Annotated in this window: 58 protein-coding genes (2 of these 58 cut by a window edge); 23 read left to right on the forward strand and 35 right to left on the reverse strand. The window is 66.7% G+C overall.

Annotation, left to right across the window (positions count from 1 at the left end):
* Positions 1–50, reverse strand: partial view of an ATP-binding protein gene (locus tag NGK62_RS17440; RefSeq protein WP_251879380.1) — the 5' portion only. 532 nt of this gene lie to the left of the window's left edge; 50 of the gene's 582 nt are visible here — the first part of the coding sequence; the start codon lies at positions 48–50; its stop codon lies beyond the left edge, outside the window.
* Positions 47–1,225, reverse strand: a complete 1,179-nt coding sequence (locus NGK62_RS17445; protein WP_251879382.1) for a phage tail sheath family protein — start codon at positions 1,223–1,225, stop codon at positions 47–49. The genes NGK62_RS17440 and NGK62_RS17445 overlap by 4 nt, the downstream gene beginning before the upstream one ends.
* A 513-nt stretch (positions 1,226–1,738) precedes the next feature.
* Between NGK62_RS17445 and NGK62_RS17450 the strand changes: the two genes are divergently transcribed.
* On the forward strand, positions 1,739–4,204 hold the full coding sequence (locus NGK62_RS17450; protein WP_251879384.1) for a carbohydrate-binding family V/XII: 2,466 nt from the start codon (positions 1,739–1,741) through the stop codon (positions 4,202–4,204).
* A gap of 137 nt (positions 4,205–4,341) precedes the next feature.
* Complete coding sequence (locus NGK62_RS17455) at positions 4,342–4,950, forward strand: LysE family translocator (protein ID WP_054451758.1); 609 nt, start codon at positions 4,342–4,344, stop codon at positions 4,948–4,950.
* 24 nt (positions 4,951–4,974) lie between these two features.
* Here the strand turns inward: NGK62_RS17455 and NGK62_RS17460 are convergent, their stop codons facing one another.
* From NGK62_RS17460 to NGK62_RS17510, 11 genes are all read right to left on the reverse strand, one after another.
* Entirely contained in the window at positions 4,975–5,715 is a 741-nt protein-coding gene (locus tag NGK62_RS17460; protein WP_251879386.1) for a hypothetical protein, read from the reverse strand.
* 149 nt (positions 5,716–5,864) lie between these two features.
* Positions 5,865–6,821 carry an acyl-CoA dehydrogenase family protein gene (locus NGK62_RS17465; protein ID WP_251879388.1) on the reverse strand — a complete coding sequence of 319 codons (957 nt, stop codon included), beginning with the start codon at positions 6,819–6,821 and terminating at the stop codon, positions 5,865–5,867.
* Positions 6,814–7,989, reverse strand: coding sequence for an acyl-CoA dehydrogenase family protein (locus NGK62_RS17470; RefSeq protein WP_251879390.1), 1,176 nt, complete (start codon positions 7,987–7,989; stop codon positions 6,814–6,816). Before NGK62_RS17470 ends, NGK62_RS17465 begins: the two co-directional genes overlap by 8 nt.
* A 12-nt stretch (positions 7,990–8,001) precedes the next feature.
* Positions 8,002–8,670 carry a CoA-transferase gene (locus tag NGK62_RS17475; protein WP_118932925.1) on the reverse strand — a complete coding sequence of 223 codons (669 nt, stop codon included), beginning with the start codon at positions 8,668–8,670 and terminating at the stop codon, positions 8,002–8,004.
* The gene (locus tag NGK62_RS17480; RefSeq protein ID WP_118932926.1) at positions 8,667–9,335 is read right to left on the reverse strand and encodes a 3-oxoacid CoA-transferase subunit A; all 669 of its coding nucleotides are present in this window, start codon (positions 9,333–9,335) and stop codon (positions 8,667–8,669) included. The genes NGK62_RS17475 and NGK62_RS17480 overlap by 4 nt, the downstream gene beginning before the upstream one ends.
* Entirely contained in the window at positions 9,335–10,210 is an 876-nt protein-coding gene (locus NGK62_RS17485; protein WP_118932927.1) for a MaoC/PaaZ C-terminal domain-containing protein, read from the reverse strand. The genes NGK62_RS17480 and NGK62_RS17485 overlap by 1 nt, the downstream gene beginning before the upstream one ends.
* 7 nt (positions 10,211–10,217) lie before the next feature.
* Positions 10,218–11,123 carry an SDR family NAD(P)-dependent oxidoreductase gene (locus NGK62_RS17490; RefSeq protein ID WP_059378701.1) on the reverse strand — a complete coding sequence of 302 codons (906 nt, stop codon included), beginning with the start codon at positions 11,121–11,123 and terminating at the stop codon, positions 10,218–10,220.
* A gap of 12 nt (positions 11,124–11,135) precedes the next feature.
* Entirely contained in the window at positions 11,136–12,302 is a 1,167-nt protein-coding gene (locus tag NGK62_RS17495; protein ID WP_251879393.1) for an acetyl-CoA acetyltransferase, read from the reverse strand.
* Positions 12,299–12,673, reverse strand: coding sequence for a Zn-ribbon domain-containing OB-fold protein (locus NGK62_RS17500; protein WP_251879394.1), 375 nt, complete (start codon positions 12,671–12,673; stop codon positions 12,299–12,301). The genes NGK62_RS17495 and NGK62_RS17500 overlap by 4 nt, the downstream gene beginning before the upstream one ends.
* Positions 12,666–13,628 carry a tripartite tricarboxylate transporter substrate binding protein gene (locus NGK62_RS17505; protein ID WP_118932931.1) on the reverse strand — a complete coding sequence of 321 codons (963 nt, stop codon included), beginning with the start codon at positions 13,626–13,628 and terminating at the stop codon, positions 12,666–12,668. Before NGK62_RS17505 ends, NGK62_RS17500 begins: the two co-directional genes overlap by 8 nt.
* Positions 13,629–13,781: 153 nt before the next feature.
* Entirely contained in the window at positions 13,782–14,714 is a 933-nt protein-coding gene (locus NGK62_RS17510; RefSeq protein ID WP_251879397.1) for a LysR family transcriptional regulator, read from the reverse strand.
* A gap of 150 nt (positions 14,715–14,864) precedes the next feature.
* On the opposite strand from NGK62_RS17510, the gene NGK62_RS17515 reads away from it, so the two are divergent.
* The 5 genes from NGK62_RS17515 (at position 14,865) to NGK62_RS17535 (ending at position 19,774) form a co-directional block, all read left to right on the forward strand.
* Positions 14,865–15,659, forward strand: a complete 795-nt coding sequence (locus tag NGK62_RS17515) for an enoyl-CoA hydratase (RefSeq protein WP_251879399.1) — start codon at positions 14,865–14,867, stop codon at positions 15,657–15,659.
* Positions 15,659–16,795, forward strand: coding sequence for a CaiB/BaiF CoA transferase family protein (locus tag NGK62_RS17520; RefSeq protein ID WP_059378713.1), 1,137 nt, complete (start codon positions 15,659–15,661; stop codon positions 16,793–16,795). Before NGK62_RS17515 ends, NGK62_RS17520 begins: the two co-directional genes overlap by 1 nt.
* Positions 16,796–16,834: 39 nt before the next feature.
* Positions 16,835–17,746 (forward strand): LysR family transcriptional regulator, encoded by a 912-nt coding sequence (locus NGK62_RS17525; RefSeq protein ID WP_059378714.1) that lies wholly within the window; start codon positions 16,835–16,837, stop codon positions 17,744–17,746.
* Positions 17,747–17,860: 114 nt separating this feature from the next.
* Positions 17,861–18,853 (forward strand): Bug family tripartite tricarboxylate transporter substrate binding protein, encoded by a 993-nt coding sequence (locus NGK62_RS17530; protein ID WP_118932934.1) that lies wholly within the window; start codon positions 17,861–17,863, stop codon positions 18,851–18,853.
* Between the two features lie 159 nt (positions 18,854–19,012).
* Entirely contained in the window at positions 19,013–19,774 is a 762-nt protein-coding gene (locus NGK62_RS17535; RefSeq protein WP_059378717.1) for a class II aldolase/adducin family protein, read from the forward strand.
* A 43-nt stretch (positions 19,775–19,817) separates the two neighbouring features.
* Here NGK62_RS17535 and NGK62_RS17540 read toward each other — a convergent pair whose 3' ends face one another.
* Positions 19,818–20,327 (reverse strand): DUF1993 domain-containing protein, encoded by a 510-nt coding sequence (locus NGK62_RS17540; protein WP_059378719.1) that lies wholly within the window; start codon positions 20,325–20,327, stop codon positions 19,818–19,820.
* Between the two features lie 138 nt (positions 20,328–20,465).
* Here NGK62_RS17540 and NGK62_RS17545 point away from each other — a divergent pair, with 138 nt between their 5' ends.
* From NGK62_RS17545 to NGK62_RS17565, 5 genes are all read left to right on the forward strand, one after another.
* Complete coding sequence (locus tag NGK62_RS17545; RefSeq protein ID WP_251879402.1) at positions 20,466–21,209, forward strand: GntR family transcriptional regulator; 744 nt, start codon at positions 20,466–20,468, stop codon at positions 21,207–21,209.
* A 10-nt stretch (positions 21,210–21,219) separates the two neighbouring features.
* Positions 21,220–22,077 (forward strand): sulfite exporter TauE/SafE family protein, encoded by an 858-nt coding sequence (locus NGK62_RS17550; RefSeq protein WP_118932935.1) that lies wholly within the window; start codon positions 21,220–21,222, stop codon positions 22,075–22,077.
* Entirely contained in the window at positions 22,074–22,382 is a 309-nt protein-coding gene (locus NGK62_RS17555; RefSeq protein WP_059378725.1) for a DUF1634 domain-containing protein, read from the forward strand. The genes NGK62_RS17550 and NGK62_RS17555 overlap by 4 nt, the downstream gene beginning before the upstream one ends.
* Before the next feature lie 71 nt (positions 22,383–22,453).
* Entirely contained in the window at positions 22,454–23,242 is a 789-nt protein-coding gene (locus tag NGK62_RS17560; RefSeq protein WP_059378728.1) for an alpha/beta fold hydrolase, read from the forward strand.
* 90 nt (positions 23,243–23,332) lie between these two features.
* Positions 23,333–24,337, forward strand: a complete 1,005-nt coding sequence (locus NGK62_RS17565) for a Dyp-type peroxidase (RefSeq protein ID WP_251879404.1) — start codon at positions 23,333–23,335, stop codon at positions 24,335–24,337.
* 29 nt (positions 24,338–24,366) lie between these two features.
* Here NGK62_RS17565 and NGK62_RS17570 read toward each other — a convergent pair whose 3' ends face one another.
* Complete coding sequence (locus NGK62_RS17570) at positions 24,367–25,143, reverse strand: bestrophin-like domain (RefSeq protein ID WP_118932937.1); 777 nt, start codon at positions 25,141–25,143, stop codon at positions 24,367–24,369.
* Between the two features lie 160 nt (positions 25,144–25,303).
* Between NGK62_RS17570 and NGK62_RS17575 the strand changes: the two genes are divergently transcribed.
* From NGK62_RS17575 to NGK62_RS17585, 3 genes are all read left to right on the forward strand, one after another.
* Positions 25,304–26,353, forward strand: coding sequence for an NADP(H)-dependent aldo-keto reductase (locus tag NGK62_RS17575; protein WP_251879406.1), 1,050 nt, complete (start codon positions 25,304–25,306; stop codon positions 26,351–26,353).
* Between the two features lie 191 nt (positions 26,354–26,544).
* Positions 26,545–26,976 carry a YciI family protein gene (locus tag NGK62_RS17580; RefSeq protein ID WP_059378736.1) on the forward strand — a complete coding sequence of 144 codons (432 nt, stop codon included), beginning with the start codon at positions 26,545–26,547 and terminating at the stop codon, positions 26,974–26,976.
* Positions 26,977–27,088: 112 nt separating this feature from the next.
* Positions 27,089–29,278 (forward strand): TonB-dependent siderophore receptor, encoded by a 2,190-nt coding sequence (locus NGK62_RS17585; protein ID WP_502802969.1) that lies wholly within the window; start codon positions 27,089–27,091, stop codon positions 29,276–29,278.
* Here the strand turns inward: NGK62_RS17585 and NGK62_RS17590 are convergent.
* Entirely contained in the window at positions 29,268–30,086 is an 819-nt protein-coding gene (locus NGK62_RS17590) for a metallophosphoesterase (RefSeq protein ID WP_251879408.1), read from the reverse strand. The genes NGK62_RS17585 and NGK62_RS17590 overlap by 11 nt on opposite strands.
* 99 nt (positions 30,087–30,185) lie before the next feature.
* Between NGK62_RS17590 and NGK62_RS17595 the strand changes: the two genes are divergently transcribed.
* From NGK62_RS17595 to NGK62_RS17605, 3 genes are all read left to right on the forward strand, one after another.
* Positions 30,186–30,596: a lysozyme inhibitor LprI family protein gene (locus tag NGK62_RS17595; protein WP_059378742.1), complete on the forward strand. Its 411-nt coding sequence runs from the start codon at positions 30,186–30,188 to the stop codon at positions 30,594–30,596.
* Positions 30,597–30,604: 8 nt separating this feature from the next.
* Entirely contained in the window at positions 30,605–31,249 is a 645-nt protein-coding gene (locus NGK62_RS17600) for a DNA-3-methyladenine glycosylase I (RefSeq protein WP_251879410.1), read from the forward strand.
* A gap of 86 nt (positions 31,250–31,335) precedes the next feature.
* The gene (locus tag NGK62_RS17605; protein ID WP_251879413.1) at positions 31,336–32,343 is read left to right on the forward strand and encodes a bifunctional helix-turn-helix transcriptional regulator/GNAT family N-acetyltransferase; all 1,008 of its coding nucleotides are present in this window, start codon (positions 31,336–31,338) and stop codon (positions 32,341–32,343) included.
* Here the strand turns inward: NGK62_RS17605 and NGK62_RS17610 are convergent.
* The 4 genes from NGK62_RS17610 to NGK62_RS17625 form a co-directional block, all read right to left on the reverse strand.
* Positions 32,311–33,006: a pentapeptide repeat-containing protein gene (locus NGK62_RS17610; protein ID WP_251879415.1), complete on the reverse strand. Its 696-nt coding sequence runs from the start codon at positions 33,004–33,006 to the stop codon at positions 32,311–32,313. The genes NGK62_RS17605 and NGK62_RS17610 overlap by 33 nt on opposite strands.
* 39 nt (positions 33,007–33,045) lie before the next feature.
* The gene (locus tag NGK62_RS17615; protein ID WP_059378753.1) at positions 33,046–33,696 is read right to left on the reverse strand and encodes a response regulator; all 651 of its coding nucleotides are present in this window, start codon (positions 33,694–33,696) and stop codon (positions 33,046–33,048) included.
* Between the two features lie 164 nt (positions 33,697–33,860).
* Positions 33,861–34,277, reverse strand: coding sequence for a gas vesicle accessory protein GvpU (gvpU, locus tag NGK62_RS17620; protein WP_187523982.1), 417 nt, complete (start codon positions 34,275–34,277; stop codon positions 33,861–33,863).
* A 99-nt stretch (positions 34,278–34,376) separates the two neighbouring features.
* Positions 34,377–35,360, reverse strand: coding sequence for a helix-turn-helix transcriptional regulator (locus tag NGK62_RS17625; protein ID WP_059378755.1), 984 nt, complete (start codon positions 35,358–35,360; stop codon positions 34,377–34,379).
* Positions 35,361–35,478: 118 nt separating this feature from the next.
* On the opposite strand from NGK62_RS17625, the gene NGK62_RS17630 reads away from it, so the two are divergent.
* Positions 35,479–36,084, forward strand: coding sequence for a glutathione S-transferase family protein (locus NGK62_RS17630; protein WP_251879417.1), 606 nt, complete (start codon positions 35,479–35,481; stop codon positions 36,082–36,084).
* A 23-nt stretch (positions 36,085–36,107) separates the two neighbouring features.
* Here NGK62_RS17630 and NGK62_RS17635 read toward each other — a convergent pair whose 3' ends face one another.
* From NGK62_RS17635 to cyoA, 8 genes are all read right to left on the reverse strand, one after another.
* A complete protein-coding gene (locus tag NGK62_RS17635) occupies positions 36,108–37,433 on the reverse strand; it encodes a ParB/Srx family N-terminal domain-containing protein (protein WP_118932943.1) in 1,326 nt (441 codons plus the stop codon).
* A 35-nt stretch (positions 37,434–37,468) separates the two neighbouring features.
* Positions 37,469–37,852 carry an RNA-binding protein gene (locus NGK62_RS17640; protein WP_059378760.1) on the reverse strand — a complete coding sequence of 128 codons (384 nt, stop codon included), beginning with the start codon at positions 37,850–37,852 and terminating at the stop codon, positions 37,469–37,471.
* Positions 37,853–37,986: 134 nt separating this feature from the next.
* On the reverse strand, positions 37,987–39,093 hold the full coding sequence (locus NGK62_RS17645) for a porin (protein ID WP_059378761.1): 1,107 nt from the start codon (positions 39,091–39,093) through the stop codon (positions 37,987–37,989).
* A 113-nt stretch (positions 39,094–39,206) separates the two neighbouring features.
* Positions 39,207–39,986 carry an SURF1 family protein gene (locus NGK62_RS17650; protein ID WP_118932944.1) on the reverse strand — a complete coding sequence of 260 codons (780 nt, stop codon included), beginning with the start codon at positions 39,984–39,986 and terminating at the stop codon, positions 39,207–39,209.
* Positions 39,986–40,390, reverse strand: a complete 405-nt coding sequence (cyoD, locus tag NGK62_RS17655) for a cytochrome o ubiquinol oxidase subunit IV (RefSeq protein ID WP_059378763.1) — start codon at positions 40,388–40,390, stop codon at positions 39,986–39,988. The genes NGK62_RS17650 and cyoD overlap by 1 nt, the downstream gene beginning before the upstream one ends.
* Positions 40,387–41,028: a cytochrome o ubiquinol oxidase subunit III gene (cyoC, locus tag NGK62_RS17660; RefSeq protein WP_059378764.1), complete on the reverse strand. Its 642-nt coding sequence runs from the start codon at positions 41,026–41,028 to the stop codon at positions 40,387–40,389. Before cyoC ends, cyoD begins: the two co-directional genes overlap by 4 nt.
* Positions 41,021–43,024, reverse strand: a complete 2,004-nt coding sequence (gene cyoB / locus NGK62_RS17665) for a cytochrome o ubiquinol oxidase subunit I (protein ID WP_059378766.1) — start codon at positions 43,022–43,024, stop codon at positions 41,021–41,023. Before cyoB ends, cyoC begins: the two co-directional genes overlap by 8 nt.
* A gap of 73 nt (positions 43,025–43,097) precedes the next feature.
* Positions 43,098–44,138, reverse strand: coding sequence for a ubiquinol oxidase subunit II (gene cyoA / locus NGK62_RS17670; protein WP_059378858.1), 1,041 nt, complete (start codon positions 44,136–44,138; stop codon positions 43,098–43,100).
* Between the two features lie 222 nt (positions 44,139–44,360).
* Between cyoA and NGK62_RS17675 the strand changes: the two genes are divergently transcribed.
* Positions 44,361–45,683, forward strand: a complete 1,323-nt coding sequence (locus tag NGK62_RS17675) for an MFS transporter (RefSeq protein WP_251879420.1) — start codon at positions 44,361–44,363, stop codon at positions 45,681–45,683.
* 12 nt (positions 45,684–45,695) lie between these two features.
* Here the strand turns inward: NGK62_RS17675 and NGK62_RS17680 are convergent, their stop codons facing one another.
* Positions 45,696–46,739, reverse strand: a complete 1,044-nt coding sequence (locus NGK62_RS17680) for a histone deacetylase family protein (RefSeq protein ID WP_286012424.1) — start codon at positions 46,737–46,739, stop codon at positions 45,696–45,698.
* 109 nt (positions 46,740–46,848) lie between these two features.
* Positions 46,849–47,430: an XAC2610-related protein gene (locus NGK62_RS17685; RefSeq protein WP_059378769.1), complete on the reverse strand. Its 582-nt coding sequence runs from the start codon at positions 47,428–47,430 to the stop codon at positions 46,849–46,851.
* Between the two features lie 146 nt (positions 47,431–47,576).
* On the opposite strand from NGK62_RS17685, the gene NGK62_RS17690 reads away from it, so the two are divergent.
* Positions 47,577–47,978 (forward strand): hypothetical protein, encoded by a 402-nt coding sequence (locus NGK62_RS17690; protein WP_059378772.1) that lies wholly within the window; start codon positions 47,577–47,579, stop codon positions 47,976–47,978.
* Positions 47,979–47,984: 6 nt separating this feature from the next.
* On the opposite strand, the gene NGK62_RS17695 is transcribed toward NGK62_RS17690, so the two are convergent.
* The 3 genes from NGK62_RS17695 to NGK62_RS17705 all read right to left on the reverse strand — a co-directional run bounded on the left by NGK62_RS17695 (position 47,985) and on the right by NGK62_RS17705 (position 50,044).
* Positions 47,985–48,614 carry a hypothetical protein gene (locus NGK62_RS17695; protein ID WP_251879422.1) on the reverse strand — a complete coding sequence of 210 codons (630 nt, stop codon included), beginning with the start codon at positions 48,612–48,614 and terminating at the stop codon, positions 47,985–47,987.
* Positions 48,615–48,667: 53 nt separating this feature from the next.
* On the reverse strand, positions 48,668–49,066 hold the full coding sequence (locus NGK62_RS17700; protein WP_088142529.1) for a hypothetical protein: 399 nt from the start codon (positions 49,064–49,066) through the stop codon (positions 48,668–48,670).
* 84 nt (positions 49,067–49,150) lie between these two features.
* The gene (locus tag NGK62_RS17705) at positions 49,151–50,044 is read right to left on the reverse strand and encodes a LysR family transcriptional regulator (RefSeq protein WP_059378774.1); all 894 of its coding nucleotides are present in this window, start codon (positions 50,042–50,044) and stop codon (positions 49,151–49,153) included.
* 107 nt (positions 50,045–50,151) lie between these two features.
* Between NGK62_RS17705 and NGK62_RS17710 the strand changes: the two genes are divergently transcribed.
* Complete coding sequence (locus tag NGK62_RS17710; RefSeq protein ID WP_059378776.1) at positions 50,152–51,150, forward strand: TerC family protein; 999 nt, start codon at positions 50,152–50,154, stop codon at positions 51,148–51,150.
* A gap of 126 nt (positions 51,151–51,276) precedes the next feature.
* The gene (tam, locus tag NGK62_RS17715; protein WP_059378777.1) at positions 51,277–52,050 is read left to right on the forward strand and encodes a trans-aconitate 2-methyltransferase; all 774 of its coding nucleotides are present in this window, start codon (positions 51,277–51,279) and stop codon (positions 52,048–52,050) included.
* On the opposite strand, the gene NGK62_RS17720 is transcribed toward tam, so the two are convergent.
* Both NGK62_RS17720 and NGK62_RS17725 read right to left on the reverse strand, forming a co-directional pair.
* Positions 52,025–53,491 carry an efflux transporter outer membrane subunit gene (locus NGK62_RS17720; RefSeq protein ID WP_251879424.1) on the reverse strand — a complete coding sequence of 489 codons (1,467 nt, stop codon included), beginning with the start codon at positions 53,489–53,491 and terminating at the stop codon, positions 52,025–52,027. The genes tam and NGK62_RS17720 overlap by 26 nt on opposite strands.
* On the reverse strand, positions 53,488–54,041 hold the 3' portion of the coding sequence (locus NGK62_RS17725) for an HlyD family secretion protein (protein WP_251879426.1). 502 nt of this gene lie beyond the right edge of the window; the window shows 554 of its 1,056 coding nt (coding positions 503–1,056); the start codon falls outside the window, past its right edge — the gene reads right to left on this strand; it ends in the stop codon at positions 53,488–53,490. Before NGK62_RS17725 ends, NGK62_RS17720 begins: the two co-directional genes overlap by 4 nt.

Consider the following 54,041-nt stretch of genomic DNA (forward strand, 5'->3'; position numbering starts at 1 on the left):
GTGCCGGTGTCCCAAAACGCGAGGATGCGCGGTTCCGCGAGCGGGTTCATGGTGGATTTCCTTCCATTTGTCCGGCTCGTTGCTGGACCCGGATGACCACGAATTCGGCCGGCTTGAGCGGAGCGAATCCCACCAGGATGTTGACCACGCCGCGATCCCTGTCCTGTTGCGTGGTGGTTTCGCCATCGCACTTGACCAGATAGGCATCGCGCGGTGTGCCGCCCTGGAAGGCGCCCTGGCGGAACAGCGCATTCATGAAGGCGCTGACGTTCATCCTGATCTGCGCCCAGAGCGGCTCGTCGTTGGACTCGAACGCGGCCCACTGCGTGCCGCGCAAGAGCGATTGTTCCAGGTAGAGCGCCAGGCGGCGCACCGGCACGTACTTGTATTCCGAGGCGAAATGGTCCGTGCCTTGAAGGGTCCGCGCGCCCCAGCAGACCGCGCCGCGTCCGGCAAAGGTGCGCAGGCAATTGACGCCCAGGGTATTCAGGTTGCGGCTCTCGTCGTCGCTCACTGCGGCGGCCAGCGACAGGACGCCAGCGAGGCCCGCGTCGATGCCGGCTGGCGCTTTCCAGACGCCGCGGTCGCCGTCGGTGCGCGCATACAGGCCCGCGATCGTGCCGCAAGGCGCGGTCAGGCGCGGCAGGCCGTTTTTCAGCGGGTCGGCCGCCCGGGTCCAGGGGAAATACAGCGCGGCATGATCGGATCTGGGCAGCGCCGCGCCCATGACCGCGGCCGCCATGGAAGCCGCGTCGGCCGCCGCGGGCGGCGCATCGATGATCATGAAGGCGTGCCGCTCTTTGCAGTAGGACACGGCATCGGCCAGCACGATGCTGTGCGTGATGCCGGGCAGGCATAGCAGGTTGAAGGAATCGACATCGTCCAGCGCGTAGAGGCCCCGGCGCTGCGCGCGCTGGCTGATGAAAGCAGCATGCGCGTCCAGCGGATCGTTCCGCGCGGGTTGCGCCACGCGCACGACCCAGGCTCTGGCCCCGCCGTTCAGGAAGAACTGAAGCACCGCGTAGCCGAGTTCGCAGCCTTCGGCCAGCCCACCGAACTCGCGTTCGTAGTCGGCGAAGTCCTGGATATGGACCGGCTGGTTGAGCGGTCCGCGCATGGCCGTCCCCAGGAAAGCGGCAACCGAGGTCGGCGCGCCGGCAATGGTGCGCACGCCTGCGGGAATTTCCTGGACATACACCCCGGGATGCGTCAGGGCTGGGACCATGAACTGCTCCTTTCCACGGCGACTTGATGGCGTGAACTTGCAGCAGGAGAGTCTTCGCGGGACGGCCGAAGCGCCGCGGACGGAGAGCCGGGCGGGGGCGCGACACGCCGTAGCGCGCGGGCGTTTGGCGGGCGTTGCGCCGCGCTTCTAGTTGGATTGCAGCGGAAAGGCTATCGGGCAAAAGTAGCAGCCCTGGTGAGATGTTTTATAGAAGGTCTGATAAAAGCGGGCAATAGCTTTTCAGCGGTGTTAACGTTCTGTTGCTTATTCAGAAGCCGGCCCTTGCAGGACGCCTTGCAGAGAGGCCGGCCGAGGCTTGGCCCGTAGCGGCGGCGCTGCGGGAAATCAGAGTGGCCGAAGGCCGGAATGGCGGTCGCGGCCCTCAACGAGGAGCGCGAGATGTGTAGCCTGACCCGACTGTGGCGCATGCATGTTTTCCCGGCAACGTCGTCAGCGCCCGCGAGCCCGCCCGGGCGCCTGTCTCGCCTCGCTCTCGCTCTAGCCGTGGCCGGCATGGCTGCCGGCGCGGGCCTGACGCCGACCGGCGCGGCGCAAGCCCAGGGACAGACCCCGGCGCAAACCGCGCCCGCCCAATCCGATGCCCAGGAAGAGGCCGCGCGTTCGCTGCAATGGCCGCGCAGTTTCGAGGCTGCCGACGGCACGCGGGTGGAGCTCTATCAGCCGCAGATCGACACCTGGACTGCCGACCGCATTACGGGCCGCATGGCGGTGGCGGTCGGCGCCGCCAAGGGCAATCCCACCTACGGCGTGGCAGACTTTTCCGCCCGTGCCGAGGTCAACAAGCCAGCGGGCCTGGTGCATCTGTCGGACATCCGGATCGAACGCGTGCAGGTGCCCACCTCGCCGGAAGCCGCCGCCAAGCTGCGCAGCCAGCTTGAAGCGCGCCTGCCCGCTAAGGGCGTGGTCACGCGGCTTGATGCACTGCAACTGAGCTATACGCTGTCCCAGAACAACCCGGCCACGAAAACCGTCCCGGTGGACAACGCGCCGCCGCGCATCATCTACCGCACGGTGCCGACCGTGCTGGTGCTGATCGACGGCGAACCCGTTTTGGCGGAAGTGCCCGACGCGGCAGGCTGGCGCCGGGTGGTCAACACGCGCGCGCTCATGCTGGCGAACAACGCGGGCCGTTATTTCCTGCAGGCCGCCGGCCATTGGTACGAAGCGGGCAACGCCACCGGGCCGTGGACGGATCTGCCGCAGCCGCCCGCCGCCCTGCTGGCCGCCGCCGACGCGGCGCGCCGCAAGACCGAACCGGACCCGATGCTGCCGCATGGCGGCAAGGCCCCGCACCGGGCGCCCGCCATCGCGGTGTCCACCGCGCCGGCCGAGTTGCTGGTGACCGTCGGCCAGCCTGAAATGCGGCCGGTGCCAGGGACTTCGCTGCTGTCGGTGGCCAATGCCGATCACGCCCTGTTCATGAATCCGGGCGACAACCGCTACTACGTGCTGGTGTCCGGCCGCTGGTTCCGCGGCGCCAGCCTGGACGGTCCATGGTCCTACGTGCCGGGCAAGCAACTGCCGCGCGATTTCGCCCGGATTCCGTCCAAGGATCCGCAGTCGGGCGTGCTGGCATCGGTGCCGGGCACGCCGCAGGCCAAGGAGGCGCTGATCGCCTCGACCATTCCGCAGACCGCCACGGTGTCGCGCAGCGCGGCGAAACTGCAGGTGGAGTATGCCGGCGGCTCCCCGACGCTGCGACCCATCGAGGGGACGGCGCTGTATTACGCCGCCAACTCGCAGGTGCCGGTGATACAGGCCGAAGGCCGCTACTACGCCTTGTCGCGTGCGGTCTGGTTCGTGGCGGATTCGCCCCTTGGCCCGTGGCGCGTGGCCGACCATGTGCCGGCGATCATCTACGCCATACCCGTCAGCTCGCCGCTGCACTACGTCACCTACGTGCAGGTGTACGGCTCCACCCCGCAGAGCGTGGTGTTCGGCTACACGCCAGGCTACATGGGCGTGGTGGCCAGTCCTGACGGCACCGTGGTGTACGGCACGGGCTACGCGTATCCGCCGGTCATCGTGCAGGACACCTGGGTCGGCTATCCGCCCAGCTATGGCTACGACGCGGCTTTCGCCACCGCGACCGGTTTTGCCTTTGGCTTCGTCGCGGGCGAGACCTGGGGGGGCGCCGCGCCTTATTGGGGGCCTTATTGGGGGGCGCCTTATTGGGGCGGCGTCAACGTCAACCAGGTCGACGTCTATGGCGCTTGGGGCGGCTCCGGCGTGGTCACGCACGCGGCCGGCTGGAACGGCTGGACCGGCACCGAATGGCAAGGCACCCACGCCGAGGGCTACAACCCGCAGACCGGCGCAGCGTTCGAAGGCACGCGCGGCGCGGCCTACAACGAGTACACCGGCAATGCGGCTGCCGGGCGGCGCGATGCCTACACCAACCCGACAACGGGGGCATCGGGCGCCGGGCGCGCGGGCGTGGTCGCCAACGACGACGGCCAATGGGCTGCCGGCCGCCAGGACGTGCGCACCAACACGAACACCGGCCGCAGCACCATCTCTTCCGCCACGGCGACCGGCACGGCGGGCGACGGCGTCAGCAGCGTGGATCGGCGCGGCGCCACATACGACCGCAACACGAATAGCGGCATGGCGTGGAACAACGGCAATGTGTACGCGGACCACAACGGCAATGTCTACGAGCACAACGACAACGGCTGGCAACAGCACACGAGTTCGGGCTGGCAACCGGTGCAGCCCAGTGCGCAATCCGGCGGCAATTACCTGAACGGCCAGCGCCAGGCGCGCGACTATTCCGACGACCGCATGGGCGGCGCGGAGGGCGGCGGCTGGCAGGATCGCGGAATGCAGGGCGGCGGTTGGCGCGACCGCGGCATGGGCGGCGCGGAAGGCGGCGGCTGGCAGGGCCGTGGCGGGGGTGGCCGGGGCGGCTGGGGCGGCGGCTTCGGCGGATTCCACGGCGGAGGCTTCCGTCGCTGAGCCGTAGGCCGCCGCATCGGGCGGCACGCAAGGCGGGCGCCGCGCGCATGCGGCCCCGCCTTTCATTCCGGCCGCATTTGCGCAGCTCTGTCACGGCGGTCTAGACTGGCTGCTTCTTATTTTTCACGCACTCCGCCATGGCGCTGCATAGCTGGCTCATCTACCTGGTCGCGGTCATTGGGCTCTCGATAACTCCCGGACCGAACACGCTGCTTGCGCTCACGCATGGCGCGTTGCATGGGCACCGCAAGGCGTTGTGCACCATCGCGGGCGGCGCAGTGGGCTTTGTCGCGCTCATCGCCTTGTCGATGCTGGGCATCAGCGCCTTGCTCAAGGCCTGGGGTCCCGCACTGACCGTCCTGAAGTGGGCGGGCGGGGCCTACCTGATCTGGCTCGGCATCCAACTCTGGCGCGCGCCGGGCGTGCAGTTGCAGCCTGCCCCGGACATGCCCCGCATACGCGGCATGCGCATGTTCAGCCAGGGCCTGCTGTCGGCGATCTCCAATCCCAAGGCCCTGCTGTTCTACGGCGCCTTCCTGCCGCAGTTCATCGATCCTGCCCGCAGCCTGTACACGCAGTTCGCGATCATGGCCGGCACCTTCGTGGTGGTGGAGTTCCTGGTCGAGTACGTGCTGGCGCGCCTGGCGCATCGCGTGCGCCCCTGGCTGGAGCGCGCCGGCCGGCGTTTCAACAAGGTGTGCGGCGGTTTGTTTGCCGCCATGGGTGCGGCGCTGCCGGGGTCTTGATCCCCGGCGGGCCGCGTTGCCGCTTCAGCCCTCAGCCAGCCAGCGCCCGCATTCCGGATCGATCGCCGCCCGAGCGCCATCCATCCGCACCTGTTCCTCATCCAGCCGCGCGGCGGTAGCCGGATCGACATCGAAGGCGATGCCGAGCGCGCTTGCGACGCGAGAGTCCTCGATCGGCAGTTCCCAGGTCAGGAACAATTGCGCCAGTTCCAGGCCGGCCGCGAAGTCGGCCTCGCGAAAACCCGTGACGCCGCGCGGGATGACGGCATGCGGCTGGCAGGTATCGAAGATCATGGCGGTGCCGCGCACGAGCGGAACGCGCAGGCCGGCGGCCGGAAAATGCACGTCCAGGCCCCGGTCTTCGCTCAGGAACAGATTGCAGAAGGCGGCGCCGCCATATTGCCCGCCGTCATGGTGATAGCGGGCGCCGCGGCAAGCCATCAGGGCGATGTCGGCGTTGGCCAGCACGCCGGGCAGTCCTAGCTCTTGCGTCCAGTCGCGCATGGCTTGCAGGCATAGCCCGTACTCGGGCCAGCGCGCCTGCGTGCGGGCCAGCGGCATCTGCTCGACGTCCCCGGGTTCCAGGCACAGGCGCGTGGCCATCTCGCGCTCCCAGTCCGCCTGCAGGCGCGCGGGCGGCGCGGGCACGTCCAGCGTGGCGGCCAGCACCGTGCCGCTGACGCTGCGGCTGCGCATGGCATCGCCGCTCCAGTAAAAGGAAGTCAGGGGGCCGGGCGTGCGGCGCGGGCGCGGAACGTGGTGCATCGGGCTGGCGGATCGGGGCGGGGCGCCGGGCCGGGACCCGCAGGGGAAGCGGCGGCGGCAAGCCGCTATGTTAACGGTCTCATAGTTAACGGCCCCATATCCAACCGCCCATCCTCGGCGTTCCGCCCGCCCGGCGCATGACGGGGGCGCTAGTCCCGCATCAGCGCGGCCAGCCGTTCGACCTCGACCGCCAGGCGGTAGGCGCGCTTCAGGTAAAGCTGGGCGTCGTGCTCCCAGGAGAAGCCTATGCCGCCATGCACCTGGATGGAGAGCTTCACCGCGCGCCGCGCCGCGCTCGCTGCCAGACGAGCGGCCAATGCGGCAAGCCCGGCATCGGCCGAACCACGCTCGGCCAGCAAGGCCTCCACGGCGTAGCGGCTGTTGTCCAACCCGGTCCAGGCGTCAACCAGGGCGTGCTTGATAGCCTGGAATTGCCCGATGGGCCGGCCGAATTGTTCGCGTTCCTTGGCGTAGGCGATGGCCACGTCCAGCGAGGCGCTGGCGGTGCCGACCAGCTGCGCCAGCAGGAAGGCCACATGGTTCTGCAGCGCGGACAAGGCCTGCGCCGAAGGCAGTTCGGCTTGCGCGACCGCAGGTCCGCGCAGGCGGGCCAGCGCCACGGTGGGATCCAGGCCCTGCACGGATTCGAGCATCGCCGGGTCGTAGCGCGCAAGCAGCCAGCCATCGTCCTGACGGCTCAGACGCAGGTATTGGGCCGTAAGTCCATAGGCGTCGATCCAGCCCTGTTCGTCGCCGGCTCGGTCGCAGCGGACACTGGCAGGATGCGCCGCCAGGTCCAGCACGACTTCCGACAGGGCGGGCGTTTGCTCCAGCAGCGCGCTGGCCAGGAACGCCGACGCGCCATACGGAAGGGTGAGCAGCGCGCGTCCGGCCCATTCGCCCATCAGCTGTGTGCCTGGACCGTACTCGGCCTGGAAGGCTTCCGATCCGGCTTCCAGCCAGCCGCCTTCGGCCAGTTCCTTCCACAGGGCGCGCTGGGCGGCGTCGTCCGCGGGCAGGGCGCGGCGGGCGTAGGCGGCGGGATGCTGCTGTTCCAGCAGGCGGCCGAAAGTGGAGGACAGCAGTGTCCTGATTTCGCTATGCATGTTGTCCCCTGTCCTTGGGCAGGCCGAGCAGGCGTTCGCCCACGATATTGCGTTGGATTTCCGAGGTGCCGGCCACGATGGTCTCGGCGCGCGACCACAGGAATTCGCGCAGCACGCAGGCCGTGGCGGCATGGGGCGCCGCCGCCTGCGGGCCGAGGATGGCGGCTTCGTCCAGCAGTTCCAGGCGCTGTTCCCAGATGCGCTGACGGGTTTCGCTCCACAGCAGCTTGAGCATGGCGCCGTCGATGCCGGGCGTATCGCCCGCGGCGACCTGGCGCAGCACGCGGTCCACGCGCCAGCGTATGACCTGGCACAGGTCCGCCAGGTCGCGCACGCGCCGTGCCTGTACGGCGCGTTCGTCCGCGACCAGCGCGGTCTGCGCCAGCGCCTCGGTCAGTTGCCGCAGTTCGTCTTCCAGCTGGACGACGCGCGGCATGAAGTAGATGCCGCGCTCGTACTCGGCGGCGGCCATGGCGATGCGCCAGCCTTCGCCGCACTCACCCAGGATGCGTCCTTCCGGCACCGGCGTCGCGTCGAACAGCACTTCGTTGTAGTCGGCCTCGCCCGTCATCTGACGTATGGGCTCGACCCGCACGCCTTCGGCCTGCATGTCGATGAGCATGAAGCTCAGCCCGCGGTGGGCCTGGCTGTCGGGATCGGTACGCACCAGCGCGAAGCACCACTTGGCCAGATGCGCCTGGGTGGTCCATATCTTGCGGCCGCTGACGCGCCAGCCGGCGGCATCCGGCTTGGCGCGTGTGCGCACCGAAGAGAGATCGGAACCGGTCTGGGGCTCGGAGTAGCCCTGGCACCAGATCTCGCTGCCGTCGCGGATGCCGGGCAGGAATTGCGTTTTTTGCGCGGGCGTACCGAAGCGCAGCAAAGTGGGCGCGAGGATGGCGTGGGCGATGCTGTTGATGGGCTGCGGCGCATGCAGGCGCGCGCACAGTTCATGGAAGGCGATCAGCGTGGCGGTGCTGAGTTCGCGCCCGCCGTACTCGCGTGGCCAGGTAAGCGCAATGAGGTCGGCCTCGCACAGCATGCGGTTCCAGGCCTGGCGGCATTCCTGGGTGTGCGAGGCGGTGACCGGATACTGCTCGCGCAGCTGGGCCAGCGCGGTGCGCAGCCAGGCCTCGGCGTCTTCGAGAAAATGTTCGGTGCGTATCATGGTTGAGAGCAATCAGGAGTTGGGATGCAGGACGCGCGGCGCGTGCGCGATGCGCACGGGCGCGTCGATCCAGCGGTGCAGTTCGGCGGGCGGCAGGCCGTCCACCAGGGCCAGCGGCACGAAGGCCCCGTCGCGCACGTCGAAGATGCCGATGTCGGCATAGACGCGCCCGACCACGCCGGCGCCGGTCAGGGGCAGGGTGCAGCGGCCGCGCAGGCGCGGCGCGCCCTCGCGGGTCAGCGCTTCCATCATGACCCAGACGTTGCGGGCGCCCACGGCCAGGTCCATGGCCCCGCCCACGGACGGCATGGGGTCGTCCGCGCCTAGCGACCAGTTGGCCAGGTCGCCCTGGCAGGAGACCTCGAAGGCGCCCAGCACCGTGATGTCGATGTGGCCGCCGCGCATGATGGAAAAGGAATAGACGTGATCGAAGATGGCAGCGCCTTCGGTGAGCGCGATCGACTGCTTGCTGGCGTTGATGAGATCGCCGTCGGCGATTTCGTGGTCTTGCAGCAGGCGCATGCCGAGAATGCCGTTCTCGCTGTGCAGCTGCACGCCGCGCGCGGGGTCGAGGCGGTCGGTGACCATGGTGGGCATGCCGATGCCCAGGTTGACCACGGCGCCCGCCGGCAGGTCGGCGGCCACCAGGGCGGCCAGTTGCTCGCGTGACAGTCGTTTCATTGCGGGCTCCCCAACAGGCGGTGCACGAACAGGCTGGGCGTGACGATGGCGTCGGGATCGAGCGCGCCGCAGGGCAGGATCTCTTCGACTTCGACGATGGTGTTGCGGGCCGCCATGCACATGACCGGCCCGAAGTTGCGTTGGGCGCGGCGATAGACCAGATTGCCCAACTGATCTGCCCGATGGGCGCGGATGAAGGCGTAGTCCGCGCGCAGCGGCTCTTCCAGCACGTAGCCGCGACCGCCGAACACTCGCGTTTCGCGGCCGTCGGCCAGCGGCGTGCCATAGCCCGTGGGCGAGTAGAACGGCCCCATGCCCGCGCCGCCCGCCCGGATGCGTTCGACCAGGGTGCCTTGGGGCATGACCTCCACGGCCAGGCTGCCCGCCTGCGCCCGCTCACGGATCACGTCATTGCCCGGCATGCGCGGATAGGAGCAGACGATGCGGCTGACGCGCCCCGAGGCCACCAGGGCCAGGAAGCTGGCCTCGCCCGCGCCGGCATTGTTGTTGATCAGGGTCAGGTCGTCCACGTCCTGCTTGGCCAGCAGGCCGGCCAGCAGGCGCGCGGGTATGCCCGAGCCGCCAAAGCCGCCGACGAAGATCACGGCGCCGGACTCGATGCCGCGCAGGGCTTCTTCCACGTTTGCGCAAGTCTTGTCTTTCATCATTGTTCCTCCTTGGTCCACGCCGCGCGGCCTTGGGCGCACAGGGCGCCGGCCTGGCGGCAGGCCAGTGCGATGCCATCGGACTGGGGCCAGAGCGATACCGCCACGTCCAGGCCGGGATAGACCGGCGCCATGAAGCGCAGGTCCAGTTCACCCAGCCGCAGGTCGGGCAGCTGCCGCAGGCAGGCTTCGAGCGCGCGGTTGACCATGCCCAGCAGCGCCGCGCCGTGCAGGATGGGGCGTTCGTAGCCCGCCCGTCGCGCGCTGGCCGGATCCACATGCAGCGGATTGCGGTCGGCATTCAGGCGATACAGCGCGCCCTGGTTGCGGCTGGTGGGCAGGACGATGACACTGTCCGGCGCTGTGGCGGGGGGCGCGGGGATGGGGACGGCCAGCGCGTCGCTGAGCGCGGCGTCGCCGCCCGAGTAGCCGCCGTCGCCGCGGCAGATGTTCAGTTGCTCGATGACGGCGAATTCCTGTCCGGTGGCCGCGTCGCGCAGCGTGCGTCGCGTCACGACGAAGGCGCCCGGACTTTTGTCGGCGATGCGCGTGACCTCCATCTGGCACAAGACCTCGCCGCGCGCCGGCAGGCGCCGCGGGAAGCGCATGCGCTGCTCGCCGTGCACGACCTGGCTCCAGTCCAGGCCGTGGCGCGGATCGCGCATCCAGAACCCGGGGTAGGCCAGCACGCAGGCCATGGCGGGCAGGGCGCGCAGGCCCTGTTCGTAGATGAACCGGGTTTCGTCGCCGACAGGGTCGTCTGCGGCCAGGCCCGCGCCCACGCCCAGGGCATAGAGGATGCAGTCATCTGCGCCGTAGGCCTGGCGTTCGGGCGCGAAGACGTGGGTCTTCAGGCTGCGGTAGTCCAACGCCATGGGAACCTCAGACCGGATCCCAGGCGAACACCTGGGCGGAGGTGTCCAGCGGCATGAAGGAGGCGCGCAGCGCAGCCATGCCGTGTTCGGCGATGCTCTCCGTGGTCCAACCGTCCGAGCGGTGCACCGAGCGCACCGGACGCGACTGGCTCATCAGGAAAATCTCGTTCAGGCGGATGGCGAACACCTGGCCGGACACGTCGGCGGAAGCGTCCGAAGCCAGGTAGCAGATCAGGGGCGCGATGGTCTCGGGTCCCATGCGGCGGATCTTCTCGACGTGGCGCGCCTGCTCCTCGGTCTTGGCCGGGATGGTTTCGGTCATGCGGCTCCAGGCCAGCGGGGCGATGCAGTTCGAGCGCACGTTGAAGGCAGCCATGTCCAGCGCCATGGCCTTGGACAGGCCGACGATGCCGAGCTTGGCGGCGCAATAGTTGGCCTGGCCGCGGTTGCCGATGACCGCCGAGTTGGAAGTCATGTTGATCAGGCTGCCGCCGCCCTGTTCGCGGAAGTGCCGCGCGGCCGCGTGGCTGAGGTTGAAGCAGCCGTACAGATGCACCTTGACCACGGCGTCGAAGTCCTCGGGCGTGAGCTTGTGGAACATCTTGTCGCGCACGATGCCGGCGTTGTTCACGACCGCGTCCACCCGGCCGTAGGTGTCGGCGGCGGCCTCGATGATGCGTTGCGCGCTGGCGTATTCGGCCACCGAGTCGCCATTGGCGATGGCCTCGCCGCCGGCGGCGCGGATATCCTCGACCACCTGCGCCGCCGTGCTTTGCGAGGCGCTGGTGCCGTCCAGCGACACGTTCAGATCATTGACCACCACGCGCGCGCCTTGCGCGGCCAGGGCCACGGCCGCGGCGCGGCCGATGCCGTTGGCCGCGCCGGTGACGATCACTACTTTTCCTTCCAGCATGTCGAATCTCCTTCAGTCCATCCAATTGGTCAGCACGGTGGTGGCCTGGGCGCTCAACACCCCGCCATTGCCATGCACCAGCGCCGTGCGCGCCTGTTTCACTTGCCGCTCACCGCAGTCGCCGCGCAGCTGGCGCACCGCTTCCACCAGGCCGAACATGCTGTACATGCCGGGATGGACGCAGGACAGCCCGCCGCCGTTGGTGTTCACCGGCAGTTCGCCGCCGGGAGCGATGCGTCCGCCCGACACGAAGGCGCCGCCTTCCCCTTTGGCGCAGAACCCCATGTCCTCCAGGAACAGGATGGGATTGATGGTGAAGGCGTCATAGAGCTGCACCAGGTCGATGTCGGCCAGCGCCACGCCGGCCCGTTCGCGCGCCAGGTCGGCGCTTTGTCCGGCCACGGTGCGCGTCAGGTCGGCCATGCAGGCGATCTGGCGATGCGAGTGCGCCATGGCTGTGCCTTGGACGTACACCGGCCGGGCGGCATCGGCGCGTTCCGCGGCCGTCACCACGATGGCGCCCGCGCCGTCGGTCACCAGACAGCAGTCGCGCGCGGTCAGCGGCGAGGAGATCACGCGCGCACCCAGCACGTCGTCGATGGACAAGGGCTCGCGCTTATAGGCTTCCGGGTTCAGCCGCGCCCAGGCGCGCGCGGCCACGGCGACCTCGGCAAGTTGTTCGCGGGTGGTGCCGTATTCATGCATGTGGCGGCGTGTCGCCAGCGCGTAGCTGGTCGGCGGGTTGAAGGGCTGGAATGGCTCTTCGTACGGAAACGGGTCCAGCCGCGCGCGGGCGTCGGAGGTCGCCGAGACACCGTTGCCGCCACGCGGGGAGGCGCCGTATGCGATCACGATATTGCGGCACAGGCCGGCCTGGATCGCCGCCGCAGCGGTCAGCAGGTGGCCAACGAAGGAAGCGCCGCCGATCTGGGTGCTGTCCATGAAGCGCGGGTACAGGCCCAGGTATTCGGACAGCTTGTTCAGCCACATCGACGAGGACAGACTGGCGCTCATCAGGCCGTCGATGTCCTCCATGCGCAGCCCGGCGTCGCGTACTGCGGCATGCACCGCGAGCGAGCTGATCTCCAGGTCGTTCAGACCGCCCGCGTCGCCGATGCCGGCCGTGGCGCAGCCGGTGATGGCGATGGCGCCGCGCAGGTTCTTGTTCCAGTCCGTCATGGCGCTTCCTTTCCGAACACCACGCGGGCGCGCTGCGGGTCGGGCCGCGCCGTCAGCCGCATGCCGATGCGCAGCTCGCCTTCGTCCAGCAGCGTGGACATCATGCGGAAGCCTTCGTCCATGTCGGCCAGGATCACGTTGCGCGCGGGGGCCTGCGGCGTGGCCGGAATTTCCGAATAGGAATAGAGCGTGGCGCCGGCGCGCATGGGTCGCCAGGCATATTCCTGCGAGCGGCAGTGGGTGCAGTGCGTGCGCGGAAAGAAGAACGAGAGCCCGCAGCTGCGGCACACCTGGACCTCCAGGCGTCCCGCACGCAGCGCCTCTGCAAAATAGGCTTCCGCCGACAGCGAGCCGATGCGGACCTCACTCATCCTTGACCCCGGCCTGGCTGATGACGGCCTGCCATTTATCCATTTCGTCGCTGACGAACTTCTGGTACTGGGCCAGATCCATGTCGCCGGGCTCCGAGCCGGTGGAGCGGATGTAGTCCTGCGTGGCCGGCTGCATCACCGACTTGCGGATCTCGCTGTTCAGGGTCTGCACGATGTCGGCCGGCGTGCCGGCTGGGGCATAGACGCCTACCCAGGTGCTGAGGTCGAAACCCTTGTAGCCCAGCTCGTTGAGGGTGGGTACATCCGGGTAGCGCGGCTGGCGCTGCGCCGACGCGATGGCCAGCGGCACGATCTTGCCGGACTGCAGATAGGCGTTGGCGGTCACGGACTCGGCCATGCCGAACGGCACCTGGCCCGACACCAGGTCGGTCATGGCCGGACCCGCGCCGCGGTAGGACACGTGCATCAGCGGCAGCCCGCTCTGCGCGCGCAGCAGTTCGCCCACGATGTGCGGCGCGCCGCCGGCGCCGGCCGTGCCATAGGGCACCGAGGCCTGCTTTTGCGCATAGGCCTTGAAGTCGGCGAAAGTCTTGATGCCCTGGTTGGCGTTGACCAGCAGGAAGTTGGGGCTGACGGCCAACAGCGCCACGGGAGCGAAGTCCTTGCGGGCGTTGTACGGCAGCTTCTTCATGGCGGGGTTGATCACGTGGCTGGTCGCGCCCACCAGGATGGTGTAGCCGTCCGGCTTCTGCCGCGACACGTACTCGGTGGCGATCTGGCCGGTTGCGCCCGGCTTGTTCTCGACCACGAAGGGCTTGCCCAGGCGGGTCTGCAGATCAGCCGCGATGCGGCGCGTCAGGATGTCGGTCATGCCGCCCGGGGCATAGGCCACCACCAGGGTGACGGGCTTGGCCGGATAGGTGTCGGCGGCGGCAATGGCGGGAAGGGCGGCCAGCAGCGTCAGCAGCTGCTTCAGGCCAGGCTTGAGTTTCATGTCGGAGGTCTCCTCGTCCTGCGGGCTGGTTTGCCCTGCTTGGTTATGGCGTCGAGGTGACCTTCCGGATGGCGCATAGGGCGGGGGGCCTCGACGCGCTAATGATGGAAGCGGTCCATCATGCAAACAATTGATTAATTATCATGAAGGCATTCAAGAAAGAGATGAATCGCCAGCCGCCGCGGGCTGCCCCTGTTCTGCAAGATGGGCTTCGAAAGCAGCGAGAAATGCGGCCGCGGCGCGCGACAGCCGGTAGTCGGCACGGCGCAGGACGGACAGCTCATGCAGGGTCTGGGGCCGGTCGGCGATGCACAGCGCCTTCAGCCCCATTTCCTGGCAGACATGGCGCACGTAGCCCGGCATGACCGTGATGCCCATGCCGCCGCGGATCATGGCGAAGGCGGTGGTCAGGCTGCCGGTCTGCGCCACGCTGCGCACCGTCAGTCCCTGGTCCTGCAGGATCTGGTCCATCTTGCGGCGCACGGTGTAGGTGCCGCGCAGCAGGATGTGCGGGTAGCGCGCCAGTTGGCGCCAACGCGCCTCTTCGTATAGCGCCAGCGGGTGGTCGGCCGGCACCACGGCATACATGGGGCCGCGGTAGACGACGCGGCAGTCCAGCCGCGGATCCTGGCTTTCCAGCGCCACCAGCCCCAGGTCGGCCTTGCCGTGCAGGACATGCTCGGTGGCCTCGTCGCCGGTGAGTTCGTGCAGGTCGAAGACGATGTTGGGATGACGCGCATGGAATTGCGCCACCACGGGCGCGATCAGCGTGTGCATCATGATGGGCGAGGCCGCGACGGAGACCTCGCCGCGCTCCAGTCCGGCCAGGCTGCTCAGGCTGCGTTCGGCCGCGCGCAGCGATCCGAAGGTTTCCTGCGCGTAGGCATACAGCTCTGCTGCGCCTTCCAGCAGTTCGACGCCACGCGCGGAGCGCTCGAACAGCGCCATGCCTATCGCCTTCTCCAGTTCGGAGCACAGCTTGCTGACGGTGGACTGCGTCAGGTTGAGCGCCTCGGCGGCGCGGGTGAAGTTCTTCAGCTCGTACACGGCGCAAAAGGCCCGGAGCTGGCGCAGCGTGATACCCATGGTGCGACTCCCGCAAGAGGCGGCTATCGTACCCAAGCCGCCAGCGGTTCGGTATTTATTCCATTCCAGACTTATTTCATGAAAATTACTCGTTTGTTGTGATGAAACCTCGCCCTTAGCATCGGTGACATGACCCTAGCTGGAGTTTCCATGACTGCGCCTATTCCCGCCTTTTCCCATGCCCTCGTGACCCGCGACGCGCGTGGCGTCTATACCCTGCAGATCCACGACGCCAAGAGCCTGAACATCCTGGCCTCGGCGGTCACGCTGAGCCTGACCGAGGCCGCCCGCTGGATTGCGGCCCAGGACGACGCCCGCGCGGTCGTCATCCGCGGTACGGGCGAGCGCGCCTTCGTGGGCGGCGCCAACATCTATGAAATGGCCGAGCTCGATCCGCAAGGCGCGCGCGAGTTCATCACCCGGCTGCGCGACCTGTGCGACGCCGTGGCCGCGATCCCCGTTCCCACCATTGCCCGCATTCCGGGCTTCTGCCTGGGCGCCGGCATGGAGCTGGCCGCGGCCTGCGACATCCGCCTGGGATCGACGGACGCGGTCTTCGGCATGCCCGAAGTGCGCGTGGGCATTCCGTCCGTGATCCATGCCGTGCTGCTGCCGGCCATCATCGGCCCTGGCCCCACCAACTGGCTGCTGTTGACCGGCGAGACCGTGGACGCGGCCCAGGCCCGCCAGTGGGGCTTCCTGGAATTCGTCAGCGAAACCGGCGCGCTGGACGCCCTGGTCGAACGCACCGTGACGCCCATCGCCGAAAGCGGCCCGCGCGCCGTGCGTTCGCAGAAGGCGCTGCTGCGCTACTGGAGCGAGTCCAGCGTCGAAGCCGGCCTGGACCGCAGCGTGGCGGCGTTCGGCGAGGCCTTCACCAGCGACGAGCCGCGCCGCTACATGGCGCCCTTCGTCAACCGCAAGAAGCACCAGGAGGCCAAGTAATGGCCGGCCCGCTCGCGGGCGTGCGCGTCATCGACATGACGTCGGTGGCCATGGGGCCGTACGGCACGCAGATCCTGGCAGACATGGGCGCCGAGGTCATCAAGGTCGAGGCGCCCGAAGGCGACGTGTTCCGAACCTCCGCCCCGGCCGCGAGCCCGGGCATGGGGCCGGCCTACCTGAATCTCAACCGCAACAAGTACAGCGTGACGCTGGACGCCAAGACGCCGGCCGACCGCGACAGCCTGCTGCGCCTGATCGACGGCGCCGACGTGTTCGTGTCCAACGTGCGCCCGGCGGCCCTGGCGCGCCTGGGCCTGGACGCGGATACGCTGCGCGCGCGCAACCCGCGCCTGATCCATTGCTCGGCCGTGGGTTTCGGCCAGGACGGCCCCTATGCGGCGCGCCCGGCCTTCGATGACATCATCCAGGCCATGAGCGGCCTGGCCGACCTGCAGGGCCGCAACAGCGGCGCGCCTGCCTACGTCAACACTATCCTCGCCGACAAGGTGGCGGGGCTGACGCTGGCCTACGCCATACCCATGGCGCTGTACGAGCGCGAGCGTTCGGGGCAGGGGCAGGCCGTCGAAGTCCCCATGTTCGAGACCCTGGTGTCCTTCACGCTGATCGAGCACATGAGCGGCCACAGCTTCGTGCCGCCGCGCGGACCCATGGGCTACAGCCGCGTGCTGTCGCCGCAGCGGCGTCCCTACCGCACGCGCGACGGCTACCTGGCGCTGCTGCCATACACCGACGCGCAGTGGCGGCGCTTCTTCGCCCTGGCCGAACGCGCCGACCTGGCGGCGGACGCGCGCTATGTCGACGCGTCCTCGCGCGCGCGGCACTTCGACGAGCTCTATCAGGACCTGGCGGACATCGTCGCCTTGCGCGGCACCGGGGAATGGCTGGCGCTGCTGGCGGACGCGGACATTCCGCATTCGCGCGTGAACACGCCGGAAGCCCTGTTCGAGGATCCGCATTTGAAGGCGACGGGATTTTTCCAACGCGTGGAACATCCGACCGAAGGGCCGCTGATGGCCGCCGGCATCCCGGTGCGCTTCTCGCGCACCCCGGGCGAGATCAGGCGCCAGGCCCCGCGCCAGGACGCCGATCGCGATATGCTCGAGCCTGCGCGCTGAGGCCGGCATGGCCGGCGGCGCCTGGCGGCGACTTCGACCATGAACATCACTCTCAAGCAATTGCGCGTGTTTTGCGCGCTATACGAACTGCGCAGTTTCACGGCGGCCGCGCGCGCGGCCTTCGTGACCCAATCGGCCGTCAGCAAGCTCTGCGCCGAACTCGAGGCCGAGGTCGGCCAACCGTTGTTCGAGCGCTCCACACGCAGCGTCACTCCCTGCGACGGCGCGGCGGATTTCTACGCCTACGCCCAGGAAATCCTGGGCACCGTGCGCGCCGCCGAGCGCAGCATGTCCGGCCTGCGCACGCTGGAGCGCGGCACGGTGGGCGTGGCCACTTCGCCGCTGATGATGGTCGGCCTGCTGGGCGAGGTGGTGGCCGACTATCACCGCGCGCATCCCAGCGTGAAGCTGGACCTGTTCGAGCTCTCCACCGACGACACCATCGAGCATGTGCGCAACGGCCGCGCCGACTTCGGCATCGTCTCGGTCGAAACCCCTTCGGAAGAGCTGGCCACGCGAGTCATCTATCGCGACACCATGTACGCGGTGTGCGCGCCGCGCCATGCGCTGACGCGCAAGCGTTCGGTGTCGTGGGCCGACGTGGCCGCTCACGATCACATCATGCTGCGCAACGTGTACAGCGTGCGGCGCAGCCTGGACCGCGTGGCGGCCGACCTGAACCTGGAGTTCCGCTACCGCATCGAGGCCGGCATGCTGACCTCGGCGCTGAAGCTGGTCGGCGCGGGACTGGGGATAACGGTCGTGCCCGGCTATGCCTGCGACCTGGCGCGGCAGCTGGGCCTGCGCATCCTCGCCATCGACGGCGCGCGCAAGCACGGACATGAACTCTGGCTGATCCAGCGGCGCAACGCGCGGCTGTCGCTGGCGGCTTCGGCCTTCCTGCAGGCGACCGAGGAATATCTGCGGCAGCGCCAGGCTTCAGAGAATTAATCCTGGTTTGGAATAAGTCTATGAAAATTAGTCCCTTGTTGGGATAAGCGGGTCGCAAGCATCATACGGTCAGAGTTCAAGAGGCCGACCCGCGGCCCCTCACAGGAGACAAGCATGATCCGACCGTTCGGCGTCCGCCGCCGCCTGCTGGCCGCCGGCAGCCTCACCGTCCTGACCGCCCTTGCGGGCGCGCTGCCGTCCACCGCGCTGGCGCAGGGCGCGTATCCCGACAAGCCCATCACCATCGTCGTGCCGTTCTCGCCGGGCAGCGCCACCGACACCAGCGCGCGCATCATCGCGGAGAAGCTCGGTCCGCGCTTGAACGTGCCCGTCGTCATCGAGAACAAGCCCGGCGCGTCCGGCACCATCGGCGCCTCGTTCGTCGCGCGCGCCCAGCCCGACGGCTACACGCTGATCCTCACCAGCAGCTCGACGCACTCGGCCACGCCGGCGCTGTTCCGCAAGCTGCCGTTCGATCCCACCGGCGATTTCACCCACGTCGTGCGTATCGCGACCATCCCGATGATGCTGGTGGTGCGCGAGGACGCGCCCTACAAGTCGCTGCAGGAACTGGTCAAGGCCACGCAGGCCAAGCCCCTGAACTACGCGTATGGTTCGCCCACCAGCCAGATCGCTGGCGCCACCTTCAACACCGTGGCGGGCGCCGCGGCCAACGGCGTGCCGTACAAGAGCCAGCCGCCGGCGGTGACCGACCTGCTGGGCGGCCACGTCGACTATCTGTTCGCCGACCTCTCTGTCGTGACCTCGTTCATGCAGGCAGGCAAGCTGCGCGGACTGGCCTACACGGGCCATGAACGCGCCAAGGAATTCCCCAGCGTGCCGACGCTGGCCGAACTGGGCTACCAGAAGTTCGACCTGGTCGTGTGGGTCGGCGTGGCCGTGCCGGCCAAGACGCCCGACGCCATCGTGCAGAAGCTGAACCAGGAAGTCGCCGCCATCCTGCGCGAGCCGGACGTGCTGCAACGCTTCGAATCCCTGGGCATGCAGGTCTCGCCCAACACCGTGGCCGAGCACCAGGCCTTTGCACAGTCGCAGCGCCAGGTCTGGACCCAGCGCGCGGTCGACGCGAAGATCGAACCACAGTAAGCGGCGGGAAACGAGGAGGGCGCCCGGGTGGGCGCTTTTTTCATGGGGCGCGGTGACCGCTCCTTGGCCGCGTCCCGTGCTTGCCGCCACCAAAACGAATAAAGTGCCAGACAGTGTCCGCCCCATCACGGCGGGCAATCATCAAAACACGGAGACGACATGGATACCGTAGGCAAGGGCGCCAGCGTGCGCGAACAGGTCAGCGCAACGGAATGGGAGGTCCGCAAGGATCTGGCGGCGCTATATCGGTTGGTGGCGCTGTTCGGCTGGGACGATCTGATCTTCACCCATATCACGGCCAAGGTGCCCGGGACCGAACATTTCCTGATCAACCCCTACGGCATGATGTTCGACGAAATCACGGCATCGAGCCTGGTCAAGATCGACCTGGACGGACGCAAGGTGATGGAGTCGGAGTACGACATCAATCCCGCCGGTTTCACCATCCATAGCTGTATCCACGCTGCCCGCAAGGACGCGATGTGCGTGCTGCATACGCATTCCATCAACGGCGTGGCGGTGTCGGCGCAGAAGGCCGGGCTGTTGCCGTTGTCGCAGTTCGCGTTCATCGTGCTGCGGTCGCTCGGCTACCACGACTACGAAGGCCTGGCGCTCAATCCCGAGGAACAGCCGCGCCTGGTGCGGGACCTGGGCAGCAACACCTATCTCATCCTGCGCAACCATGGCCTGTTGACCGTGGGGCAAAGCATGGCCGAAGCCTTCCAGGCCATGCACCGGCTGGAGGCCGCCTGCATGGTGCAGGTGCGGGCCCAGGCCGGCGGCGAACTGACCTACATCCCGCCCGACATCCTGAAGAACGCCACGGTGGAATCGCAGGCCGACCGCGCGCACAAGGCCATGCTGGCCTGGCCGGGACTGCTGCGCCGCCTGGACCGCCGCAACCCGGGCTACGCGGAGTAGCAGCCGGGCGCGGGCCCCAAGGGCTGGGGCCCGCTGAAACGGATCAGTACTTGCCCATGTAATCGCGCTTGCCGATTTCCACGCCGTTGTGGCGCAGGATGTCGTAGGCCGTGGTCACGTGGAAGAAGAACTGCGGCAGCCCATAGTGCAGCAGATAGGCGCTGCCGCTCAGCTTCTTTTCCTTGGGCGTGCCCGGGCGCAGCACGATTTCGCGCGCTTCGCTTTGCGCGAATTGTTCGGGGCTGAACGAACCCAGGTGTTCCAGCGTCTTGGCGATCAAGGCTTGCAGGCCCGCGAAGCTGGTTTCGCTATCAGGCCACGAAGGCACTTCCGCGCCAGCCAGGCGCGAGGCGATGCCCTTGGCGAAATCCGCAGCGATCTGCACCTGGCGTGCCAGCGGGAACATGTCGGGGAACAGGCGGGCGCCCAGGTAGGCGTCCGCATCGATGTTCTTCTCCGTGGCGTGGGCTTCCGCTTTCTTCAGCACGTCGGACAGGGCCGACAGCATTTGCGTCAGGACGGGAACGGAGGCGCTGTGCATGAAATTGCTCATATCGTGTCTCGCTTGAGAGTGGGCGCCGGCGCGGGAGGCGCCGGGCAGGCTTGCGAAGACTACCAGTTGCCGGCGTCGTCATCCGTAACGCGTCTTGATGCTTGAGTTATCATGACATCATGATGTTATGATGACTTCATGAAAAACGACGCCGAATATGCTCCTCTTTATGCCCGGGTGGAAATGGCCTTGGCCGCGGAAATCTCGTCCGGCAGCCTGTCGCCTGGCGGCCGGCTGCCGACGGAAGACCAGCTGATCGAGCGCTTCGCGGTCAGCCGCAGCACGGTGCGCAAGGCGGTGGAAAACCTGGTCGCGCGCGGGCTGGCGGAGATCCGGCGCGGCAAAGGCACGTTCGTCACGGAACCCAAGCTGACGCAGACGCTGACGGCCCTGAGCGGATTTGTCGAGGACATGACCGCGCTCGGCCGCCGGGCGACGGCACGCCTGCTGGACAAGCGGCCGGTGCCGGCCACGGAAGACGTCGCGCGCCAACTGGGCGTGGCGCGCGGCGCGATGGTCTATCGCATCGAGCGCGTGAGGTTGGCGGACGGCGTGGCCATGTCGTTCGATGAAACCTATCTGCCGCTGGACGTGGGCGAAAAAGTCGCCAGCAACGACCTGGAGGCCGAGCCCATCTTCGACCTGCTGGAGCTGCGCTACGACCTGCCTCTGATCGAGGCCGAGTACCAGCTGGAAGCGGTCACGGCGGACGAACGCGTCGCGCAGGCGCTGGGCGTCGCGGCGGGAAGCCCGATTTTCCTCATCGAGCGCACGTCCTACACCGAGGCGCAGCGGCCGGTGGACTACGAAAAGCTGTACTACCGCGGCGACCTGATCCGCTTCAGCACCCGGCTGTCGCGCCAGCCGCGCAAGCCGACCTGAACCGGCGGCCATGGAGACCTCGACGATCTTCTGGCTGTTCGCCGCCGCCTTCGGCGCCAGCGCGCTGGGCGGGGTGCTGGGGATGGCCAGCGGCATCTTCATCGTGCCCATCCTGACGTTGCTGTTCGGCGTGGACATCCATGTGGCCATCGGGGCCAGCATCATCTCGGTAATCGCCTGTTCCTGCGGCAGCGCCGCGCCGTTCCTGAAAGGGCGGCTGACCAACGTCAGGCTGGCCATCGTCCTGGAAACGGCCACCACGCTGGGGGCGCTGACCGGCGTGTTCCTTATCGGCATCGTCTCGACCGGATTTCTCTACGGCCTGTTCGCGGTCATCCTGGCGCTGTCCGCGCAGCAGATGCTGGCGCGCCGGCGCGAGGCCGTCGCCAGCCCGCCAGGCGCCGCCAGCTGGGCCACCGCGCTGCGCCTGCACGCAAGCTTTCCTGACCGCGCGCTGGGCCGCGAGGTGCACTACCAGGTGGACCGGGTGCCGCTGGGCTTGTCGCTGATGTATGGCGCGGGCCTGATTTCGGCCTTGCTCGGCATAGGCTCGGGCGTGCTCAAGATCCCGGCCATGGACGCCGCGCTGAAGCTGCCCATCAAGGTCTCGTCGGCGACTTCCAACTTCATGATCGGCGTGACCGCCGCCGCCAGCGCGGGCGCCTATTTCGTGCGCGGCGACATCGACATCGGCATCGCCGGACCGGTCGCGCTGGGCTCGGTCGCGGGCGCCTTGCTCGGCGCCCGCCTGCTGATGGGCCTGCCGGCGGACAAGCTGCGGCTCTTCTTCGTGATCGTGCTGTCCTTGCTGGCGGTGCAGATGCTGCTGAGCGCGTTGGGCGTGCATATTCCGGGAGGCCCGGCATGACGCAGGCGCTGGACAAACAGGCGCGGCGCGACCGCGTCATCGCCGGCTTGCTGTGGTACGGAACCTGGCTCGCCTCGGCCCTCATCGCCGCCGGCATGGCTGTGGATTTCCTGTTGCCCGCGCATGGCGGCCTGCGGGATCTTGAACTCGTCAAGGCCGGGGTGGCCCTGTTCATCGTGCTGCCGGTGGCGCGGGTGGCGCTGATGCTGGCCATCTTCCTGCGCGAGCGCGACTACGCCTACACGGCGATTTCCGCGCTGGTCCTGCTTATCATCGCCGCAGGCGTCGTGTCCGGACTGCGGTGAGGCTGCCGGCTTTCCTATAATCGGAGCGCGGTGCGGTGGCGCATCGCCGCATACTTTCGCCAGGACTTTTCATGCTTGCCATTACCAGCCAGGATGTCTACGTGCACACCAGCCAGGGCCGCCTTTTCGCGCGGCGCTGGGACCCCGCCGGGGAGGCCGCCGCCGCAGCGCCCATCGTGCTGTTCCATGATTCGCTGGGTTGCGTGGAGTTGTGGCGGGATTTTCCCGAACAACTGGCGCAGGCCACCGGGCGCAGCGTCATCGCCTATGACCGCCTGGGCTTTGGCCGCTCCGATCCCAATACCGCCGTGTTCGAACCCGGCTTTGTGCAAGACGAAGCCCAGGACGGATTCCGCAGCCTGCGCGCAGCGCTGGGCGTCGGCCCCTATGTGGGGTTCGGTCACAGCGTGGGCGGCGGCATGGCCGTCTGCAGCGCTGGCGTGTACGCAGAAGATTGCCGGGCGCTGATCACCGAGTCCGCGCAGATGTTTGCCGAAGACCGCACGCTGGAAGGCATCCGGGCCGCCAAGCGGAACTTCGCCGAACCCGGCCAGCTGGACCGCCTGAAGAAGTACCACGGCGAGAAAGCCGAATGGGTGCTGGGCGCGTGGATCAACACCTGGCTGTCGCCCGAGTTTGCCGCCTGGAACCTGGACGAGCAATTGCGCCAGGTGCGTTGCCCCGTGCTTGCCCTGCATGGCGAAATCGACGAGTACGGTTCCCCCAAGCACCAGGAAAAGATCGCGGCGCTGGCCGGCGGCCGCCCCGTGCTGCTGGAGAACTGCGGGCATGTGCCGCACCGCGAGCAAAGCCGTATCGTGCTGGATGTGGTGAGCGAGTGGTTGAGGGCGGTGCCGTAACCCATCGGGTGCGCCCATACACAGTCCGCGCTTAGAATCAGACTAGCCCTTCCGCGCCGCCGCGCTCGCTTTCTTGAGGTCCCCGATCCGATGTCTGACCGTCAACCCGTATCCCAAGCCGTCCACAACACGACTACCCGCCACGCGATTTTCATTGTGGCCACGCTCAACGAGGGCGCCGCCGCCGCCGAAACCGTGCGCGGCTGGTGCGCCGATGTCGGCGGCCTCGTCCGCACCGTGGGCACGCGCGCGCCCGAGCAGAATCTTTCCTGTGTCGCCGCCTTCGGCTCCAAGGCCTGGGACACGCTTTTCGGCGCGCCGCGCCCCACCGCGCTGCATCCTTTCCGCGAGTTCGGTTCGGGCGAACGACTGGCCGTCGCGACGCCGGGTGACCTGCTGCTGCATATCCGCGCCGACTCGATGGATTTCTGTTTCGAACTGGCCACCTTGCTGCTGGGCGGCCTGGGCGATGCCGTGACGGTCGTGGATGAAGTCCATGGCTTTCGCTACTTCGACCGGCGCGCCATCATCGGCTTCGTGGACGGGACCGAGAATCCGGAAGGGCAGGAGGCGTTCGACTTCACCGTCATCGGCGACGAAGATGCCGAGTTCGCCGGCGGCAGCTACGTGCTGGTGCAGAAGTACCTGCACGACATGAAGGCCTGGAATGCGCTGACGGTCGAAGGCCAGGAAGGGGTCATCGGCCGCCACAAGTGGTCCAACGTGGAACTCGACGACGACATCAAGCCCTCGTCCTCGCACAGCGCCCTGACGACCATCGAGGAAAACGGCCAGGAACTGAAAATCCTGCGCGACAACATGCCGTTCGGCCGGCCGGGATCCGGGGAATTCGGCACCTACTTCATCGGCTACGCGCGTTCGCCGCGTCCCATCGAGCTGATGCTGGAGAACATGTTCGTGGGACGTCCGCCCGGCAATTACGACCGCCTGCTCGACTTCAGCCACGCGGTCACGGGCGGCCTGTTCTTCGTGCCGTCGTCAGAGTTGCTGGAAGCGCTTGCCGAGCGCAGCCCGGCGGCCTGTGCGGACGCGGGCGAGCCTGCGGGCGCTGCCCTGGCCAGCAAGGCGAACTGAAGCTCCAGAGCCTGGAGCAGGGGCGCTGCCTACCGCTCCTGCTCCAGCGTTGCCTTCATCCGCACCATGCTTTCCTGGCTGACCATGATGACGCCGCTGGCTGGCTGGTCGATGTCCAGGATGAAGGTCAGCACCAGGGAAATCAGCGTGGCGAACAGGCCGGTCGAGATCAGCCGCCTGCGCTTGTGCAGCCCGGTGCCGTAGGCGATGAAACCCATTGCGCCGCCGGTGACGATGAAGAGCAGATAGAAGACGGGCTCGGGCACGTGGTTTTCCAGCGCGACGCGGCGCTTTTCGTTGACCTGCGCCATTTCGTTGATAGCCTGGATGAACATGACCGTGGATATCGAGGGCGGATTCTCCAGGACGCTCGCAGCCGTGCTCCGGATCTGGCGCTCGATGCGCCGCGAGGCCGCGCCGGCTGCCGCCAGGCGCTCCTTGTCGTTGTCGGCGTCGCTGAACTCCAGCGCCGTCGTCGTGTACTCCAGCAAGAGCTTGGCGATGGGTTCGCGCGCGGCCGCAGGCAGCAGCTGCGAGCGCCAGTAGGCATTGCCGATGGCGTTGGCCTCTTCCAGCACCAGGTTCTTGCGCGTCTCGAAACGCGTCACCGACATCGCGAAGGTAAAGCCCAGCAGCAGCGCCAACAGGCCCAGCAAGGCGGTCTGGAGCGCGCCGATATGGGTCTTGGCGGCGTCGTCGGATGCGCGGCGGCGCTTGCGCCCCAACCGGAAGCCCAGCTCGATGATGGCCAGGCAAACGATGACGCAGATGAAAAACACGTAGGTTTCATCAATTTCGCGCAGCACGTTGATTTCCGGTGGTTATTTGCGGATAGAGCGTATGCCGAGTGCGGCGCGGCGGGCAAGGGGCGAATAACCCGCAGCCGCGGAACGTTGCCAGGTATTTGAAAAGCGTCTTGGAGTAAGGTGTCGCTTCCCTAGTAAGCGACACAGCACGGAGCAGAAATTGAAATACCGCAAACTCGGCCGTACCGACCTGGATGTCAGCCTGATCGGACTGGGCACCATGACCTGGGGCGAGCAGAACACCGAAGCCGAGGCGCACCAGCAGCTCGACTACGCCCTGGAGCGTGGCATCAATCTGGTTGACGTCGCCGAAATGTATCCCGTGCCGCCCAAGCCCGAAACGCAGGGCCTGACCGAAACCTATATCGGCACCTGGCTGGCGCGCAGCAAGCGCCGCCAGGACATCGTGCTGGCCAGCAAGGTGGCGGGCCCCGTGCGCGACGCGAAGCGCCCCGGCCACATCCGCGACGGCAAGACCCACCTCGACCGCAAGAACCTCACCGCAGCGCTGGACGCCAGCCTGAAGCGCCTGCAGACGGACTACCTGGACCTGTATCAGCTGCATTGGCCCGACCGCACGACGGCCACCTTCGGCAAGCTGTCCTATCCCTGGGTCCAGGACGAATACACCGTGCCGATCGAGGAAACCCTGGAAGTGCTGCAGGACTTCGTGCGGGCCGGCAAGGTGCGCCACATCGGCGTGTCCAATGAAACGCCCTGGGGCGTGGGGCAGTTCCTGCGTCATGCCGAGAACAAGGGCTTGCCGCGTATTGCAACCATCCAGAACGCCTACAGCCTGCTGAACCGCGTCTACGAGATCGGTTTGTCCGAGTACTCGCACCACGAAGGCGTGGGCTTGCTGGCCTACTCGCCGCTGGCGATGGGCATGCTTTGCGGCAAGTATCTGGACGGCGCGCGCCCGGCCGGCGCCCGCCTGACGCTCTATACGCGCTTCACCCGCTACAGCAACGAGCAGGCCGAGATCGCCACCCGCGCCTACGTCGAGCTGGCGCGCGCGCACGGCATTTCGCCCACGCACCTGGCGCTGGCCTGGGTCAACCAGCGCCCCTTCGTCAGCAGCAACCTGATCGGCGCCACCACGCTGGAACAGCTGAAGGAGAACATCGACAGCGTGGACGTGACCCTCTCGACCGAGGCGCTGGAGGCAATCGACAAGATCCACGCGCGCCAGCCGAATCCCGCCCCGTGATGCGCTGACCGCCCCGTCCGCCATGGCGGCCAGAACCCATGACGCTTTCCGGGGCGTCATGGGTTTTTTCATGGAGGATGCCGATCCGGCCACGGATACACTTTTTTTCCTGGCGGCTGTCGATTTCGTCTGGCGCGGTTCGTCGTGTCGATGGAGCATGCAAGTTCCACCATCCACACAAGGAGACCGAGATGCGATTCATGGTTCAAGTCAGGGCCACCGCCGATAGCGAGGCAGGGGTAATGCCCACCCAGCAACTGCTGGCCGACATGGGGCGGTACAACGAGGAGCTGGTCAAGGCGGGCGTGATGCTGGCGGGCGACGGCCTGAAACCCAGCTCCAAGGGCGCGCGGGTGCATTTTTCCGGCAGCAGCCGGCAGGTGATAGACGGCCCCTTCGCGGAAACCAAGGAGCTGATCGCCGGCTACTGGCTCTGGGAGTGCGCCTCGCTGCAGGAGGCGATCGAATGGGTCAAGCGCTGCCCCAATCCGATGCCCGGCCCGTCCGATATCGAGATCCGTCCGCTGTACGAGGCCGATGACTTCGGCGAGGAGTTCACGGCGGAGCTGCGCGCCCAGGAGGAGCGGCTGCGCGATCAGTTGGAGAAAGCGTCCAAGCAGTGAACCGCAGGGCCAGAGCGGCATGGGGAAAGTTCGCAGTTGATAATATAATTGCGAATCAGTCTTATTTATAAGAAATTGCCATTTCTTCCCCTCCCGCTCTGGAGAATTCAACGTGGTCCGTCCCGCTTCCGCCAGGAAGTGCCGCGCGCGCAAGCACGCGCGGCATGCAGTTGCGCCCTATGCCCTAGCCCTGACCCTGGGCATCGTTCATCCTGCGGGCGTCCATGCCCAGGGCGCCACGGCGCCGCCGCCCAAGGACGCGGGGGATGCGCAAGGCGTGGCTCAGTTGCCGGCGGTGACCGTCAACGCGACCTCGGTGGACGACACGCTGGAACATCTGTCCGCGCCGGTGAACAGCGGGGCGTTGGGCAACCGCAGCCAGCTGGAGACGCCGTTTTCCACGACCGTGGTCACTGCCGCGGATATCGAGGAGCGGCAGGTCAACAAGCTGGGCGACGTGTTCGCCCTGGACGCATCCGTCACCGATAACAGCGCCTCCTATGGGGCCTGGGCAAGCTACTTGAGCGTACGCGGCCTGCCGCTGGATTGGCAGAATTCCTACCGCATCGACGGCAAGCCCTTCCTTAGCTACGTCACGACCTTGCCTTACGAGCACTTCGAGCAGATCGACCTGCTCAAGGGCGCATCCGGTTTCATGTACGGCTTCGGATCGCCGGGCGGCTTGATCAACTACGTCACCAAGAAGCCGACCGACGAGCCGGTGCGCAGCATCGAACTGGGTTATGTGTCCAAGGGACTTTTGCGCGAACACGTCGACCTGGGCGGACGCGTGGGCGGCGACGGCCGGTTCGGCTATCGCCTGAACGCCACGCACGAAGAAGGCAATACCTACAACGACGGCTCGTTGTACCGGGATTCGGTGTCGCTGGCGCTGGACGCCCGCCTGACCGACAAGCTGAGCTGGGACTTCCAGTCCATCTACCAGAACCGCAAGGCGATCGGCCAGGAGCCGACCATCTACGCCGGGCAGATGGCGGGCTCGGAGCTGCCGTCGCCGGTGCGCAACGACAACGGCAGGATGGTGGGCGAGGGGCCGTATGCGGACAATAAATTCCGCTTCTACTCGACCGGACTGAAGTACCAGCTGTCTTCCGATTGGTCGGTGCGCACCGACTACAGCTACAGCTCCACCCGTACCCGGCGCAATGAATCGGTGCTGTTCCTGCAGAACCAGGCGGGCGACTACCAGGACTACCGCTCGGACTACGGCGAGGCCTATGCCTATAACCAATGGCAAGGCATGCTCGAAGGCCGGTTCAGCACCGGCCCGCTGAAACACCTGGTGGTGGCGGGCGCGTCGTGGCAAAAGCAGAAGAACGACTACAGCGTCGACGGCGTGTACCAGCTGCAAGGCACGGGCAACCTGCGCACTCAGAACACCAACACCTATTACAGCCAGGGCGGCCTGGATCTGTACCGCGCCGCCGAGATCACGCAGAAGGCGCTGTTCGCGAGCGACACCATCGATCTGACCGGCGGCTGGTCCGTGCTGGGCGGCCTGCGCTACACCGACTACGAACAGGTCGGCTTCAATGCGGCGGGCGCGCGCAATTCGCGCTACGACAAGAACGGCGTGCTGACGCCGACGGTGGCGCTGATGTACAACATCACGCCGCAGACCATGGCCTATGCCAGCTACATCGAGTCGCTGGAGCCGGGTTCGTCGGTGGGCAATACCTACGCCAACTTTGGCGCGCTGCTGGACCCGCTCAAGAGCAAGCAGTATGAACTGGGCATCAAGACCAACCAGGACGGCTGGGCCGCCACGGCGGCGCTGTTCCGCATCGAGAAGAAGGCGGAATACACCAACGCCGCCAATGAGCTGGTGCAGGACGGCAAGTCGATCTACCAAGGCCTGGAGCTGGGCGCCTCCACGCGCATTGCGACGAATTGGAACGTGGGCGGCAGCCTGATGTTCCTGGACTCGGAATACAAGAAGGGCTCCAGCTTCACCGGCAACCGCGTCGCGGGCGCGCCCAAGTTCGTCGCCGCCGCCCAGGTTGCGTATTCGGTGCCGCAATTGCCTGGCCTTAAGCTCAGGGCCGACGTGAAGTACACCGGCAGCACCATGTTGGGCGCTTCGAACGCGGTCCAGGTACCCGACTACGCCATCGTTAACATCGGCGCCACCTACGACACGCGCATCTACGGCTACGAAACCACGTTCCGCGCGGGCATCAACAATCTGGCCGACAAGCGTTACTGGCTATACCAGTCGCCGGACTACGTGAAGGCGGGCGACCCGCGCACCTATGCCTTGAGCGCCAGCCTCAAGTTCTAGGCGCCGTCACGTCCCACAGGCGGTCAGGCGCAAAGTCCTGCTGTTCGCCCTTCTTGGCGTAGCCCAGCGGATTGGCCACGATGCGGCAGCCATTCTTCACATAGTCCTGCGGACAGTGGAGATGGCCGTGCATCCAGACGTCGGCCAGGGGCAGCAGGGCGTCCAGCGCATTGCAGAACCCCGCTGTGCCGGGGGTGACGCCGTAACGCGGATCCGCGCTCGCCAAGGTGGGGGCGAAGTGGGTAATGGCCACGGTGGGGCCGTCGTGCGGCGTGCGCAGCGCGTCTTGCAGCCATTGCTGGCAGAGCAGCCCCTGTTCGCGCATCTGCTCGGCCATGAAGGGCGCGCCGTTGCGGCGCATCTCGGCCTTTTCCAGATAGAAGTCCGCCGCGCGGAAAGCTTTTTCGCGCTTCTTCAATGCCCCGCCGACGGTGTCGCCGGGCGCGGCCAGCGCGTCGAAGTCCGTCCACAGCGTGGTGCCGACAAAGCGCACGCCATCGATGACCAGCGTCTCGCGCTCCAGCCAGTGGATGCCGAGTTCGCCGCAAAGCTCGCGCAGCCGCGCGTGGGTCTCATCGAAATCGACGTTGTCGTATTCGTGATTGCCGGGGACATAGACCACGGGCGTGGGCCAGCCCTTGTTCGGCGCATAGCTGCCCAGGCCGAAGTCGTCGCCGGTCATGAGCGAGCCGCGGCGGTACGAGCCGACGTCTCCGGCCAGCACCAGCAGATCGGCGCCGGGCGCGGGCCGGGCCAGGAAATCAGGATCGGTTTCAAGGTGCAGGTCGGAGAGCAATTGGATCTTCATAGCCGCCATCTTAGGCCACCGGCGGCCCAGCCGCCGCTGCGAGGGGTCTTTGTTCCATGCGACACTTTCCGGGTTCACCAGCCATACAGGAGGAATTCCATGCGTATCGCCATCATGACGGCCGCTGCCGCGCTTGCGTTGGCCGCAAGCGCGCAGGCGCAGCCGCTGGATTGCGGCAACGCGGCTACGCAGACGGACATGAGCCTGTGCGCCGACCAGGCGTACCGCAAGTCCGACGCCGCCCTGAACGCTGCCTACAAGGAAGTGACCGCGCGCCTGAAGAACGACAGGGCCGCGACGACCCAGCTGCACGCCGCCCAGAAGGCCTGGCTGTTCTTTCGCGATGCGGAGTGCGCCTTCGCGTCCAGCAGCACGTCCGGCGGCAGCGCCTATCCCATGACGCTGAGCCTGTGCCTGGACAAGCTGACGCAGGCGCGCACCAAGGAGTTGCAGGCCTACCTGAAGTGCGAGGAAGGCGACCTGAGCTGCCCGGTGCCGGGCAAGCAGTAAGCCGCCGCATGAAGACCGATGAGATGAGCAAGAGCGATCCGGGCCTGATCACCGACGAGCAGGGCGTGGCGCGCTGCTTCTGGCAGCCGTCCATGCCCGACTATCACGACCACGAATGGGGCAGGCCGGTGGCGGATGACCGCCGCCTGTACGAGAAGATCTGCCTGGAGGGCTTTCAGGCCGGCATGGCGTGGATCACGATCCTGCGCAAGCGCGAGGCGTTCCGCGCGGCCTTCGACGACTTCGACTTCGAGCGGGTGGCGCGCTACACGGAGCGCGACGTCGAGCGCCTGATGGGCGACGCGGGCATCGTGCGCAACCGTAGCAAGATCGTGTCCGCCATCAACAATGCCAAGCGCGCACGCGCCCTGGCCGACGAAACGGGTTCATTGTCGGCCTGGCTCTGGAGCCATGAGCCGCCGGCCCAGGACCGCCCCGCGACCGTGGACCTGGATTACTGGAACGGCAATCCGACCTCGCCGGCGTCGGCGGCGCTGTCGCGCGACCTGAAGAAGCGCGGCTGGACCTTCGTGGGCCCGACGACCATGTACGCCTTCATGCAGGCCGTGGGCATGGTCAACGATCACATGAGCGGCTGCGTCTGCCGCCAGGCGGTCGAGGCGGCGCGGGCGGGGTTCAAACGGCCGAAATAGGCCGCGGCAGGGCTGGCGCAAAATAAGTTGAGTTGGTTGCGATTCGCAAGTATATTGGTTGCGAACCGCAACTTTAAGGGCGCGCCATGGACTTGATCGACACCCCTATCCAATCTCGCGATCAGACCATCCGGGATCTGCGGGAGTTCTCCCGCAAACTGGTGCGCGAGCTGGGCTTCATGCGCAGCTCGCTGGCCGGCAGCGAGCTGGCGCCGTCCGCCGTGCACGCCATCATCGAGATCGGCCTGCAGCCGGGCATCCAGGCGCGCGACCTGGCGGCCATCCTCAGGCTGGACAAGTCCAATACCAGCCGGCAGGTCGCCAAGCTGGAATCCGCCGGGCTGTTGACGCGCGAGGCCGACAGTGCAGACGCGCGCTCGTCGCGGCTGTACCTGAGCGCGGAGGGAGCCCGGCTGCGTACGCAGATCGACCAGTTCGCCACCGACCAGGTTTCGCGGGCATTGCGTCAACTGGCGCCCGAGGACCAGCAGTCGCTGATCCGCTTTCTTTCCCTGTATGCCGACGCCCTGTCGCACGAGAACCCCAACACCGCGTCCGCCGTCACGGGCGGCATCGCCGAGCAGATCCACGCCGGCTACCTGCCCGGCTGCATCGGCGATGTGGCCAGCCTGCATGCGCGCTATTACGCGCAGGCCTCGGGATTCGGCGTGTACTTCGAACGCAAGGTGGCGACCGAGCTGGCCGAGTTCGCCGAAGGCCTGCCCGCCGCCGGCAAGAACATCTGGCTGTACGCGGACAACGGCAGGACGCTGGCCTCCATCGTCATCGATGGCGATCTTGCCGCCCGCGAAGCGCACCTGCGCTGGTTCATCGTCGACGAGTCGCTGCGCGGCATGGGCGTGGGCCGCGCCCTGCTGGAGCGGGCCATGGCGTTTGTCGACGCTCACTACGACGAGACCTACCTGTGGACCTTCAAGGGGCTGGACGCGGCCAGGCATCTCTACGAGTCAGCCGGCTTCGCGCTGGCCGAGGAGTCCGAAGGCCGCCAGTGGGGCAGCGTGGTGGTCGAACAGCGCTTTGTCCGCCGCGGGCGGCGCGCCTCAGATCACGCTGATGCGCAACTCGGCCAGTAGGGCTGCCGCCTGAGTCTTGGATATGGTGGCGCCTGCCAGGCGCGCGGCCGAATTCAGGTCGAGGCCGCCCAGGTCGGCTTCGCGCAGGTCGGCGCCTTCGAAGCGGACATTCTTCAGGATGGCGTTGCGCAGGCTGCCGCCATGGAACACGGTGTCGCGGAAATCGCTGCCGGTCAGGTCGGCATCGGAGCAGTCCAGGTGCCGCACATCGGTCTTGCGAAACGACACGCCGCGCAGCAGCGCGCCGACCAGCAGGCATTCCTCCAGCGACCAGCCCAGGCAGGCGATGCCGTCGAAGTCGCTGCCGGTGAGCTTGCAGCCCTGGAAACGGGCAGCGGCCAGCCGGGCGCGGCGCCAGTTGGCATTGTTGAGATCGCAGTTTTCAAAGACGGCATCGCTGGCGTCGCACGAGGCGAAATCCACCTGGCCGCCGCGGCAGCGCAGCCAGACGGCGTCCGCCAGCGTGGCGCCCTGAAAGGAGGCGCCAGCGATCGCGCAGGCCGTCAATTGCACGCCGCGCAAATCCAGGCGCGAGAAATCCGCGTCCTGGAAGTCGCAGTCCTGGAATGAGAGCGGGCGGCCCGCCGAGCGTTCGATCATGGCCTGCATCAGCTTGCGGTCCACTTCCTGGCCCGCCACCGTCTCGATTGATTCTTGCGTCATGTCGCAAGTTCCTGCCTGAATTTCTGGAAAGGGGACAGCCTACTGGAAGATTTCGCTTTCGACGCAGAAGGCGATCAGCTCCTGGTCGGTGCGGACGTTGAGCTTGCGCATGGCCGAGATCTTCTGGCCGCTGACTGTCTTGACGCTGCGCTTCAAGGCGTCGGCCACCTGCATCATGGATTCGCCGCGGATGAAGTGGCGCAGCACTTCGAATTCCTTGGGCGACAGGCTGTTGATGCGTTCACCGATGAACTTGCTGCGCTCATCGGCGGCGCCGTCGCGCTGGAAGCCGGGCGGATAGTACTTGCGGCCGGCATGCAGCGTTTCCAGCGCGGTCATGATCTCGGTGAGGTTGTCGCGCTTGAGCACCACCGCGGCTACGCCGGCGTCGTAGAGCGCCGAGATGATCATGGAATTCGACACCATGGTCAGCACCACGATCTGGACTTCCGGGTAATGCCGCGTCAGGTATTTGACCAGGCGGATGCCGTCACCGTAGGTGTCGTCGCCGGGCATGGAATAGTCGGTGATCACCACGTGCGGCATATCGCGTTGCAGGTGCTGGACCAGCGCGGTCGGCCCGGACAGGGTGGCCGTGACCTCGAAATTGAGGTCCTTTTCCAGCAGGTCGCGCATCCCCATCAAGACCAGGGGATGGTCGTCGACCAGGACGATACGGAGTCTTTCCATGCGGGGGAGTGACTTCAAGCGAGCCCTTGCTGCAACTGGGGAGATGGCGGTCGGACTCATGGTTGGGGGGAGGCAAACCGATAGCGTAGTGGTTTTTGCGTAGCGGCGCGCCCCGCGCCCGAGAACCGGGGCGGGGAACGCGCGCAACAGGGAGATCGGCGGCCTCAGCCGGCCGCTTCTTCTTGCAGGCGGCCCAGGACGAAGCCGTCGACAGCGCTGGTGCGGCCGCGCCACAGCGTGGGTTGTCCGGCGATGGGGGTGCCGTCGGCAGTGAAGAACAGCGCGTCGGCGAGATGGATGTAGTTCGGCAGCGGGTCGGCGGGTTGGGGCACGCGGAAGACGTCGCCCAGTTCCGCCAGCGAGGCATGCACGGCCTTGCGGGTGGCGTCGTCCACCTTGTCCAGCGAGTCCGTGAAGCTGGCGGCGAAGCTGTCGAAGTACTCCGCGCCGGACACGATGGAACCCGACACCAGCATGCCGCCCATCTGCAGGGTCACGCCGATGCTCTCGATCTGGCTGCCGTTGTTCACCAGGTTGACGAGGAATTGCAGGAAGGCGTCGGCGTCGGGAACGTTGCTCATGGCGTGATTCTTGGAAATGTTTGGAAAGCAATCAAGATACTCGAATCGCGGGCGAAATACACAGAATGGGATAGGCCGAAAAACAACCAAATCCGACCGCTATCTCCCCGCTTTGGGAGCTGTCATTTTTTCCAGGCTGCGCCCCAACCGTTCGCTGGCCAGCCGCAGGCGGTCCTGCAGCGCCGCAGGCGCCAGCACCTCGAATTCGACATCCAGCGCCATCAGCCAGTAAACCAGCGCGTCCAGGCTGGGCACGGCGCATTGCAGCACGCAGCGCGCTTCGTCCAGCGCGTCGATCTGGCCGGCGCCCGGCGGGATGCGCGCAGCCATGACGGCGCGCGGCGCATGCAGGACCACGCGCGCCGGTTCCGGATGCGGTGCCATGTTGACCGAGCGCGAAACATAGGCGCGCAGGTCGCCGCCTTCGGGCGGCGGGCGCGGGGCGAAATGCGCGCCGACTTCCGGGGCGCCCGCGATGCGGTCGATACGGAAGGTGCGCCAGTCCTCGCGCGCGGGATCCCAGGCCACCAGATACCAACGGTATCCGGTATGCGCCAAGCCTTGCGGCTCCACCAGCCGGGTGCTGGCCCGGCCCTTGCCGTCCGCATAGTCGAAGCCGACTCGCAATTGGTCGCGGCAGGCGGCTGCCAGCGTGGCCAGCAGGGTGGCGTCGACGGCAGCGCCGTCGCGCGGGATCGGCACGATGGCCGAGCGCAGGGCGTCGACCCGGTGGCGCAGGCGCTGAGGCATGACCTGCTCCAGCTTCACCAGCGCCCGCAGCGCGGTTTCCTCGATGCCGCCCACCGTGCCCGTGGCGGCCGTGCGCAGGGTGAGCGCCACGGCCAGCGCTTCATCGTCGTCCAGCAGCAGGGGCGGCAGCGCCTTCCCCGCGCGAAAGGCATAGCCGCCGGCCACGCCGCTGCTGGCATGGACGGGGTAGCCCAGTTCGCGCAGCTTGTCGATGTCGCGCCGCAGGGTGCGGGGGTGAATCGCCAGCGTCGCGGCCAGCTCGGTTCCGGCCCAATGGCGGCGGGTCTGCAGCAGCGACAGCAGGCGCAGGAGGCGGTTGCTGGAAGTAAGCATGGCGGCACGATAACGCGTATCGAGGGCGGAATCTGTCCTCAATGGATTCTACATTGGCTCCCGTAGTCAGCGGCAGGGGCCGCGACGCACATCCCTTGATTGAATTGGAGATTCGCCCATGTCTATCGTTTTCTATTGGCACCCCATGTCCAGCGCAACCCCGGTGGCTTGCGCGCTTGCCGAACTGGCCGTGCCGCACGAACGCGTGAAGGTGGACATCAGGACGGGGGAACAGCATCGTCCCGAATTCCTGGCGCTCAATCCGAACGGCAAGGTCCCCACGCTGACGGTGGACGGCGCTCCCTTGTTCGAAGCCTTGGCGATACAGCTATGGCTGGGAGAGCGCTACGGCGTGGAACGCGGCCTGTGGCCCGCCGCCGACACGCCCGAACGCCTGCTGGCGATGTCGTGGTGCGCCTGGTCCTATGTCAGCTACGGTGCGGCGGTGACGCGCCTGTATCTCGCCACGCAGGGCGCAGACGCGCCCGGCGGCGCCGAGGCCGAACGCGTACTGGACGACGCGGACGCGTTGCTGGCCGTGCTGGACGGCCATCTGGCGCGGCAACCCTGGATTTTGGGCGCGGCCTACTCGCTGGCCGACCTGGTGGTCGGTTCGGTGATCGGCTATAGCGCCTATCTGGGCGCCAGGGTGGCGTCGCATCCGCATGTGCGGGCGTGGATGGACCGGGTCCAGGCCCGGCCCGCCATGCAGATCGACGCTTAGCGCGTGTGGGCAGGCGCCGCGGCTTACCAGCCCCAGCAGGTGCCGGCCGCGGGCTTGCCGCAGTTGCGGTAGTTCACGGCGAACCACAGCTTGCCAGCGCCCCGCGGACTGCCATCGGTCTTGGCGTCGTTGCGCGGCAGCTCTTCCAGGGTGTCGCGCGCCTTTTTGGTGGGCGAGCCGCTGGCGGCGTCGGGCGCCAGCGCGATACGTCCCAGGCCGGCAGCGTCGCGGTCATCGAAGACGATGTCGGTGTCCTTCAATGCGCTCATCTTCAGGGAGGCGTCGCGCACCGCGGCGGCATAGCTGTCGTTGGCGCCGGCAGGCGCCAGGCTCTTGTCGAGGGTGCTGGCGGCGAGGATCTGCGCCGGCGCGGCGGGTGCCATCATCTTGTACTGGTCCAGGCCCGGCAACTGGCCGCCCGCGGCTTGGCGGCGCAGCCAGTCGCCCCACAGGAACTCCGCGAACTCCGGCAGGTTGCCGTTGCTGTAGGCGATGTCGCGGGTGAAGTACACCAGCGAGCGGTAGCGGTCCTCCTGCATGCCGCCGGCCTCCTGGGTGCTGGCCAGCCCCAGGCGGGCGGGCAACTGGTCCACGGTGATGGGCTGGTTCTGGCCGTCGCGCAGCCAGGCGCGGCGTTCGTCGACCATGCGCTGCCAGAACGCCGCCGCATTGGGCAGGGTGCTGTAGTTGGCGTCGACCTTGACCCAGACCGGCAGCTTGGGCCCGCCATCGGCGATTTCGCGCAGCGACGAGAAGGTGTGGTGGCCATCGGTCAGATACAGGTTGCCGTCCCAGCCGACCACCACCGTCTTGAGGTTGGCGGTGTCGGTGCCGGGGGCGTTCTTGCAGGTGTAGGTGGCGGGCTGATCCAGGCGTGCGGCGCGCGCCTCGGCGACGCTCTGGAATTCCTGCGCGCGCTCGGCGCCACCCATGTCTTCGCAGTAGTCGTCGAACTTCTTGCCGACCGTGCGGTTCAGGTAGTCCAGCTGCTGTGCCGGCTTGTCCGCCCAGGTCGGACGTTCGAAGTCCCCTTGCCAGCGGCCGAGCTTGTAGTAGATCTGGTCGTAGCCGATGGCGGCCTGGGTGGGGCGCAGCTCTTCGATGCGGACCTGGATGACGTCGCCCGGCTTGGCCTGCAGGTAGGCCGTGTTGCGCGGCGGCTGGGTTTCGGCGGGGGGCGTTTCTTCGACGGGAGGCGGCGCGACGGCGACGGGTTCGTCGTCATGATCGTCGCCGCCGCCGTTGCAGGCTGCAAGGGCCAGCGGCAGCAAGGCCGCGGCCACGGCGTGCAACAGACGTGGCCGGCGGGCGGGAAGAGCGCGGCGCGCAGGACGGGAGATAGAGGGCATGGTCCGTTTCAGGATCTGGTTTCAAAGATAGCCGATCATGAGGGACGCGTGTTTCCTGCAGATTGCACCGGAGCGGGTTGCCACGCATGCAGCCTGTCCATGAGGTCGCGCACGACGGCGGCCTGATCGTGGATGCGGGCGGCAGCGCATGCCGACAGGCCCGCCGCCAGCTCCTCTTCCAGGGCTTCGAAGTGCGAGGCAGGCGCTCGCATCTGCAAGGCCAGCAGCGCGCCCTGTATGCGATGCAGCATTTGGGCCGTAGCGACGGCATCGGGTTTTTCGGCGGCCTGTTCCAGCGCATCGAGATCCTGGGTCATGGTGTCCTTGATGAGCTGGCGGTGGTTCGGCGCAAGCGCGGCGTACACGGCGAGCGTACCCGCGGCGGGAAAGGCGGAAGTATGAGGGAGCGGTTTATGCATGAGAGCCTCCTAGGCGTACATGCTGATGACGTCAGGCTCCCGGGCGATATTAAAAAGGTCCGATACTAGGGGGCAGGTAATCGGACCGATTCGTCAGGAACGGAAGCGGCCCCGCAGCCGCTCCGCTGACTTGCTTAGAACGTGTGGCGCACGCCGACGCCGGCGGCCGTGCTCTTCAGGCCGTCGATGAAGGCATAGTCCTTGCCGTACGAACCATAGGCGTACAGGTTGGTGCGCTTGGACAGGTCGTAGGTGTAGCCCACGCTCCAGACGTTCATGTTGGTGTCGCCGCCGGTCAGCTTGTCATTGTTCGGCGATACGTGCTGCCACGACGCGAACAGGCTGCTCGCGCTGCCCAGGGGCAGGGTGGCGCCCAGCATGTAGGAGTTGGCCTTGAAGCCGTCCACGAAACGGTTGGTGCCGAATTCGTCGCTGAAGGGCGTGCCCGCGGGCAGGTCCTGGCCGACGAACCAGCCGTCGGTGGTGCGGCCGTAGGCGGCGGCGAGCTTCACGACTTCCAGGTCGTAGGACACGCCCAGCGCGTACTGGCGCGGCGTGGCGTCATGGTCGATGGCGCCGCGGTTGGAGCCGTTGAGCTGGTCGTAGGTCAGCGCTACGTTCAGCGGACCTTGCACGTAGCGCAGGCCGGCGGTGATGCCGCGGGTATTGTCGGCGGTGCGAAAGCCCGTCTGGTCGGCGTTCGTGTCGTCCGCATTGAACGAGTAGCCGACGCCGAGCTCGAAGCCGTTCACCGAAGGCGTCTTGTACATCACCATGTTGTCCCAGCGCATGGTGTTGGCGGCGCTGAAACCCAGGCCCATGTTGGACTGCGTGTAGCTGGTGTAGAAGGGGTCGATGTCGGCAAGGTAGTTCGAGCCCACCGTGGCCTGGCGGCCGAACTCCAGCGTGCCCCAGGCGTCGTTGGCCAGGCCGATGGTGGCCTGGCGGCCGAACAGGCGGCCGGATTGACCGCGCTGGCCGTTGGCCGAGTCGAATCCGCTTTCCAGCGTGAACACGGCGCGCAGACCGTCGCCCAGATCTTCGGCGCCGCGCAGTCCCCAGCGCGAGCCGGCCTGGATGCCGTTGATCATGCCTATCTTGCTACCGTCGTATCCATCGCCTTTGATCTTGTTGTAACCAATGCCGGTGTCGATGACACCATAGAGAGTTACCGACGATTCTGCCTGAGCAACGCCTGCAAAAGTCGTGAACATTGCGGCGGCGAGCAGCGTCTTTTTCATCCTTGGGGACTCCTTGTAGAGGGGTGGAAAAAACAAAAGGGAACAGCACGCGAGCATGTAGCCCAGCGCTGTTCCCAGCCCTCATTGTAGGACACCGGCCGCAGCCGGCTGGATCAGTCCTTGCGGCGTGCGCGCTTTTCCTCGCGCACAAAGATGAAAACGCCGACCAGCACCATGGCCGCCAGGGCGTACCAGGTGATGGCGTAGCTCAGGTGATTGTTGGGGAAGTTCAGCACCGTCAGGCCGCCGACCGGGGCAGTGCGTCCGCTGCCGTCCTTGCCCGTCGCATCGGCGTCGATGAAGTAGGGCGCTACGTCGCTCAAGCCGCGCGCCGCGGCGATGGCGGGCAGGTCGCGCGAATACCAGAGGTTGGTCGCCGGATCGTTGTTGCGCAGGAAACCATGGGCGGGTTCGCCCATGCGCAGCAGGCCGGTGACGCTGGCTTCTTCGGGCGTCTGTTGTATGGCCGACTTGCTCTTGCGCCATTCGGGCAGCACGAAGCCGCGGTTGACCAGCACCGTGCCGCCCTCGGGCAACTGCAGCGGCGTCATGACCCAGTAGCCGCTGCCCAGCTCGGTCGCGGCCTGCACCAGGGTCTGGCGGTCGTACAGATAGGTGCCCTTGGCGGTGACACGGCGGTATTCGGCGTTGTCGGAGGTCAGCGCGGGCCATTCGGCCTGGGCCGGCGCCGGCGTGGGCGCCGCATGGGCACGCTGTTCGACCTGTGCGATCAGGGTGCGCTTCCAGGCCAGCCGGTGCACCTGCCAGGTGCCCAGGGCGCAAAGCCCCGCGAAAATGGCGACAGCAAGCACCCCCAGGATGACCAGGGTGATTTTGCTGCGCGGATTGCGGGAGGAGGTGTCGCGGGTAGTGGAGTCGTTTACTGCGGCCATCAGGGCATTTTCCGCATGTCGTGAGTGGACATGGGCATCATATTGGAGTCGAGGTGATACATGATCCAGATGGATCCGCTGAGCGTGATTACGACCAGCACCAGCGTGAATATTAACGCCAACATGTTCCAGCCGCTTTCGGACTTGGTGTCCATGTGCAGGAAGTAGATGATGTGGACCACGATCTGCACGGCGGCGAAGGCCAGGATGATCAACGCAGTGGTGCGGGATTCGGAGAAAACCCGATTCATGACCAGCCAGAACGGAATGGCCGTCAGGATGGCTGCCAGCACAAAGCCGGTCATGTAGCTCTTGAAGGTGCCGTGGGCGGCGCCGTCATCGTCGTCGTGGTGGTCATGGCCGCCATGGCCGTGATCGGCCGGATGATCCAGGTGCGCGGTCATGGCAGCACTCCCATCAGGTACACGAAGGTGAAGACGCCCACCCAGATCAGGTCCAGGAAGTGCCAGAACATCGACAGGCACATCAGGCGGCGGCGGTTTTCGGGGATCAAGCCGTGCATCTGGACCTGGATCATCATCGTCACCAGCCACACGATGCCGAAGGTGACGTGCAGCCCGTGGGTGCCGACCAGGGTGAAGAAGGACGACAGGAAGGCGCTGCGCTGGGGACCTGCGCCCTGGTGGATCAGGTGCGCGAATTCGTACAGTTCCAGGGACAGAAAGCCCAGCCCCAGGATGCCGGTCACGGCCAGCCACAGCTGGGTGGCGCCGACGCGGTTGCGCCGCATTTCCAGCATCGCGAAACCGTAGGTGATGGAAGACAGCAGCAGCAACGCGGTATTCACCGCCACCAGTTCCAGATCGAACAGGTCCGCGCCGGACGGGCCTGCCGCATAGTTGCGCCCCAGCACGCCATAGGTGGCGAACAGGCAGGCGAAGATGAGGCAATCGCTCATCAGGTAGACCCAGAACCCCAGCAGGGTGCCGTTCTTGGGATGGTGTTCGCCCGGGACGTGGAACACGGGTTCGGCGGGCGGCGCCGTGCCGCCGGGCAGGTTGGGGGCCAGGGTATCAGACATTTTTCGCTAGCAACCTTGTGCGGGCGTCTTCGGCGCGCACGACCTCTTCGGCCGGCACGTAGTAGTCGCGCTTGTAGTTGAAGGTGTGAATGATGGACACCAGGATCAGCGCCGCGAACGACAGCACGACCAGCGGCCACATATGCCAGATCAAGGCGAAACCCATCACCACGCTGATACCCGCCAGCACGATGCCCGCCCAGGTGTTCTTGGGCATGTGGATGGGAATGAAGCCCTGCTGCGGCCGCAGGTAGCCGTGCTGCTTCATCTGCCACCAGGCGTCCTGGTCATGCACGCGCGGCGTGAAGGCGAAGTTGTAGTTGGGCGGGGGCGACGAGGTCGACCATTCCAGCGTGCGGCCGTCCCAGGGGTCGCCGGTGTCGTCGCGCAGCGATTCGCGGCGGCGGTAGCTGACCACCAGCTGGATCAGGAAGCTGGCGATGCCGCAGGCGATCAGCAGCGCGCCGAAGGCCGCCACCTGGAACCAGATCTGCAGGGACATGTCCTCGAAGTGGTTCACACGCCGCGTCACGCCCATCAGCCCCAGCACGTACAGCGGCATGAAGGCGACGTAGAAGCCCACCAGCCAGAACCAGAACGAGCACTTGCCCCAGAACGGATCGAGCTTGTAGCCGAAGGCCTTGGGAAACCAGTACGTGATGCCGGCCATCAGCCCGAACAGCACGCCGCCGATGATCACGTTATGGAAGTGCGCGATCAGGAACAGGCTGTTGTGCAGCACGAAGTCGGCGGGCGGAACGGCCAGCAGCACGCCCGTCATGCCGCCGATCACGAAGGTCACCATGAAACCCAGCGTCCACAGCATCGGCACCTCGAAGCGGATGCGCCCGTGGTACATGGTGAACAGCCAGTTGAAGATCTTTGCTCCGGTCGGGATCGAAATGATCATGGTGGTGATCCCGAAGAACGAGTTCACGCTCGCCCCTGACCCCATGGTGAAGAAATGGTGCAGCCATACCAGGTACGACAGCACCGTGATCACGACCGTGGCATACACCATGGATGCGTAGCCGAAGAGGCGCTTGCGGCAGAAGGTGGAGACCACTTCGGAGAAGATGCCGAAGGCCGGCAGGATCAGGATGTAGACCTCGGGGTGGCCCCAGATCCAGATCAGGTTCACGTACATCATGGCGTTGCCGCCGAAGTCCGCGGTGAAGAAGTTGGTGCCCACGTAGCGGTCCATGGACAGCAGCGCCAGCACCGCGGTCAGCACCGGAAAGGCGGCCACGATCAGCACGTTGGTGCACAGCGCGGTCCAGGTGAAGATGGGCATGCGCATCATGGTCATGCCGGGCGCGCGCATCTTGACGATGGTGACCAGCAGGTTGACGCCCGAGAGCAGCGTGCCTACCCCCGCTATCTGCAGGGCCCATATGTAGTAATCGACGCCCACGTCGGGACTCTGGAGGATCCCCGATAACGGTGGATACGCCAGCCAGCCGGTGCGCGCGAACTCGCCGACGAACAACGACATCATGACCAGGATCACCCCGCCCGTGGTCATCCAGAAGCTGAAGTTGTTCAGGAACGGAAAGGCCACGTCGCGCGCGCCGATCTGCAAGGGCACGATGTAGTTCATCAGGCCCGTGACCAGCGGCATGGCCACGAAGAAGATCATGATCACGCCGTGCGCGGTGAAGATCTGGTCGTAGTGGTGCGGCGGCAGGTAGCCCATCGAATCGCCGAACGCCACCGCCTGCTGCAGGCGCATCATGATGGCGTCGGCGAAGCCGCGCAGCAGCATCACGATGCCCAGGATGACGTACATGATGCCGATCTTCTTGTGGTCGATGCTGGTGAACCACTCGCGCCACAGATAGCCCCATTTGCCGAAGTAGGTGATGGCGCCCACCACCGCGATGCCGCCGATGGCGACCGCGATGAAGGTGAAGAGCAGGATCGGTTCATGGTAGGGAATGGCTTCCCAGGTCAACTTACCGAAGATCAGCTTGGTGAGGTCTGGTTGGTCAGGCATCTCGATTCCAGCAAAAAGACCGCAATTTCACGTAGCCCTTGCATCATCCGGATCGCCGTGCGCCAGCGATCCGCTACAGGAGCAATCCTTCGGTGGCGGTGCACATCGCGCCCACGTATTTGCGCGGCGCGCCGGTCAGGCCCAGGCGCTCGCGCGTTCCGGCGTCCAGGGTGGTGACGTTGAGCGCGCCGGGTATGCCCATGCCGCCTTGCGCGTCGATCGCCATCGCGTCGCGCATGCACATGCGGTTGGGCTCCACGCAGCGGTTGACGATCGCCTCGAACAGGCCGGGCGCGCTGGACGCATAGCGCTGCACCGGGTTGCGTTCGCTGGGTTGCTCCAGCTTCAGGTAGGTTTCGCGGCTGAGCGTGGCGTCGGAGGCGCGGGCGTCAGCCACCCATTTGTCGAAGCCCTGCTGGTCCACGCCGTGGAACTTGAAGCGCATGCCGGAAAAGCCCGAGCCGCTGTAATTGGCGGACAGGCCTTCGTATTCGCCGGGATGGTTGATCACCGCGTGCAGGGTGGTCTGCATGCCCGGCATGGCGTAGATCTGGCCCGCCAGCGCGGGCACGAAGAAGGAATTCATCACGGTCGACGAGGTGATCTTGAACTGGATGGGGCGGTCGACCGGCGCCGCCATTTCGTTTACCGCCGCGATGCCTTGTTCGGGATAGATGAACAGCCACTTCCAGTCCAGCGCCACCACTTCCACCACCAGCGGTTTGGTGCCGGCTGGCACTTCGCGGCCTTCGGACAGGCGCACAAGCGGGCGGTAGGGGTCCAGTTGGTGCGTGCTGACCCAGGTGAGCGCGCCCAGCGCGATGATGATCAGCAGCGGCGCGGCCCAGATCAGGAGCTCCAGCATGGTGGAGTGATTCCATTCGGGGTCATAGTGCGCTTCCTTGTTGCTGGCCCGGTAGCGCCATGCGAACACGAAAGTCAGGAGGATCACCGGCACGATGATGAGCAGCATCAAGCCGGTGGAAATGATGATCAGGTTGCGCTGCTGCAAAGCGATGTCGCCCGAGGGCGAGAGCAGGACTGCATTGCATCCGGCGAGCAATGGCAGCGCGGCAACCAGGACCAATCCGCGGAACCTTGGGAAGGACGGCATGACCATACCCCGAAACGTAACCGTGGGAAGTAAACGCAACACTACGCTGGAAGCCGCGAAAAATCTAGGGTAAAAAGAACAAAAATGTGCAGGGCGACGCGCGCAGACCAGGGCTGCATCCCAATAACGGAGCGGCTCTGCGCGATATGGGCTGCAGGCGCGCGGGTGTGTTTCAGGATCGTAGGCAAGGCTGTTCCGAACCTCCTTTCAGCGAGCATTCACATGGCGACCACCACGCAATATCCCGGTCATGCTCCTTCACTCCCCACGGCCGGCGGCGGCAGTCACGCCAAGGTTGCGCCAGGGGAAATCGCGGTGGGCGTGGTGGTGGGGCGCGCTTCCGAATACTTCGATTTCTTCGTCTTCGGCATCGCCTGCGTGCTGGTTTTTCCGCAGGTTTTCTTCCCCTTCGAACCGCGGCTGGAAGGCACCCTCTGGTCCTTCGTCATCTTCTCGTTCGCATTCATCATGCGGCCCATCGGCACGGCGCTCTCGATGGCCGCGCAGCGGCGCTGGGGGCGCGCGACCAAGCTCACCATCGCTCTGTTCCTGCTGGGAACGGCCACGGTGGGCATGGCCTTTCTGCCGGGCTACAACGTCATCGGCGCGCATGCGATCACGCTGCTGGCGGTATTCCGCTGCCTGCAAGGGCTGGCGCTGGGCGGGTCGTGGGACGGCTTGCCGTCGCTGTTGGCGCTGAATGCGCCGCCCAACCGCCGCGGCTGGTATGCGATGCTGGGGCAGCTGGGCGCGCCCGTGGGCTTCATGGTGGCCAGCGCGCTGTTCCTGTTCCTGCACGTGACCCTGACCGAAGCCGATTTCCTGGAATGGGGCTGGCGCTATCCCTTCTTCGTGGCGTTCGCCATCAACGTGGTGGCGCTGTTTGCGCGGCTGCGCCTGGTCGTCACCGAGGAGTACACGCAGCTGCTGGAAGAGGGCGAGCTGGAACCGATCAGCGTCGCGCAGATGGTGCGCGAGCAAGGCTACAACCTGTTCATCGGCGCATTCGCGGCGCTTGCCAGTTATGCCTTGTTCCACCTGGTCACGGTGTTTCCGCTGTCGTGGATCGCGGTCAGCGCCACCCAGCAGATCCAGGACGTGCTGATCGTGCAGATCATTGGCGCGGTGCTGGGCATTCTGGGCACCATCGCATCGGGCTGGCTGGCCGACCGCATCGGCCGGCGCACCACGCTGGGCCTGCTGGCCCTTCTGATCGCCGTGTTCGCGCTGTTCACGCCCTGGCTGCTGGGCGGCGGACCCAAGGCGCAGGATGCGTTCATCCTGGTGGGCTTCGTGCTGCTGGGGCTGTCCTACGGCCAGGCCTCGGGGACCGTCACCGCGAACTTCACGCGGCGCTTCCGCTACACGGGCGCGGCGCTGACCTCCGACATGGCCTGGCTGATCGGCGCGGCATTCGCGCCATTGGTCGCGCTGGGCCTGTCCGCGCGTTTCGGGCTGGTGGCGGTCAGCGTCTACCTGTTGTCGGGCGCTGCCTGCACGCTGCTGGCGCTGCGCATCAACAAGGTGCTCGAAACGCGGGACTGATGGGGCTGCTGTTCAGCCCGCGTAGCCTTCCAGCACGTTGGCGACGTTGATGCCCACGTCCGCCACGGCGTAGCCGCCTTCCATCGTGAACACCGCCGGCAGGCCCAGGCCTGCCAGCAGGCGGCCCACATGCAGGTAATCGGCGCTCTTGAGCTGGAACTTGGAAATGGGATCGCCTTCGTAGGTGTCCACGCCCAGCGCGATAACCACCGCGTCAGCCTTGAAGGCGCGCACGGCGGCCAGCCCTTGTTCCAACGCCTGCGTCCAGGCGGCGAAACCGGTGCCGGCGGGCAGCGGCAGGTTCAGGTTGGCGTCCAGGCCCGCGCCTGCGCCGCGCTCATCGGCGTAGCCCAGGTAGAAGGGGTACTCGGTGGTCGGATCGCCGTGCACCGACACGGTCAGCACGTCGGCGCGTTCATAGAAGATGCTCTGCGTGCCGTTGCCGTGGTGGTAGTCGACGTCCACGATGGCCACGCGTCGGGCGCCAGCTTCGCGTAGCGCCTGCGCGGCCAGCGCCGCGTTGTTCAGGAAGCAGTAGCCGCCGAAGAAATCGGGGCCCGCGTGGTGGCCGGGCGGACGCGTGAGCGCCATGGCGACGCGAGGCCCGCCCGCCGCGGATACCGCGCGCGCGGCGTCGATGGCGCAGGCCGCGCCTGCGGTGGCGGCCTCCCAAGTGCCCGCGGTCAGCGGGCAGCCGCTGTCGAACGAGAACAGGCCGACCCGCGCGGCGAAGTTGGTCGGTTCGATGTCGTGACGGAATCCGCGCACGGGCCAGACCGAAGGCAGGATGTCCAGTCCGGCATTGGCCGGGTCCAGCGCCACCCAATCGCGCCAGGCTGTTTCCAGGAAGTCCACGTAGCGCGGGGTGTGCACGCGCTTGACCAAGCCCAGGTCCGCCGCCGACGGTGTGCGCAATGCGCCGATGCCACGCTGGCTCAGCGCCTGCAGGACGAACTCCAGGCGCGCGGGGGTTTCGTGGCAGGGCACCAGCTTGCCGCGGAACATTTCCTGTCGGCCAGCGTGTTTTTCGTGGACAGGGTTGTGGAAAATCAGCACGGCGGGGGTGTCCTCGGACGTAGAGCCTGGTGGGCGGAAGCGCAACTATAGCGGCCGCGGCGTTTGCAGCGCCATGGCGAAGGCGGGACGCGCGCGGCGGGACGGCGCCTTACGGGCCAGTCTTCGCGGCGCATGTGCCGCCCTTGGCGCCGGGGTGCGGAATCTTGCGCTCCGATTCGCCCTCGCGCCGGGTCCAGGAGATGACCCGCGCCGAGCCGTCCGGGCACACCCGGTACTGTTCGAAGCCATAGGTGTCGGCGCTGTAGCGGCACGCCACGGAAATAATGGGCTTGGCCGCGTCGAACTCGGGATTGACGAAGCCGCGGCAGGGGCTGGCCGCCGCATCGGGATACGGGATCTCGTGGTAGCGCCCGTCCTTGGGGCGGTACAGGAAGATGCGCGAAATCGCTTGCGTGCTGCCGCCGGTCTGGCCGATGACGAAGTCGCGGTAGCCGTCATGGTCCACGTCCACGTCCTGGAATTGGTCGACTTCCTCGTCGCCGCCGATGCTCGCGATTTCCTGTTCCGGGCCGTTGCCCACGCGTGCGCCGAGGCGCTGCTGGGGCAGTTCGGAAACCGTCACCACCGAGGACAGGCCCGGCCGGATGGCATAGGCGTAGTCGCGGGCAACGGCGCCGTTGCAGAGCGCGGACAGCGCGGCCAAGGCCGCCATGGACAGGAATCCTTTCATGCGGGCGCCCTCCGCGCCGTGAACTCGGTGAGGCATTATGCCGCAGCGGCTTGCGGGGAAACCAGGACTTGCCGCCGGGCGGGCGGCGGGGGATCCTGGGTAGAATTCCAAGATATGCAGGATTGCCGCGACGCGCTCCGCCCGCCATGAATTTTCCGTTTCCCATCCGCCAAGAATGTCCGCCGGGCGCCTGCGTGTGCGACCGCGACCGGCTGTTGGCCGATCCCGCCGCCGACTTCCGCGTGTTGCGGCTGACCAAGGAAGAGGAAAAGCGCCTGGTGGCGCGGCTGGAGAACATCTCCAGCCTGGAAGACCTGCGCGCCATGCAGGGACGCATCCATGCGCAACTGGGCATCGTGATTCACATCACGCCCAGCGAAAACGAGGTGCGCACCTCGCGCGGCATCGCGATCCAGCTGGAGGACCAGCTCGGGCTGTGCCGCAAGACGCGCACGGCGATTCCCGCCGCCATCCGCCGCGGTTTCGACAACCGGCCCGAGATCGTCTACGCGCTTCTGAACGAGCGCGACCTGCTCAGCGGCACCTGAACGCGTTCAGGATTGCTTTGCCCCGGCGGCCGTGCCGCAGGGCGCCAGCGGCACCACGTCGGCCGGTGTGCGGCCGGCGTCCGGACGCGTCGCGTCCCGCTTCTTGCCCAGGGTGACGGGGTAGATCAGCAGCACGGCGCTGCCGGCTTCCAGCTTGGGGTCCTGTTTGGTGCCATAGGCCACCGTCCAGCCGCGCACGGCCAGCGGCGCCAGGGTGTATTGCAGCGCCGAGCCCGGCGAAACGTGCGCCACCTTGCCGGCGAACAAATCCTGCTGATGGGTTTCCACGCCATTCGTGGTCACATAGGTGGCGATGCTGACCAGCGAGGCGCCATTGCCGGGGCGTCCCAGCACGGCGGTCTTGTACTTGCCGGCAGGGATGTCGGTCAGATTTACGGTAAGAGGATCCGCCGCGTGGCCGCTGGCATCCAGCCTGACGCCGTTGACTTCGGCGCGGGCCAGGGGCGCCGTGCCGGTGTTGCGCACGCGCACGCTGTATTCCCCGGAAGTGCCCGTGACCGTGCAGACCTCGATGCCGTAGGCGGGGCGCACAGGGTGCGCCTGCGCCGCCGTGGCGGCCATGGCCAGCAGGGCCGCCAGCAACAGCTTGCGGGCAGGGGAATTGACGGTGGGCACGGCACGCTCCTCTTAAAGGGGCAGCGCGCCGGATTGCCGCGTTGCCTGCCCTATTACACCACTTGGCGGCCGGGCGCCGCGGCTTGCTCGCGCTTGCCGGCCAGCCAGTGGAGGATCAGCGCCAGCACCAGCAGGCCGACGATGATGAAGCCCCAGAAGATCCAGGCCAGCACCGAGATCAGCGTGCCGAGGCTGCCGGCGAAGGGCAGTACCTGATTCAGGCCTTGCGCGGCCCAGACCAGGCCGCCCTGCAGCGTCTGCAGCCAGGCGGGGTCGACCCAGGCCGCCGCCCAGGCGGGGGGAACCCATTGCGAGGTATCCAGCGCCGTGCCGGGCACCTGGGTCGTGGCGATGGTCGACAGGACCCAGTTGGTCAGCTGCAGTGTCAGCGCAACCAGCCCGGTCCAGAGTGCTGCAAGCACGGCGAAGGCGAGCCAGATGATCTTTTTCATTGAGGTGGTACTCCGATGTTTCAAAAGAGGGTCCACGATAAGGCGGATTCTATTTCTGAAAAACCAGCGTGGTTGTGACAAACATTAAGAAAAAACCGAAGTTTTTGCCTTGGCGAGCACGATCTGGACCAGCGGATGGTGCTGTCCGCGGCGGTTGCGGATGGCGTGGATTTCCTCGTGCACGTCGTCGCAGCGGGCCAGGGGGCGCAAGCCCCGCAGCACGCCGATGTCGCCGCCGCCCAGTCGGCTGAGCGGAAATACGCCCAGGCCGCGGGCCGCGAACACCGACATCAGGGCGCTGTCTTCGAATTCGCCGACGACATTGGGGTAGATGCCTTGTTCGGCGAACCAGCGGTCCAGCGTCTGGCGCAGCACGGAATGGCCGGTGGGCAGCAGTACCGGCAGGCGCTCCAGGCAGCGCGGAAAGTCCAGGGTGTCGGCCTTGCGCACCAGTTTGGCGGGGCCGTACCAGTCCACTGGCGATGAAACCAGGCGGTCGCTGGTGAGGCGCAGGTTGGGGTTGGCGGGCGCACCCTGGCCGGCCAGCACCAAATCCAGGTGATGCTGGGCAAGTTCGCCCAGCAGTTCCTCGACCTCGCCTTCGTGGCAGGTCAGGCGCAGGTCCGGCGTGTGCAGCACCGGCCCCAGCAGGGCCTGCGCGGCCAGCTTGGAAATACCGTCCGACAGGCCCACCGACAGACGTATGACGGGCTTGGTGGCGGCGGCGCGGACCTCCTGGGGCAGCATTTGGCCGATCTGGAAGATCTCTTCGGCGCGGGCGAAGGCGGCTTCGCCCGCGTCGGTCAGCGCCACGCCGCGCCCGGCCGGCTTGAGCAATTGGTGGCCCAGGTTTTTTTCCAGTTCGCGCACTTGCGCGCTGATGGTCTGGATGGCCATGTCCAGCCTTTCGGCGGCACGGGAAAAGCCGCCTTCCTTGGCGACCATCCAGAAGTAATACAGGTGTCGGTAATTGAGCATGGCAGGAATCACTTCGGTTTTTTCGAACCTTAACTCACTTTCAGGCTGATTTCTCCATTCGGCCAGGATCTGGATCATGAGCCCCTTCGAACACAAGCGGGAACATCATGGACACCTTGCTCACCTTACTCTCCGCCGATTTCTTCGGCACCCCGGCCTGGAGCTGGCTGCTATTCATCGGCATCGTGGTCGCCTTGCTGGCCTTTGACCTGGGCGTGCTGCACAAGGAAGACCGCGAGATCGGCGTGCGCGAGAGCCTGCTGCTTTCCGCCGGCTACATCAGCGCGGCGCTGCTGTTCGGCGCCTGGGTCTGGTGGCAGATGGGTTCCGCCAGCGGCATGGCCTACTACACGGGCTTCATGATCGAGAAGTCGCTGTCGATGGACAACGTCTTTGTGATCGCGCTGATCTTCAGTTTCTTCGCGATTCCGCGCCAGTACCAGCACCGCGTGCTGTTCTGGGGCATCCTCGGCGTGATCGTGCTGCGCGCCATCATGATAGGCCTGGGCGCGGCGCTGGTCAGCAACTTTGGCTGGCTGCTGTATCTGTTCGGCGCCTTCCTGGTGTTCACCGGCATCAAGATGTGGATGATTGCGGACCAGACGCCGGATATCGCGTCCAACCCGATCCTGAAGTTCCTGAAGCGCCGCATGCGCGTCACGGAAGGGCTGCGCGGCAACGCGTTCTGGGTGATGGAGACCGATCCCGCCACGTCGAAGAAGGTGCGCTGGGCTACGCCGCTGCTGCTGGCGCTGGTGTTGATCGAGTTCGTAGACCTGTTGTTCGCGGTGGACTCCGTGCCGGCGATCTTCGCCATCACCACCGACCCGTTCATCGTCTACACCAGCAACATCTTCGCCATCCTGGGCCTGCGGGCGCTGTACTTTGCGCTGGCGGCGATGATCCACCGCTTCCATTACCTGAAGTACGCCTTGGCTCTGGTCCTGGTCTTCATTGGCGGCAAGATCTTCCTGGTCGGCTTCATCGGCAAGGTGCCGGCTGCCTTGTCCCTGTCGGTGACCTTCGGTCTGATCGCTGGCGGCGTGTTGTTCTCGCTGTGGAAAACCCGCTCGGACGCCTCCAAGCAGGAACTCGCGGCGGAATAAGCTCCGCGGCGTGACGCAAGACGCCCGCCATATCCAACGGATATGGCGGGCGCTTTTTTTGGGATTTGTCGCGCCGGTGCGGCGGGCGTAGAGTGCTGGACAGTCCAAATGCCGCAAGGAGCCGTCATGACCAGCTGGTCCGCCAAACAGTATTCCGCCTTTGAAAACGAACGCACCCGTCCGGTGCGGGACCTGGTCGCCGCCTTGCCCAATCAGGATGTGAAGCGCGCCGTGGACCTGGGCTGCGGTCCTGGCAACTCCACCGAGGTGCTGGCCAGCCGCTACCCCGATGCCGAAATCAGCGGCATGGACAGCTCGGAGGACATGCTGCAGTCGGCCAGGAAACGTCTGCCGGGGCTGCGATTCGAATTGGCCGACATCGCCACGTGGGATCCGCCCGGGACCTACGACGTGATTCTGGCGAACGCCGCGCTGCAATGGGTGCCGGACCACGCGACCCTATATCCCCGCCTGGTCGGCAAGCTGGCGCCGGGCGGGAGCCTGGCGGTGCAGACCCCGGACAACCTGGAGGAGCCGGCCCACCGCCTGGCGCGCCAGGTGGCAGGCGAGGCGCCGTGGGCCGCCGCCATCGGCGGCTTCAAGCATCCGCCGCGCCACAGCGCCGCCTGGTACTACGAGCTGCTCAAGCCGCATTGCGGCCTGCTGGACGTGTGGCGCACGACCTACCATCACCCGCTGGCAGGCGCAGCGGCGGTGGTGGAGTGGTTCAAGGGCACGGCGCTGCGGCCCTATCTGGACCGGCTGGACGCCGCCGGGCAGGCCAGTTTCCTGGCCCGCTACCAGTCGCTGATCGAAGAGGCCTATCCGGCGCTGGCCGATGGCACGGTGCTGCTGCCGTTCCCGCGTCTGTTCATCATTGCGGGGCCGAAGCAGGGTTGAGGTTGGCGGCGGGCGCTTCCCAGCCGCCGCCCAACGAGCGGTACAGATCCACCAGCACCAGCGACACCGAGGCCTGGGTCGACACGCGGGCCTGGTCGCTGGCCAGCACCGCGTTCTGCGCGCTGAGCACGTTCACGAAGTCCGAAGCGCCCGCGGCATATTGCCGCTGTGCGTTCAGCAGCGCCTGGCGGGCGCTCGCGGAGGCGCGCTCCAGGCTGGTCCGGGTCAGTTGCTGCGCCTGGTAGGCGGTCATGGCATTGTCGACTTCATGCCAGGCATTCAGCACGGTTTTTTGGTACAGCAGCGCGGCTTCCTGAGCCTGCGATTCGCGCAGCCGCAGCCGGCCTCGCAACCGGCCGCCCTGGAAGATGGGAATCTGCAACGCGGGGCCGACGCCGAACACCCCGGCGTTGTCGGTGTCGAGGTCCCGCAATTGTAGAGCCTGCAGGCCGAGGTTGCCTGACAGCGTGATGCGCGGATAGAAATCGCCCTCCGCTACGCCGATCGCCGCGACGGCCGCGTGCAGATTGGCCTGGGCGCGGCGGATGTCGGGCCTGCGCTCGGCCAGTTCGCTCGGCAGTCCGACGGGAACCTGGAGCGGACCGCCGGGTATCGGACCCACCGCCGCCAGGCGCGGTTGCAGCGCGCCGGGCGGCTGCTCCAGCAGCAGCGCCAGCGCATTCATCAGCTGTTCGACGCGCAGCACGAGCGGCGGCACGCCGGCTTCTATGGCGGCGGCCTGCGCATCGGCTTGCGAAACGTCCAGTTCGGTTGCGACGCCTTCGCGTTGGCGCAAACGGGTCAGCGCCAGGTTGCGCTCGGCATTGGCAAGCGTTTGGCGCAGCACGTCCAGTTGGTTCTGCGTGCCGCGCAGCAGGATGTAGTTGCGCGCCGTTTCGGCGCGGATGGCCAGGACCACGCCGCGCTGCGCCTCCAGCGCCGCCTGGGACTGGGCGCCGGCCTGTTCGACTTCGCGTCGCACGCGGCCCCACAGGTCCAGTTCCCAACTGGCGTCCACGCCCGCTTGCCACAGATTGAATGAGGACTTGCCGCCGTGGCCCGAAGGGTCGGCCAGGCCGACCTCGCTGTTCTGGCCGCGCTTGTAGCTCGCGCTTGAGCCTACGGCGGGCAGGCCGTCGGCTTCGGTCACGCGCAGGGCCGCGCGGCTTTGCAGCAGGCGTTCGTGGGCGATGCGTATGTCCAGGTTGGCGGCGGTCGCTTCGGCGATCAAGGCGCTCAGGGTGGGATCGCCGAAGCTGTCCCACCAGGATGTGTTCACATCTTGCGGCACGGGGACGCTGTCTGCGGCGGAGGCGTCAGGCATCCGCCATTGCACGGGCAATGGCGCCTGGGGAGCCTGAAAGTCGGGGCCCACTGCGCAGCCTGCCAAGGCGGAAAGCGTGCAGGCCAGCGTGGCATTGATCAAGCGGCGCGGGGTCATTGCATGGACTCCTCTGCCGCGGCGCCGGTATCGACCACGGCTTCGACGGACATGCCGGCGCGCAGCGGCGGCGCGCCTTCGGCCGGCGCGTCCAGCACGATCTTGACGGGCAGGCGCTGCGCGACCTTGGTGAAGTTGCCGGTGGCATTGCTCGGGACTACCGGCGAAAAGCTCAGGCCCGTGGCCGGTGCGATGCTTTGGACGCGGCCGCGCAGCGGCGTATCCGGATAGGCGTCGACCGTGATGGTTGCGGGCTGGCCCGGGCGCATGCGGGTCAACTGCTTTTCCCGGAAGTTGGCCACCACATAGGCTTGTTGCAGCGGCACCACCGCCAGAATCGGCGTGCCCGGGCTGACATAGGCGCCCACGCGCAGCGAGCGCCGGCCGACGATGCCATCGATGGGAGAGACGACCTGGGTATGCGACAGGTTGAGTTCCGCGCGGTCCTTCAGCGCCTGTGCGCGCAGCAGCCCGGCCTGCGCGGCCTCGCGGTTGGCTTCCAGCACGTCGCGCTGCTTGCGTGCGGCTTGCAGAGTGGCCGTGTGTTCGG

This window comes from Achromobacter sp. Marseille-Q4954 (assembly GCF_943737025.1).
Classification (GTDB): Bacteria; Pseudomonadota; Gammaproteobacteria; order Burkholderiales; family Burkholderiaceae_B; genus Achromobacter; species Achromobacter bronchisepticus_A.

Excerpts from the sequence above, each read along its gene's own strand:
- NGK62_RS17445 (WP_251879382.1), bottom strand. The coding sequence starts at position 1,225 with ATGGTCCCAGCCCTGACGCATCCCGGGGTGTATGTCCAGGAAATTCCC.
- NGK62_RS17450 (WP_251879384.1), top strand. The coding sequence starts at position 1,739 with ATGGCTGCCGGCGCGGGCCTGACGCCGACCGGCGCGGCGCAAGCCCAG.
- NGK62_RS17455 (WP_054451758.1), top strand. The coding sequence starts at position 4,342 with ATGGCGCTGCATAGCTGGCTCATCTACCTGGTCGCGGTCATTGGGCTC.
- NGK62_RS17460 (WP_251879386.1), bottom strand. The coding sequence starts at position 5,715 with ATGCACCACGTTCCGCGCCCGCGCCGCACGCCCGGCCCCCTGACTTCC.
- NGK62_RS17465 (WP_251879388.1), bottom strand. The coding sequence starts at position 6,821 with ATGCATAGCGAAATCAGGACACTGCTGTCCTCCACTTTCGGCCGCCTG.
- NGK62_RS17470 (WP_251879390.1), bottom strand. The coding sequence starts at position 7,989 with ATGATACGCACCGAACATTTTCTCGAAGACGCCGAGGCCTGGCTGCGC.
- NGK62_RS17475 (WP_118932925.1), bottom strand. The coding sequence starts at position 8,670 with ATGAAACGACTGTCACGCGAGCAACTGGCCGCCCTGGTGGCCGCCGAC.
- NGK62_RS17480 (WP_118932926.1), bottom strand. The coding sequence starts at position 9,335 with ATGAAAGACAAGACTTGCGCAAACGTGGAAGAAGCCCTGCGCGGCATC.
- NGK62_RS17485 (WP_118932927.1), bottom strand. The coding sequence starts at position 10,210 with ATGGCGTTGGACTACCGCAGCCTGAAGACCCACGTCTTCGCGCCCGAA.
- NGK62_RS17490 (WP_059378701.1), bottom strand. The coding sequence starts at position 11,123 with ATGCTGGAAGGAAAAGTAGTGATCGTCACCGGCGCGGCCAACGGCATC.
- NGK62_RS17495 (WP_251879393.1), bottom strand. The coding sequence starts at position 12,302 with ATGACGGACTGGAACAAGAACCTGCGCGGCGCCATCGCCATCACCGGC.
- NGK62_RS17500 (WP_251879394.1), bottom strand. The coding sequence starts at position 12,673 with ATGAGTGAGGTCCGCATCGGCTCGCTGTCGGCGGAAGCCTATTTTGCA.
- NGK62_RS17505 (WP_118932931.1), bottom strand. The coding sequence starts at position 13,628 with ATGAAACTCAAGCCTGGCCTGAAGCAGCTGCTGACGCTGCTGGCCGCC.
- NGK62_RS17510 (WP_251879397.1), bottom strand. The coding sequence starts at position 14,714 with ATGGGTATCACGCTGCGCCAGCTCCGGGCCTTTTGCGCCGTGTACGAG.
- NGK62_RS17515 (WP_251879399.1), top strand. The coding sequence starts at position 14,865 with ATGACTGCGCCTATTCCCGCCTTTTCCCATGCCCTCGTGACCCGCGAC.
- NGK62_RS17520 (WP_059378713.1), top strand. The coding sequence starts at position 15,659 with ATGGCCGGCCCGCTCGCGGGCGTGCGCGTCATCGACATGACGTCGGTG.
- NGK62_RS17525 (WP_059378714.1), top strand. The coding sequence starts at position 16,835 with ATGAACATCACTCTCAAGCAATTGCGCGTGTTTTGCGCGCTATACGAA.
- NGK62_RS17530 (WP_118932934.1), top strand. The coding sequence starts at position 17,861 with ATGATCCGACCGTTCGGCGTCCGCCGCCGCCTGCTGGCCGCCGGCAGC.
- NGK62_RS17535 (WP_059378717.1), top strand. The coding sequence starts at position 19,013 with ATGGATACCGTAGGCAAGGGCGCCAGCGTGCGCGAACAGGTCAGCGCA.
- NGK62_RS17540 (WP_059378719.1), bottom strand. The coding sequence starts at position 20,327 with ATGAGCAATTTCATGCACAGCGCCTCCGTTCCCGTCCTGACGCAAATG.
- NGK62_RS17545 (WP_251879402.1), top strand. The coding sequence starts at position 20,466 with ATGAAAAACGACGCCGAATATGCTCCTCTTTATGCCCGGGTGGAAATG.
- NGK62_RS17550 (WP_118932935.1), top strand. The coding sequence starts at position 21,220 with ATGGAGACCTCGACGATCTTCTGGCTGTTCGCCGCCGCCTTCGGCGCC.
- NGK62_RS17555 (WP_059378725.1), top strand. The coding sequence starts at position 22,074 with ATGACGCAGGCGCTGGACAAACAGGCGCGGCGCGACCGCGTCATCGCC.
- NGK62_RS17560 (WP_059378728.1), top strand. The coding sequence starts at position 22,454 with ATGCTTGCCATTACCAGCCAGGATGTCTACGTGCACACCAGCCAGGGC.
- NGK62_RS17565 (WP_251879404.1), top strand. The coding sequence starts at position 23,333 with ATGTCTGACCGTCAACCCGTATCCCAAGCCGTCCACAACACGACTACC.
- NGK62_RS17580 (WP_059378736.1), top strand. The coding sequence starts at position 26,545 with ATGCGATTCATGGTTCAAGTCAGGGCCACCGCCGATAGCGAGGCAGGG.
- NGK62_RS17590 (WP_251879408.1), bottom strand. The coding sequence starts at position 30,086 with ATGAAGATCCAATTGCTCTCCGACCTGCACCTTGAAACCGATCCTGAT.
- NGK62_RS17595 (WP_059378742.1), top strand. The coding sequence starts at position 30,186 with ATGCGTATCGCCATCATGACGGCCGCTGCCGCGCTTGCGTTGGCCGCA.
- NGK62_RS17600 (WP_251879410.1), top strand. The coding sequence starts at position 30,605 with ATGAAGACCGATGAGATGAGCAAGAGCGATCCGGGCCTGATCACCGAC.
- NGK62_RS17605 (WP_251879413.1), top strand. The coding sequence starts at position 31,336 with ATGGACTTGATCGACACCCCTATCCAATCTCGCGATCAGACCATCCGG.
- NGK62_RS17610 (WP_251879415.1), bottom strand. The coding sequence starts at position 33,006 with ATGACGCAAGAATCAATCGAGACGGTGGCGGGCCAGGAAGTGGACCGC.
- NGK62_RS17615 (WP_059378753.1), bottom strand. The coding sequence starts at position 33,696 with ATGGAAAGACTCCGTATCGTCCTGGTCGACGACCATCCCCTGGTCTTG.
- gvpU (WP_187523982.1), bottom strand. The coding sequence starts at position 34,277 with ATGAGCAACGTTCCCGACGCCGACGCCTTCCTGCAATTCCTCGTCAAC.
- NGK62_RS17625 (WP_059378755.1), bottom strand. The coding sequence starts at position 35,360 with ATGCTTACTTCCAGCAACCGCCTCCTGCGCCTGCTGTCGCTGCTGCAG.
- NGK62_RS17630 (WP_251879417.1), top strand. The coding sequence starts at position 35,479 with ATGTCTATCGTTTTCTATTGGCACCCCATGTCCAGCGCAACCCCGGTG.
- NGK62_RS17635 (WP_118932943.1), bottom strand. The coding sequence starts at position 37,433 with ATGCCCTCTATCTCCCGTCCTGCGCGCCGCGCTCTTCCCGCCCGCCGG.
- NGK62_RS17640 (WP_059378760.1), bottom strand. The coding sequence starts at position 37,852 with ATGCATAAACCGCTCCCTCATACTTCCGCCTTTCCCGCCGCGGGTACG.
- NGK62_RS17645 (WP_059378761.1), bottom strand. The coding sequence starts at position 39,093 with ATGAAAAAGACGCTGCTCGCCGCCGCAATGTTCACGACTTTTGCAGGC.
- NGK62_RS17650 (WP_118932944.1), bottom strand. The coding sequence starts at position 39,986 with ATGGCCGCAGTAAACGACTCCACTACCCGCGACACCTCCTCCCGCAAT.
- cyoD (WP_059378763.1), bottom strand. The coding sequence starts at position 40,390 with ATGACCGCGCACCTGGATCATCCGGCCGATCACGGCCATGGCGGCCAT.
- cyoC (WP_059378764.1), bottom strand. The coding sequence starts at position 41,028 with ATGTCTGATACCCTGGCCCCCAACCTGCCCGGCGGCACGGCGCCGCCC.
- cyoB (WP_059378766.1), bottom strand. The coding sequence starts at position 43,024 with ATGCCTGACCAACCAGACCTCACCAAGCTGATCTTCGGTAAGTTGACC.
- cyoA (WP_059378858.1), bottom strand. The coding sequence starts at position 44,138 with ATGCCGTCCTTCCCAAGGTTCCGCGGATTGGTCCTGGTTGCCGCGCTG.
- NGK62_RS17675 (WP_251879420.1), top strand. The coding sequence starts at position 44,361 with ATGGCGACCACCACGCAATATCCCGGTCATGCTCCTTCACTCCCCACG.
- NGK62_RS17685 (WP_059378769.1), bottom strand. The coding sequence starts at position 47,430 with ATGAAAGGATTCCTGTCCATGGCGGCCTTGGCCGCGCTGTCCGCGCTC.
- NGK62_RS17690 (WP_059378772.1), top strand. The coding sequence starts at position 47,577 with ATGAATTTTCCGTTTCCCATCCGCCAAGAATGTCCGCCGGGCGCCTGC.
- NGK62_RS17700 (WP_088142529.1), bottom strand. The coding sequence starts at position 49,066 with ATGAAAAAGATCATCTGGCTCGCCTTCGCCGTGCTTGCAGCACTCTGG.
- NGK62_RS17705 (WP_059378774.1), bottom strand. The coding sequence starts at position 50,044 with ATGCTCAATTACCGACACCTGTATTACTTCTGGATGGTCGCCAAGGAA.
- NGK62_RS17710 (WP_059378776.1), top strand. The coding sequence starts at position 50,152 with ATGGACACCTTGCTCACCTTACTCTCCGCCGATTTCTTCGGCACCCCG.
- tam (WP_059378777.1), top strand. The coding sequence starts at position 51,277 with ATGACCAGCTGGTCCGCCAAACAGTATTCCGCCTTTGAAAACGAACGC.
- NGK62_RS17720 (WP_251879424.1), bottom strand. The coding sequence starts at position 53,491 with ATGACCCCGCGCCGCTTGATCAATGCCACGCTGGCCTGCACGCTTTCC.